The sequence below is a fragment of the Flavobacterium sp. genome, assembly GCF_043756175.1.
GTDB lineage: Bacteria > Bacteroidota > Bacteroidia > Flavobacteriales > Flavobacteriaceae > Flavobacterium.
In genome coordinates this window covers 1-57,135 of sequence record NZ_JAYURN010000007.1, presented here as the reverse complement: position 1 = coordinate 57,135, position 57,135 = coordinate 1, and the positions used below count along the sequence as shown (strand labels likewise).

Sequence of the window (57,135 nt, the reverse complement as noted above, 5' to 3'; positions counted from 1 at the left end):
ATTGTCCCTATGGCTGGTCGTGGATCACGCCTTCGCCCACATACATTAACCATTCCTAAACCATTAATTCCTGTCGCTGGAAAACCAATCGTTCACCGACTGGTAGAAGATATTGCAGGCGTATTGAATCAAGATATCGAAGAAGTAGCCTTTATTATTCACGAAAGTTTTGGCAAAAAAGTAGAAGAGGAATTAATTGCTATCGCACAAAAATTAGGCGCCAAGGGAACGATTTATTACCAAAACGAAGCTTTAGGAACAGGTCACGCTATTATGTGTGCTAAAGATTCTTTGAGCGGACCAGCTGTTATTGCTTACGCCGATACTTTAATTCGTGCCGATTTCGATTTAGATCAAACTGCCGATAGTGTAATTTGGGTAAAACAAGTAGATCAACCTGAAGCTTTTGGAGTAATAAACTTAAACGATAAAAACCAAATTGTAGAATTGGTCGAAAAACCAAAAGAATTTGTTTCAGATTTAGCAGTCATCGGAATTTATTATTTTAAAGATGTTGCCGTTCTTAAAAACGAATTGCAATTGGTTTTAGATAACAACATAATTCATGGTGGCGAATATCAAATTAACGATGGAATTAAACAAATGATGGCAAAAGGCATGATTTTTGTTCCAGGAAAAGTAGATGAATGGATGGATTGTGGTAACAAAGATGTTACAGTTGATACCAATTCAAGAATGTTGAATTTTTTACATCAAGACGGAGTTAATTTAGTTTCAAATAATGTAAAATCAGAAAACTCTACCATTATTCCACCGTGTTACATCGCGGAAGATGTGGTTTTGATAAACGCAACCGTTGGACCAAATGTTTCATTAGGAAAAGGTTGTCACATTATTAATAGTAATGTTAAAAATAGCTTAATACAAACCCACGCACACATAAAAAACGCTACTTTAGACAACGCAATGATAGGAAATCATGCAAGTTTCGACGGTAATTTTACAAGTATAAGTATTGGTGATTATTCGGTTTTAGAATAAAATATGAATAAAAAAGTGTCAAATAAAAAATGGTTTATTATCGGAATGTGTATCATTTCTGCAAACATATTGGCACAAACCCAACCCGAAGATGTAGCTTTAGAAAAAGATGATTTTAAAGAATCATATTACGAATCACTAATTCAAAAAGGGATCGAAAATTATGATAAAGCTATTGTTTCTCTAGAAAAATGCATCAAAATTCAACCAGAAAACGCAGTTATCCATCACGAATTAGGTAAAAACTATTTTTTTCTAAAAGACTATCAAAATGCCGAGAAAGCTTTTGTAAAAGCGGCAGAAATCGACACAAAAAACAAATGGTATTTAATCGATTTGTATGAAGTGTATTATCAAACTAAAAATTACAATCAAGCGTTAGTTATTGCACAAAAAATAATTCCGTTAGATAAGAAATATAAAGAAGATTTGGTGTCGCTTTATATGTATACACAACAGTATGACAAAGCTTTGGTTTTAATTAATGAATTAAATGAAAACGTTGGAAATACTGAGCTTCGTGATCGATATAAATTACAAATTACATCACAAATTAAAACCAACTCGTCCGACAAAAACACATTAGAAAAAGCAATAGATCAATCTCCTAATAATGAGGAAAATTACTTGTCGCTTATTTATATGTATTCCGATAACAACCAAGAAGAAAAAGCCTTGCAAGTGGCTAGGAAGTTAGAAAAGAACATTCCAAATTCATTTTGGGCACAGGTCTTTTTATACAAATATCACATCAATAATAATGATGGAATTAGCGCTGTAAAATCTTTAGAAATGGTTTTAAATAGTTCTAAAATAGATAAAAAAGTTAAATACAGGATGTATAATGAGTTTCTTATTTTTGCATTAAAAAACCCAATTTTCGAAACCGAACTAAACAAAGCAACAGTCTATTTTGAAAACGATTCCGAATTTAATGTTTACAAAGAAATAGGCAAATTTTATTACAAAAAGAAGAGTTGGGATTTGGCTATAAAAAACCTAGAAAAAGCATCATATACCGATTTAGAAACCAACTTATTTTTGCTTGCTTCTTATGAAGAAACCAGTAAGTTTGAAATTTTAGAAACCAAAGCATCGGAACTAATAGAAACTTTTCCCAACCAACCAGAATATTATTTTTTTGCAGGAAAAGCATCAAATCAATTAAAAAATTATAAAAAAGCAACTGATTTTCTAGAATCTGGTATAGATTATGTGATAGATAATGTAGATTTAGAAATCGATTTTCTAAATCAACTATCGGAAGCTTCAAAAGGACTTGGAAACACTCAAAAAAGTGACCAATATTTGGCTAAAGCCAGTAATCTAAAAACAACACAAAAATAATGCGAAGAATTCTCCCTTTTTTATTGGTTTTGGCTTTATTGTCTTGTAAATCGAAGCAAAAAACAATTGCATCACAACCTGTGGTTACAGGAGAAACGGCAACGGTTTCTAATATTATAAAAAATCATTATGCGATAAAACGCGATTTTAAAACAGCCTACATCAAAGCAAATATCGATTATGCAGATGATAAACAATCTCTAAGCCTTTCGGCAGATATTAGAATAAAAAAAGATGAAATTATTCTGGTTAGTATAAAAATGTTGGGAATAACGATGGCAAAAGCCATAATTACGCCAACTCAAGTTCGTTATTACGAAAAAATTGGAGGTAAATATTTTGAAGGAGATTACAAAACATTAAGCAATTTGTTGGGAACCGATTTAAATTTTCAGAAAGCTCAAAACATGCTTTTGGGTCAAACTATCGATGATTTATCCAAAGGAAATTATTCTCTTTCTATGGCAGAAGGCTCACCAAAATTAGAAGAAATAACAAGAGAAAATTTTAATAAAAGTTACGTATTCGATGTGAATTCTTTTTGGCTAAAACGTCAAGAAATCACTCAAAAAACACCAGAAAGAAAAATGATGGTCAATTATTCTAATTATAATTCGTATCCAGAATGTGTTTTACCAGGAGAACTTCTTATTTTTGCAAATCAAGACAATAAAACCACTAATATTACGATTGAATATAAAAACGCTACATTCAACGAAGATTTAACTTTTCCGTATAGCGTTCCAAGTGGTTACGAACAAATCAAATTATAAAAATTAGATACAATTTTAGGATGTCAAAATATATTATTTATTTTCTATTAATACTTACAACTTCCATCTCATGGGGACAAGAAGAGGAAAGACAGCGCAAACTCGAAGAGCAAAAAGAACGATTACAAGAAGAAATTAGAGCGCAAGAAAAATTGTTACAAAGCCAAAAAAAGAAAGAAAAATCTGTAGTAAAAGTGGTGGTGCAACAAACCGCTAAAATTAATTTGCAACAAAAACTGATTAATACAACAGCCAAACAAGCAAAAGTTTTGGGAAATAGCATGTACATTAATCAGGTTAATGTAAACAAACTAAATAAAGATTTAAAAATTCTAAAAGAAGATTACGCTAAAATGATTGTAAAATCATACAAAAGTCGTTCTGAGCAAAGTAAAGCGATGTTTTTACTTTCGTCCGAAAACTTTTTGCAAGCCTACAAACGAGCACAATATATGAAACAGTATTCTAGTTTTAGAAAATTGCAAGGCGAAGAAATAAAAATAAAAACTATCGAATTAGAACGTTTTAACAACAAGCTTTTGGGGCAAAAACAAGAAAAAGTAAAGCTAATTGCCGAAAGCGAAAAGGAAAAACAAGTTCTAGAAAAAGACAAACAAGAGCAACAAAGATTATTATTTTCTATCAAGAAAGACAAAGGGAAAATTATTGCCGATATTAGGAAAAAGCAAAAAGAATCGAAAGCAATAGAAAAACAAATTGATAGATTGATTAGAGAATCTATTGCAGCGACGAATAAAAAAGCTGGTAACACAACAAACACGACAACATTTGTATTAACACCAGAAGCAAAAGAATTAGCAAATGATTTCAAGAGCAATCGTGGTCGTTTACCGTGGCCAGTAGAAAAAGGATTGCTGACAAAAAAATTCGGAAGACAACCGCATCCATTAGAGCCATCTATTATGATTGAAAGTAGTGGGATAGAAATTTCTTCAGAAAGAGGTGCAAAAGCACGTTCGATATTTGCAGGAGAAGTTAGTGATGTGCAACAAGCCGCAAATGGTACAGCAACAATTGTGTTGCGTCATGGGGATTATATCACAACCTATTCTAATATCGGAAAAGTTTTTGTTCGTAAAGGAGATAAAGTATCGACCAAACAAGTTCTAGGAGAGGTGTTTTTTAATACTTTTACGAATAAGGCTATTTTAAAATTCCTTATTTATCAAAATATAACAAAATTAAATCCACAAAGTTGGATTATGAATATGTAAGATTATAAAAACAGAAATTCCACCAATTATCACAAAAAATTCTTGATAATTGGTGGAATTTCTGTTTAAAATTTATAAGTATTATCTATAAAAACAACGCTTTCAGCTCCGTTGCATCACTCGGTTTCATTTTTCCAGCAAGAACCAAACTTAATTGTTTTCTTCGCAAAGCAGCATCAAATCTAGCTTTTTCTTCATCAGTTTGAGGCTCAATTGGAGGAACTTCAACAGGTTGTCCAGTTTCATCGACCGCTACAAAAGTATATATGGCTTCGTTGGCTTTGGTTCTGTTTCCAGATTCACGATCTTCAACCCAAACATCAATAAAAATCTCCATAGATGTTCTAAAGCTTCTAGACACTTTTGCCTCAACAGTAACCACGCTTCCAAGAGGAATAGATTTATTAAATGCCACATGGTTTACCGATGCAGTTACCGTAATTCTGCGAGAATGTCTTCTAGCAGATATGCTTGCTGCACGATCCATTCTGGCTAATAATTCACCACCAAAAAGATTATTTAACGGATTGGTTTCGCTTGGAAGAACTAAATCGGTAAGGATTGTCAATGACTCTGAAGGAAATTTTGCTTGCATGGTTTTTTATGCAAAGATAAACGGAAAACTATAAATTACAGAAAAAAATTGCCACAACCCGAGCATTTGCAAACAGGCGAAGCAATTCAAGAATTTATGGCTAAATATTTATAGTGGATTTCTTTTATAATTCCTCGATAAGAAGCCAAGCAGCAGGATTTATCGAATCTTGTATTTGGGTCATTTTGTATTGCGCTTCGGTATAAGTAGTAAAACTACCATACACTACAGGAATTAATCCGTCAGCATTTCGTTCAAAAATCCTAGCATTATACCCTTTCGAAATTAAATCTTCTAATTCTCGATTGGCATTTTTTTCGTTTCTAAAAGCGCCAGCCATAATATGAAAAGGCAATGTTTTTTCGGTTTCAATCTCACCAATAGGATTACCTATAAGAAAAGTAGCTTCCTGAATTTTAGCATTTACTTCTTTCTGAACATCAGCTTGAACCATTAGTGTTTCTGCTTGCTCTGTCTGATTTAAATATGATTTATAACCAAACCCAGCAGCGCCTAATGACATTATAAAAACAGCAGCATATTTCAAATAAGGATTTAAATATCTTGTGTTTTCAGTTTTAATTTGATAAACAACTTCTTTTTCTTCTTCAACTTCTTCTATGTTAGCAATCGAGAAATCTCTTTTAATTGATGGAGAAACAAATGAAGTTAACCCGAAAGAAGCAGTCAAATAATTCAAGTGATTTGAAGGTTCAAAAACCAAATTATTTTCTTGATTTAATCGCAAGTCACCTATATTTTTAAGTGGTAAGTGACGATTGTTTTCTAATTCACTTTTCCACAAAAAAACAGTATTTTCTATAGCAATTACAGCTTGTTCGTAACTTATTTTTTCCGAAACCGAAATATGATTGGCTAATAATCCGTCATTATTTTTCAAATTAGAATTAAAAGAAATTACTTTCTTTGGCGGATAAAAAGTCTGGTTGCTTTCTTGTATGTTTGCAGAAATTGTTTCAGCTAAAAAAGCACCAAAACCAGGAACAGTAACACACTGAAAACGATATAATAATTGAGATATGTGATTTGGTATATTCATTAAAGCAAAATTATAAACTACAAGCAAAAATAATAATTTTATCAACAAATGTTATTAACAATTTTGCATTTATTTGATACTTTTACAAAATTCTTAAAATATTTATGACAGAAACCGAATTACATTATTTACTTGCACTGCAAAAAGTAGAAGGCGTTGGCGATATTATGGCCAAAAAATTACTGAATCATTGTGGTTCGGCAGAAGCTATTTTTACTGCCAAAACTTCGCAACTCGCAACTATTGATGGCATCGGTAGGGTTTTACTAAACAATTTAAAAAACAAAACAATTTTCTGTCAAGCTGAAGAAGAACTCAAATACATTCAAAATAATGATATTAATGTTTCTTACTTTAAAGATGAAAATTATCCAGAAAGATTAAAACATTGTATTGATGGTCCAGTATTATTATTTACCGCTGGAAATATTAATTTGAAACAAAAACGAATCATTAGTATTGTTGGTACGCGTCAAATTACCTCTTACGGAATCGATTTTTGTAAAAAACTCATCGCCGATTTAGCACCACTAGACCCAACAATTGTAAGTGGTTTTGCTTACGGAGTCGACATTGTAGCACATCAAGCAGCTATAGAAAATAACTTGCAAACGATCGGAGTTCTTGCACACGGATTAAATCAAATTTACCCAAAAACACATAAAAAGTACATGTCTAAAGTCGAAGAAAACGGCGGCTTTATGACTGAGTTTTGGAGTAATTCTAGTCCAGAAAGAGAAAATTTTGTTAGAAGGAATCGTATTGTTGCAGGAATCTCGGAAGCAACAATTGTTATAGAAAGTGCCGATTCTGGGGGCTCACTCATCACAGCAAATATAGCAAATGATTACAATCGCGATGTTTTTGCTGTTCCAGGAAGAATTTCTGATAAGTATAGTCAAGGTTGCAATAATCTTATAAAAACCCAACGAGCTCATTTGCTAACAAGCGCTGCCGATTTGGTTTATATTCTCAATTGGGAATTAGAAAAGAAAGAAAAAACCATCCAAAAACAATTATTTGTTTCGCTCGAACCCGAAGAGCAATTAATTTATGATTTCCTTCAAAAAAACGGAAAAGAACTTATGGATACCATCGCAATTGAATGTAATTTTCCTATTTTTAAATTATCTTCATTATTATTAAATATGGAACTAAAAGGTGTGATGCGACCTTTGCCTGGAAAATTGTTTGAGGTTATATAAATAAAGTCGTTTCAAGTGAGTTTGAAACGACTTTATTTAGTTAGTTTTTAAGTAATTACGGTTGTTTTACTAAATCATACCAACCTAAAGGAATTGTTACACCTACTTTTACACCACTTAATAAACCTTCAATTGTATTTATATTTGCATCACTAGGATAGGTCAGTCCATCACTAGTGTTATGTAATCGCATAGTAAGTGGATTTGTGTTGTTTACTCTTAAGGTAATGATATGCCCAACTTTTTTCACAGGATCTATAAGAATTAGCTGAACTCTTTTTTGTCCTAGATAGCAATCATTACATTTAGGAGAATTCTCATTTACTAAAAAAAAATTTCCATCATGTACCTTGTGTTTATTGACGTTTTCTAAAATGGTACTTAAATTAGGTAAAGTATTTATTTTTGTCACTCCATTTTCTATATACACATATTCACCATAAAGTGTGTCTTCGTAATAAATGTTATTGTAGTTCATTGTTTTTTTGAACAAATGAATCTCTAAAATAGTATTTGTAGTAGTATTTTCATATTTCCAGATGCCTACAAATTGGTTTAAATTGTTATAAGTGTCTTTATAATAAGCTCCTGGAATACCTCTTTCTGTTTTGCTTTCGATAGGAATAATTAGCGTTTGTGCTTTTACTGTACTTAATAAAAGTAAGAACAGAAATGATATAATTATTTTTTTCATAATATTTATTTTTTAGTTACAAGGTGTTTTTACGATAGTCTCCATTTTTGATGCGGGTAGCGATAATTTTTCCCATCCTGAATCTTTTTTCTCTATTACTAGAATCCCAGCTGTTTTTGTGAGTTCTAAAAATCCTCTTATAATATCAGTAAGTGAGTTTCCTTTTAGCTTAATTTCATTATTGAAATCTTTATTTATAATTTTTGTTTTATCATACTGATCACTTATATCACTATATTTTGGTTTATTCATATAATTTACAAGAAAAATTTGCAATGCTTTAAAGTTATTAACTTTTATCGCAAAAACTGAGCCATCTTCGTTAACTAGCATAAAAAATACATCTGGTTGCAGTTCATAATCACATTCATTATATAAATTATACAGTATTGCTAAGTCATTAAAAGAAAAAATTTGCTCCAATTCATTATTATGCGTGTGAGCAGCTCCATAAATCCTTAAGCCTCTTGGTATTGTAATCGAGTTGTCTTGTGATGTCGGTAAATTTACGTTTGAATAACCCAAGCCATTTGCACTTATTTGGAAGCTTACTCCATCTTCTCCATCAGGATTATTTGGTATTTCTCTTCGCAAATTTGTAATAGCAGTATTTACATTTCCTTTAGTTGGGTCGGCTAATCTGCTTAAACTTAAACAAGGATCTGGCAAAGGTGGCACAACAATAGTAGTTCCAGCAGTTGGAGTGGGAGGAGGAGGTGTGCTTCCGCCACCGCCGCCGCCGTAATGATAAGGAGTGCCTCCGCCACCGCCACCGCCACCAATTCCGCTACAGGTATATTCGAAAAAAGTTTGCTGACAATTAGGGCCTGCAATGTGTTTAGGGCCAGTTCCTCCTGTTAGGGTTCCAGTACACATTAGCGCCCAATCACATTGTAGGCTTGGGCCATTGTCAGAACCATCATCTGGATTATCATTAGGGCCATTATCTCCGCCAGGACAAACAATACAGGTTTGAAGTGCAGCTTTTCCCGAGGTTCCTGTAAAAGCATAAGCATTATCTTCTTCAATATATTCTATGGGTAGTGTAGGCGTGTATGTTATTAAAGTTTCTTTGGTCTGATTTAAAGAATCAATCTCGATTACTAAATTTTCAAAATATCCAACCGTTGGCTCTTCTCTAACAACCAACATAGTATATGAAGTATAACCTTCAGCCGATATTTCTCTGATTGTTGTTGAATCTATACTAAAATTGGTGTCTATTTCTCTGCTAGTAGAACTATTTTGACTTCTAAATGCTTCAAATTTCGCAGTGACTTCCCGATTAGCCTTATTAAATTTTGGAATCCGATTGGCTTGTTTGAACGAATAATCTTTGATGACATATTTGTTCTGATACTGCGGATTAATATCTTCATCGAAGTCTTTCTGGCAACTGCAAAATGCAATGAACAAAAAGAGAATTAATAATTTTGAATGCTTCTTGAGTTTTTGTTTCATTTAGTTTGTTTTGTTAAAGGTTTGTAAATATATAGAGTATAAAATCACACAAAAGGTTGGGACGAATTGTAAAACATTTCCCAAATGTAAAAATAAATCACAATAACACAAATATGTGTTTATAAATATTTTCTCATTTAGTCAACTTTCACCTGTGGAAAATGAAGAAAAAATATTTATCAAAAATTTTGGAGAAAAACTAAAAAAACTTCGATTAGAAAAAAATCTTTCCCAAGAAATGCTAGCTAATGATGCCAATATTCCAATAAATCAGATAGGCAGAATTGAAAGAGCAGAAATAAGTACGTCATTAACTACAATCTACAAAATCACAAAAGCTTTAGATATAAAAATAACGGTCTTATTTGATTTTTAAATAATATAAAAAGTTATAAATTTGCACCGAATTCTTCCATTTAGAACTCACAAAATATTTCTCACTTAAACGTTTATAGCATGCAACTGTATAACACCTTAAGCGCAGAAGAAAGAGCAGAGCTGATAGATCAAGCTGGCAAACAACGACTCACGTTGTCTTTCTATGCGTATGCCAAAATTGAAGACCCTAAAAAATTTAGAGATGATTTGTTCATCGAATGGAACAAGCTCGATGCTCTTGGGCGAACGTATGTAGCCAAAGAAGGAATTAATGCTCAAATGAGTGTTCCTGCAGAAAATTTTGAAGCTTTCCGCGAAACTTTAGAAGCTTATGAATTTATGCGAGGCATTCGTTTGAATGTCGCTGTAGAACATGATGATCATTCGTTTTTGAAACTTACTGTAAAAGTCCGTGACAAAATTGTAGCTGATGGATTAAACGATGAAACTTTCGATGTAACAAATATCGGAGTTCATTTGAAAGCCAATGAATTCAATCAAATTTTAGACGATCCAAATACGATTGTGGTCGATTTTAGAAATCACTACGAAAGTGAAATCGGTCATTTCAAAGGTGCAATAACACCAGATGTAGAAACTTTTAGGGAAAGTTTACCAATCATCAACGAGCAATTAAAAGACCACAAAGAAGATAAAAACCTAGTGATGTACTGCACTGGCGGAATTCGATGCGAGAAAGCTTCAGCATATTTTAAACACCAAGGATTTAAAAATGTTTTCCAATTAGAAGGCGGAATTATCAATTATGCCAAACAAATAAAGGATGAAAAACTCGAAAGTAAATTCATCGGAAAGAACTTTGTTTTCGACCATCGTTTGGGTGAAAGAATTACTGACGATATCGTTTCGCAATGTCATCAATGCGGTAAACCTTGCGATAATCATACGAATTGCGAGAATGAAGGTTGCCATTTGTTGTTTATTCAATGTGACGAATGCAAACCGGTTATGGAAAATTGTTGCTCTACCGAATGTCAGGAAATTATTCACATGTCATTATTAGATCAAGTAAAGTTACGTCGTGGTATAAAAAACGGAAATATGATTTTCAGAAAAGGAAAATCAGATAAATTATTATTCAAACATTCGGGGGAATTGAGCGATGTTTCTTTGGCAAAAGCAATAGAGCCAAAGGATATTCGGCAGAAAATAAAAATCAAGAAAATCTTAATCGGTCAGGCTGAACATTATTATGCAAAATCGGAAATCGGCTCGTTTTTAATAGAAAATCAAGAACTAAAAATAGGTGATAAAGTTTTAATTTCGGGACCAACTACGGGTGATGAACAATTAGTTTTAGAAAAAATGTATGTCAACGGAAAAGAAGGTTCTGATGCTAAAATAGGAGATAAAATAACATTTTCAATACCATTTAGAGTAAGATTATCGGATAAATTATACAAAATATTAGAATAAAATACTTTCGAAAAACCACCGAAAAAACCTATTAAACATTTAGTTTTAATAGGTTTTTTGGTTTACAAAACTTTAACCATTTCTCGCTTTCAACCGTTGTAACTTAAACTAAAAAAATACTATCTTTACAAATTAATCGTTTTATGAATTTAAGTTGCTTTTTGCAACACTATATATAAATTATGGCATGTACAAGTTGTTCAACTTCCGATGGTGGTGCACCAAAGGGGTGTAAAAATAATGGGACTTGCGGCACCGATAGCTGCAACAAATTAACTGTTTTCGATTGGCTTTCAAATATGACTTTACCAGGAGGACAAGCGCCTTTTGATTGTGTGGAAGTTCGTTTTAAAAACGGAAGAAAAGAATTTTACCGTAACTCAGAAAAACTAACATTAAGTATTGGAGATATCGTCGCTACCGAAGCTTCTCCAGGACATGATGTAGGAATTGTAACTTTAACTGGGGAATTGGTTAAAGTACAAATGAAGAAAAAAGCCGTAAATCACGAAGGTGAAGTGGCTAAAATATACCGAAAAGCATCTCAAAAAGATATCGATATTTGGAGCACAGCTCGTGACAGGGAAGAACCTATGAAAGTTCGTGCTCGCGAAATGGCAATAGCTTTAAAGCTTCAAATGAAAATCTCTGATATCGAATTTCAAGGAGACGGATCTAAAGCAACCTTTTATTACACAGCCGAAGATAGAGTCGATTTCAGACAATTAATTCGTGATTTTGCCTCTGCTTTTAGCACAAGAGTCGAAATGAAACAAGTAGGTTTTCGCCAAGAAGCTGCTCGTTTGGGAGGAATTGGATCTTGTGGTCGTGAGTTGTGTTGTTCTACTTGGTTAACGGATTTTAGAAGTGTAAACACATCGGCAGCACGTTACCAACAACTATCATTGAATCCGCAAAAACTTGCAGGACAATGTGGCAAACTAAAATGTTGTTTGAATTATGAGTTAGATACTTATATGGATGCTCTGAAAGACATTCCAGATATGGAAACCAAACTTTCTACTGAAAAAGGTGATGCAATTTGTCAAAAAATAGATATTTTTAAAGGATTAATGTGGTTTGCTTACATAGGAAATTTTGCACAATGGCATATTCTTAAAGTTGCTCAGGTTAAAGAAATCATGGCGCAAAATAAAGAAAAAATTAAAGCTTCTGCATTAGAAGATTTTGCTATCGAAATTGAAAAACCAGCAGTCGAGAAAACCTTCCAAAACGCTATGGGACAAGACAGTTTAACTCGTTTTGACCAACCTAAAAAGAGCAACAATAAGAAACCAAATAAAAATCATCGTCCAGAAGTTATAGGTAAAGAGAAGAATACAAATGTAGCGCCAAAGGTTATTCAGAAAATTACGCCAAACTTAAAACCAAACAGTTCAGAGCCAAACAAAGCAAATCAAAATAAAGCAAACCAGAATAACCCGAACCAAAACAAACCAAACACAAACGGCCCAAAAATTAGAAATGAAAAAAAAGATTCTAACAAATAGTTTTTTATTGTTTTTTGTCGCTTTTGGATTAGTTTCTTGCGATAAATCTCAAGTTTTCGATGAGTATCATACTTTTGAAGATGGTTGGGGGAAAAACAGCATCGTCAATTTTACTTTCGATCAAGAAGCATCAAAAAAACCTTATAATTTATTCATCAACATTCGTGATAACGATGATTATGAGTTTAGTAATTTGTTTCTAATAGTAAAATTAGAACAACCAGATGGTTTAATAAAAGTAGATACTTTAGAATATCAAATGGCATATCCAGACGGAAATATGCAAGGAGAATTGTTAGGAAATGGCTTTTCCGATATCAAAGAAAGCAAATTGTGGTATAAAGAAAACATGACATTTCCTAAAAAAGGAAAATACAAACTCTCTATACAACAAGCCGTAAGACAAACTGGAAAAGTAAAAGGAGTCGAAAAATTAGAAGGAATTACCGAAATAGGTTTTAGAATCGAATCGTTAGAAAAACAATAAAAAATGGCACAAAAACTGAATACTCGCAAACCAGATTATTCACAATATGTGAAAAAGTTTTGGAAATATTTCTTCATCGCTTTTGGCGGAATACTATTGTTTTTTCTATTTGCCTCTTGGGGACTTTTGGGCTCGATGCCTTCATTTTCCGAGTTAGAAAATCCTGAATCTAATCTCGCTACCGAAATTATTTCTGCCGATGGAGTTACACTTGGTAAGTTTTACAACGAAAACAGAACACCAATAAAATACAAAGATTTACCCAAACATTTGGTCGATGCCTTAATATCTACCGAAGATGAACGTTTTAGAGAACACTCAGGAATAGACGGAAGAAGAACCTTAAGCGCCACTTTAAGCCTAGGGAGTCGAGGTGGGGCTAGTACACTAACACAACAATTAGCCAAGTTGCTTTTTCACGGAGAAGGCTCTAAATTTTTACCTTTCAGAATCATTCAAAAAGTAAAAGAATGGATTATTGCTATTCGTCTAGAACGTCAATATACAAAAGACGAAATCATTGCAATGTATCTTAACAAAGCCGATTTTATTAATACAGCAGTAGGAATTCGTTCGGCATCAAAAGTATATTTTGCCAAAGAACCCAAACAACTAACAGTCGATGAAGCTGCCATGTTGGTAGGAATGCTAAAAAACCCATCGTTATTTAATCCTTTACGAAGAGAAGAAAAAGTAAGAGATCGTAGAAATGTGGTTTTAAAACAAATGGAAAAAAACGGTTGTTTATCAACTTCGGCCAAAGAAAATTTTCAAAAAAAGCCTATTCTACTTACTTTTTCACCAGAAAAATACAACGAAGGTTCTGCAACTTATTTCCGAGAATATCTTCGTGAATACATGAAAAACTGGGCAAAAGAAAACAAAAAAGAAGACGGGTCAGATTATAACATTTATTCCGATGGACTAAAAATATATACCACCATCGATTCTAGAATGCAACTGTATGCCGAAGAATCTGTAAAAGAACATTTAAAAAACTTGCAAGAAGAATTTTTCTTAGAAGCCAAACAAAACAAAACAGCACCTTTTATTAGAATTACGCAACCCGAAATAGACAAACTTATGATGCGTTCTATAAAAAACACAGAGCGCTGGAGAATCATGTCAGAAGAAGGAAAAGAAGAAGACGAAATTATAAAATCATTTAGTATCAAAACTAAAATGACCGTATTTACTTGGGACGGGGACAAAGATGTCGAAATGACTCCGATGGATTCTATCCGATATTACAAACACTTCTTACAACCAGGAATGATGTCTATGGAACCCCAAACAGGAAACGTAAAAGTTTGGGTGGGCGGTATCGATTATCGATATTTTCAATATGACCATGTTGGGGTAGGAGCACGCCAAGTTGGATCTACATTCAAACCATTTGTATATGCAACAGCAATCGAGCAACTGGGTATGTCACCTTGTGATACTATTATCGATGGGCCATTTAAAATATTTAAAGGAAAGCACAATGTAACTGAAGATTGGGAGCCAAGAAACTCTGACGGAAAATACCGAGGCATGGTAACCTTAAAGAAAGCATTAGCCAATTCGATAAATACCGTTTCGGCAAAATTAATTGACAAAACAGGTCCAGATGCCGTTATAGGTTTAGTAAGAAAATTAGGGGTAAAATCGGAAATCCCATCCCAACCTTCCATCGCCTTGGGTGCTGTAGATATTACTGTCGAAGATATGGTTGCCGCCTATAGCACATTTGCAAACCAAGGAATATATGTAAAACCTCAAATTATAACAAAAATTGAAGACAAAAATGGGAACGTTATTTATGAGCCCAAAATGGAATCTAAAGATGTTTTAAGTAAGGATATTGCTTATGCAGTTATCAAATTATTGGAAGGCGTTACAGAATCTGGTTCCGGAGCAAGACTCCGTTACGGTGGTGGCGGATTCATACAATATCAATACAGCTTTACCAATGCCATTGCCGGAAAAACGGGTACCTCACAGAATAATAGTGATGGTTGGTTTATAGGAATGGTGCCCAATTTAGCCACTGGAATTTGGGTAGGAAACGAAGACAGATCAGCACATTTTAGAAGCACAAACAAAGGACAAGGCGCCACGATGGCATTGCCTATTTGGGGACTTTTTATGCAAAAATGCTATAAAGACGAATCGTTGCATATCTCTAAAGAACCATTCGAACGCCCAAAAGACATGACAATTAAGGTCGATTGTGCCTCAGAAAGAAGGGTAATTCGGGATACAACTGTCAAAGATTCGACAGCCGTAAAACCAGAAGAAGAACAAAATACTGACGAGTTTGGTATTTAGGATGTCATACTGAGCGTAGTCGAAGTAAGGAGCTATTTCCTGCTATTCGTTTCAATCTTTTCTTTTTTTAAAGGAAAAAAGAAAAGGATTTCCACTACTATCAGGGCTAAGGCAAAAAAGTAATAAGGCAACAATCAAATTACAATTAAACCAAATTTACAGGGTTTAAAATAATAAAATGTAAGTCAAAATGATAAACAAAAAAGTAAGTAATGTACAAGAAGCATTACAAGACATACAAAACGGACAAACCATTATGCTAGGAGGTTTCGGACTTTGTGGAATCCCAGAAAATTCTATTGCCGAACTTGTAAAAAAAGACATAAAGGAACTAACCTGTATTTCCAATAACGCAGGAGTTGATGGTTTCGGACTGGGTTTGCTTTTAGAAAAACACCAAATCAAAAAAATGATTTCTTCTTACGTAGGAGAAAATGCCGAATTCGAACGCCAAATGTTATCAGGAGAACTCGATGTAGAACTCACACCACAAGGAACGCTTGCCGAAAAATGCCGATCTGCACAAGCAGGAATTCCAGCATTTTTTACGCCAGCAGGTTACGGAACCGAAGTTGCTGAAGGAAAAGAATCTAGAGAATTTAACGGCAAAATGCACATTATGGAACTGGCTTATAAAGCTGATTTTTCTATAGTAAAAGCATGGAAAGGCGATACAGCCGGAAACTTAATATTCAAAGGAACAGCAAGAAATTTTAATTCTTGCATGGCTGGTGCAGCAAAAATAACCATTGCCGAAGTAGAAGAATTAGTCGAAGCTGGAGAATTAGATCCAAACCAAATTCACATTCCAGGGATTATGGTAAATCGTATTTTTCAAGGAGAGAAATTCGAAAAAAGAATAGAGCAACGCACTGTTAGAACAAGATAATTATGGCTTTAGATAAAAATCAAATCGCAAAAAGAATAGCCCAAGAAGTACAAAACAATTATTTTGTAAACTTAGGAATTGGAATACCAACCTTAGTTGCTAATTATGTTCGTGAAGATATTTCGGTCGAGTTTCAAAGTGAAAACGGAGTACTAGGAATGGGCCCTTTCCCTTTTGAAGGCGAAGAAGATGCCGATATTATCAATGCAGGAAAGCAAACCATCACTACCTTACCAGGTGCTAGTTTTTTCGATTCCGCTTTTAGTTTCGGAATGATTCGCGCACAAAAAGTAGATTTAACTATTTTAGGAGCAATGGAAGTTTCTGAAAATGGAGATATTGCCAATTGGAAAATACCTGGAAAAATGGTAAAAGGAATGGGAGGTGCAATGGATTTAGTAGCATCTGCCGAAAATATTATCGTTGCCATGATGCATGTAAATAAAGCAGGAGAAAGCAAAATTCTTAAGAAATGTACCTTGCCACTAACAGGAGTTGGTTGTGTGAAAAAAGTAGTGACAGAATTGGCCGTTTTAGAAATTACACCAGATGGATTTAAATTACTAGAACGTGCACCTGGAGTTTCAGTAGATGATATTATAAAAGCCACCGAAGCGGAATTAATAATTGATGGTGATATTCCAGAAATGACAATATAAATAAACATTTACTGGTTAATTTTTACAAATAGCGACGCCAAAAAGCGTTGCTATTTTGTTTCAAACAACTTATTTAGAGCTATTTACAAACTTTTGCATTTTATCGTTTTTATTTGCATTTCATCGTTTTTATTAACAAAAAATCAAAATAAATTACAAAAGGTTAAATAATTAATAATTATTTGTTAAGTTTGACGAACATTTCAACAAAAAGCAACCTAAACCAATTGCTTTGAAATGTTAGTTAACCAACCAAAAACAAATAAATATGAAAAAACAATTTGGAGGCATTGCTTCAGTGTTTGCAATGTCCTTATTTGCGCTATCCAGTTTCGCTCAAGAAACGGATAAAAATGTAAATCAGAAATCTTTAGGCGAAAACGGTTTGCCAAACCTGATTACTTTCAAGGAAGAATCTGCTTATAAAAGTTCAGATTTTCAACAAGTTTTTAGAGATCAATTGGGTCTAAAACAAAACGAGTCATTCTCTCGAATTAAAAATGAATCAGATCCTGAAGGGTTTACCCACGAAAAATTTCAATTATTTCACGAAGGAATTAAAGTAGAGTTTTCAACCTACACACTACACTCAAAAAACGGCAAAATAGCTTCTATGAGTGGTGAGTTTTACAATATTAATAATGTTAACATAGCGCCGTCAATGTCGGCTCAAGCTGCTTTTAATAAAGCGATAGCTTATACCGGAGCAAAACATTATTTGTGGGAAAACAAAGCTGATGCAGACAATATAGGTTATAAAAAACCACAAGGTGAGTTGGTTTTATTGCCTGTTATAGAAGACCAATCACAAAAGAGAACTACAGATAATTTACGTTTGGCTTATAAATTTGATATCTACGCTACAAATCCAATTAGTCGTGGTGATTTATATATTGATGCTAATACTGGCGAACGTTTGTTTTACAATGCAACTATCAAGCATTTAGGTGAATATAGCCATGGTGGAAAATCGAGTGCTACAAATGAAAAAAATACTAAAAGTAACAATTTAACTACAGCTTTAGTAACAGCAAATGCAGCAACTCGTTATAGCGGAACGCAAAGTATTCAAACTTTATTAAGCGGTTCTTCTTATATATTATCGGACAACACCCGTGGTTTGGGAGTTCAAACATATAATTCAGCAAGAACAGCTACTTATCCAACAACTAATTTTACTGATGTAGATAACAACTGGACAGCAGCCGAATTTAATAATACAAATAAAGACAATGGAGCGTTAGATGCACATTGGGGAGCCGAAAAAACATATGATTATTTTTCAGCTGTTCACGGTAGAAATAGTTATGATAATGCAGGAGCAAAAATAAAAAGTTATGTACATTATAATTTAATAGCTGCTGGATATCCTGACAACAACAATGCTTTCTGGAATGGAAGTGTTATGACTTATGGTGATGGAAGCGGAACGGGAGGTTTTGATGTTCTAACTGCAATGGATGTTGCAGGACACGAAATTGGACACGCAGTTTGTTCGTATACAGCAAATTTAACATACCAAAATGAATCAGGTGCAATGAATGAAGCATTTTCAGATATTTGGGGAGCTTGTATCGAATATAACGCTGCACCAACAAAATCTACTTGGTTAATAGGAGAAGATATCGAAAGAAGATCTGGTCATGTAGCATTGCGTTCTATGAGTAATCCAAATGCGGAAGGCCAGCCAGATACATATAAAGGGACAAGTTGGTATTCAGGAACTGCGGATTCTGGAGGAGTACATACAAATTCAGGGGTTTTAAATCACTGGTTTTATATCCTATCAGTAGGAAAATCAGGAACTAATGATATTGGAAATGCTTTTAATGTTACAGGAATAACAATTACTAAAGCGGCCAAAATTGCTTATCGATTAGAGAGCGTTTACTTAACAGCAAATTCTACTTATGCTAATGCAAGAACATCTGGAATTCAATCGGCAATCGATTTATACGGAGCAGGTTCTGCCGAAGTTATTGCAACAACAAATGCATTTTATGCTGTAGGAATTGGCGCTGCATATGCAGGTTCAACCGACACAACAGTACCTACTACACCTGGTAGTTTAGCGGCTTCGGGTACAACGTCATCTTCAACAAACTTATCTTGGACAGCTTCAACAGACAATGTTGCGGTAACAGGATATAATGTTTACCAAGGAACAACGCTTAAAGCAACTGTAACAACAACATCTTATGCAGTTACGGGACTAACAGCATCAACAGCTTATACTTTTTCTGTAAAAGCAAAAGATTCTGCTGGAAACTTATCAGCTTCAAGTAATACGGTAAATGTAACAACCCTTGCGGGTTCTGCTGTTACTTATTGTGCATCAACAAGTAGTAGTACTGCCGATGAAAAAATTGGAAAAGTAGTTTTCGGAACAATAAGTAATACTTCAACAGGCACAGCGGGATACGAAAACTTTACTGCACTTTCTACAAATGCAGTTAGAGGGGTTGCAAAAACTATCACGATTACACCATCTTGGACATCGACAGTTTATTCTGAAGGGTATGCAGTTTGGATAGATTATAACAAAAACGGATTGTTTACAGACGCTGGTGAATTGGTTTTTTCTAAAGCAACATCGACAGCAACATCTGCAACTGGATCAATAACTATCCCTGCAACTGCTTTATTAGGTGCTACAAGAATGAGAGTCTCTATGAAATATAACGGAATTCCAACTTCATGTGAAACTTTAAGTTATGGTCAAGTGGAAGATTATACGGTAAATATTACTGCTTCTTTTGCTATAACAGCTACAACTGAAGTAAATAGTGATGTTGAAGCCTTATCTTTCAATATATATCCCAATCCTGTAGAAAATGTATTGAATGTTTCTGTGATTGATAACAGAAAGGCAACATTCAGAATTTACAGTATGATTGGTCAAGAAGTAAAATCAGGAAATCTTAATCAAAATGAAATTAGTGTTTCTAATCTTGAATCAGGACTTTACATTTTTGAAGTAAATGATGGAGAGAAAACGATAACTAAAAAGTTCGTTAAGAAATAATAACTTTTTATGTTAAAACTAAAATGCCTCACATTGTGAGGCATTTTTTATTTGTAAGTAATTATATCTTAGTTTTAATTAATTTCCTGACGGTTTCTGATTGTCCAAATTCTAAACTTTCTAAAAACGGATAAGTAGTTTCAGGAAAACTTACCCAAGGATTAACACCTAAATAAAGTTCTTTCATGTTAATGAAATTTATAATTTCTGCCGGAAGTGTTTTTAGTAAATTTCCGTCTAAATCTAATAATGTTAAGTTAGTTAGTTTACAAAGTTCGACAGGAAATTTTCTGATTTGATTCTTATCTAAAGTTAGATTTTTTAGATTTATTAGGTTTCCAATTTCTACAGGAATACTCTGTATCAAATTACTTTTCATATTAATAATCGTCAATTCAGACAAACTTCCAACTTCCGAAGGCAAGACTACAACATTGTTTTTTTCTAAATTTAAAACCTTTAGTTTAGATAAAACGCCTATTTCTAGAGGGATTTCCGTTATTTTGTTATCAAATAAAATAAGTTCAGTTAGGTTTCTTAGAATGCCAATTTCGACCGGAATAGCTTCGATTTTATTATTGCTGAAGTTGAGTTTTTTTAATTTTGATAATTTTCCGATGTAAGGAGAAATAACTTCCATTTTATTTTTTTGCATCTCCAACTTTTCTAAGCTGGCTAATTTACCAAGTTCGATAGGGAATTTTAAAAACAAATTGTTGTTTATGTATAATTCTCTAAGCTTTGTTAACTTTCCAATTTCAAAAGGCAATGACTGTAGATTATTATAGTTTATCCAAAGTTTTTCAATGTTTACAAATCGACCAATTTCGACAGGTAGTTTTGTGAGATTTCGGTTATTTAAATTAAGTTCTTTGTATTTTTCTGGATTTGGTGCATTCATGATTTCTGTCATAGAACGACTTTCCGCTTCTTGTGCATTTACAGAAAAAATTGCACAAATAAACAACACTAGTGGGATTGAATTTTTTAGGTATTTCATATTTTACTAAATTTGGGAATAACAAAAATAGCAATCTTTAAATAAGATTATGAAAACAGGACACTTATTTTACGAAAAGATTTAGAAGAACCAACTCGCCACAAAAATAGCCGTAATCACACAAATTAAATCCACTAAAAGCATCGTTCCTAGGGCATAACGAGTATTTTTAATATTTACTGAACCAAAATAAACTGCTATTACATAAAAAGTACTTTCGGCACTACATTGAAAAATACTACTCAATCTTGCCGTTAGGGAATCTGCACCAAAAGTATTCATCGAATCAATTAAAAATCCTCTTGATCCAGCAGAACTAAAAGGTCTAAGTAATGCTACTGGCAAAGCATCGGTGATTTCTTTACTTACTCCCATATTAGAAAAAATGAAAGCGATCCAATTGCTAATAATTTCAAATAAACCACTATTTCGGAATAAAGAAATAGCAACTAACATACCCATTACATAAGGAAAAATAGTTACCCCAGTTTTTACACCATTATTTGCCCCTACAACAAAAGACTCAAACACAGTTGTACTTGCGGCAGAAAATTTCTTCTCATTTATAAAGGAGAAAATCAAGGTAAAAGCAATAATTCCAATTAATATTAAAGCAGAAAGATTAGAGGTAAAATAGTTTTTTCCAATTAAATCCAAATGATTTACATACATCAACAAACCAACAATTCCAGCTATTAATGTCATCAATACAATAACCAAAGAAGCACTTTTGAAATTAATTTTTTGTTTAACTCCAACAATTAAAAAGGCTGCAATCGTACCAATAAAAGAAGTGATAATACAAGGCAACATCACATCAGCAGGATTGCTTGCATTAGCAGCAGCACGGTATCCTATAATAGAAGTAGCGATTAAAGTAAGACCCGAGGCATGAAGGCACATAAACATAATTTGAGCATCACTAGCTTTATCTTTTTCTGGATTTATTTCCTGTAAACTTTCCATGGCTTTTAATCCAAAAGGTGTTGCGGCAGAATCCAATCCTAGGAAATTTGCTGCAAAGTTTAAAGTCATATAGGATATTGAAGGATGATTTTTGGGAATGCTTGGAAACACTTTTACAAAAACGGGACTCAATGCTTTAGCTAATTTTCCAGAGGCTCCGGAAATGATTAAAAGCTCCATTAATCCGCAGAAAAAAGCCAAATAAGCAATAAGCGGAATAATTAAATCTAACAAAGTACTTTTACATGTTGGCAATAAACCATCTGATTTTTGAATGCCACTATATATTTTTACCGTTTTATTTTTGTAAACGTAAGTCGTATCGGCGTTTATCGTATCACGATTTATCACCATGGTCATCTCAGGTGCTTTTTCGATACTATCTTTTACAAATTTCGGAATTTGGTTTAAGTATTTTTCAGAGATTAAAATGGGGTCATCTTTTTTTCCGTTCAAAACATAATCAATTGTGTAACTGTTACCAGCAAACAAACTGAACACAACAAATACAATTGAAGAAATAAAAATAGTTAACCAAAATCTACTTAATACCATAATTTTTTTTTTGTAAATGTAATATTATTATATTTGGCACAAATTAAATTAATAATTATGAGAAAAAAATTATATTTAGGGATTTTTGCTTTATTATTTACTACATCATTTTTTGCTCAGACCAAAGAAGATGTGGCTAAAATGGTTAGCGAATATGATTTAGAAAAAATTCATGCAAAAAAAATTGAATTCAAAACTAAACATGAAGTAAGAAAAAGAAAAGCACAAGAATTGGCCAAAATTAAAGGATGGCCATTAAAAGTATTTGGTGATAATGGTTCTTATCAAGAATTAATGTATGTAACTGAAGATGGTTATCCAATATATTATTCTACAGAGAGTAATGTGGTAGCTGCAGCTTCTACAAGAGCTAATTATTTAAATACAGGAGGAGGACTTGGTCTAACGCTAGATGGTCAAGGTATGGTTCCTCGTGTGTGGGATGGTGGAAAAGTTAGAACTACGCATCAGGGTTTTTATGTGGGTGGAGGAAATATTACTAGTAGAATCACTCCTATAAACGACCCTTCAGGAACTACTTATTCTGATCATGCAACTCATGTTACGGGAACTATTTTAGCTTTGCCTTGGAGCACTAATGCGACTGTTTTATCAACTAAAGGAATGGCAACAAAAGCAACGGCAAGAACTTTTGATTTTGACAATGACGAATCTGAGGTGATTTCTGAAATTCCAAATGGAATGATAATTTCTAATCACTCCTATGGAGTACCTCATAGAAATCAATCAACTGGTGTGTATTTGCCAGGCTGGATTTCAGGAGCTTATACTGATGATTCAAGAAGTTGGGATGAAATAGCAAACTTATCACCTTATTATTTGCCAGTATTTTCAGCTGGTAATAATGGGACTGATAATGGTAGTAATAATCCAATAGCAGTTGGTTATGATAAATTAGTAGGAAATAAAGTTTCTAAAAATGTATTAACAGTTGCTGCGACAAATGATGCTGTAATTAATTCAAATGGGACTCTAGGGAGTGTTACTATTGCTAGTTTTAGTAGTCAAGGCCCTTCAGATGATTTTCGTATCAAACCAGATATTTCAGGTAATGGAGTTGGATTGACATCTTTAGGTAATACAACTGATACCTCAACTGCCTCAATGGACGGAACTTCTATGTCTGCACCTAATGTTACGGGTACATTAACATTATTACAGCAACATTATAAAAATATTCATGGTTCTTTCATGAAATCAGCAATGTTAAAAGGATTGGTATGTCATACCGCTGACGATTCAGGAAGAGCTGGTCCTGATGTAAATTTTGGTTGGGGAATGTTAAACGCCAAAAAAGCTGCCGAAACAATTACAGGCGATGGGTTAACGTCAATTTTATCAGAAATTACTTTGAGCCAAGGACAAACTTATACAACAACAGTTAGTGCTGTTGGAGGTATTACTCCGTTAATAGCATCTGCAACTTGGACAGATTTACCTGGTGTCAACATAGCAAATGATACAACACCACCTAATACTACAACTCCAGCATTAGTAAATGATTTAGATATAAGAATTACAAGAGCTGCTACAACATATTATCCATGGAGGCTAGGTGCTACTCCATCAGCAAATGCTATTAGAACGGCGGATAATAATGTTGATAACGTTGAAGCAGTTAAAATTGATGCTCCTACCGCAGCTGATTATGTTATAACAGTTACACACAAAGGAACTTTAACGGGAGGCTCTCAAAAATTTGCCTTAGTTATTACAGGAATTACTTCTACTATTGCTTTAGAATCTACTTCAAATGATTTGACTGTATGTAATAATCAAAATGCAGTTTATACCTTCAACTATAAACAATCCGGAGCAGGTACTTCTAACTTTTCTGCAACTGGATTGCCAGTAGGTGCAACAGCTACTTTTTCGCCAACAAGTTTAAGCGCAAATGGAGCAGTGACAATGACTATTTCTAATTTGAATACAGTTCCTTATGGTAATTACACTGTTGGAATTATTGCAAATAATGGAACAGAAACAGAAACACGTTATAAAGATTTGAAAGTGTTTTCTACTACAATTGTAGCTGTGAATCAAATTGCACCTATAAACAATAATACAAATCTTCCAACAAGTTATTTGTTTAAATGGGATAAAAACTCTAACACTGAAGATTACAATTTACAAGTTTCTACATCAAATACTTTTGCTACAACAGTAGTTAATACTACTACAACTGAAACGGAATATGCTGTTTCTGGTTTAGCAGAAGAAACAAATTACTATTGGAGAGTGATTTCTTCAAATCGTTGCGCTACAGCTCCAGCCAATCAAGCAACCGTTAGAACATTCCAAACAGGAAAATATACTTGTGGACTAACTTTTACTGCTACAGATTTTACAAATGCTACAATTGCAACAGTCGTAAATAGTACTGCAAGTGTGCCTATTACTGTTACAGGAGGTATGTCTATAGGAGATTTAAATGTTACTTTAGATATTACACATACTTGGATAGGTGATATGATAATTACTTTAAAAGGTCCTGCGGCTATAGGTAGTCCTGAAGTGATTTTATCCAATCAACCTTGTGTAGGTCCAAATCCGACTTATCCAAACATTCAAGCTACATTTGATGATTCAGGTGTGGTTCATGGTTGTTCGGCAACAGCTCCCGTTGTTTCTGGAACGGTTAAACCTTTCGGAATACTATACAGCTTAAATGGTTTAAGTGCTGATGGAGTTTGGACAATAAACGTATCAGATGTTGGAGCTGGCGATGGAGGTGCTATCAACTCTGCTTCTTTAAATTTCTGTAAAGTAGAACCATCAATATTAAGTATTGCTGATAACATATTTAACCAAATGGTAGTATATCCAAATCCAACAAAAGGCGTTTTAAATATCAATTTAAATACCCAGATCGATGGAGATACTCAATATTCAATATATGACATTCAAGGGAGAATGATTTTGTCTAAAAAGTCAAATGCTTTAGTGGAAGTATTGAATATTGAAAACTTTGCGAACGGAATTTATGTTTTATCTGTAGAAAATGGAAGTAGTAAAACAACAAAGAAAATAGTATTGAATAAGTAATTTTATTACTTATAAATTACAAAAATGTCCCGAATTTTCGGGACATTTTTTTTAAACATGAATAATCTCTTCTTCTATCAATAAATCTTCTCTTCGCAATCGTAAGAAAATTTGAGCGACTGCAATCGTATCCTTTTCGCAATAGGTTACAATTCTGTCAATGTCTTTTTCTACATAAAAAACATGACCTACTTGCGAACCATCAATATCGCCTTTTGGTGATGGAATCCCCAATACTTTACACATCAATTTCAAAGAAGTAAAATGTTTGTAATCACCAAATTTCCATAATTCTAAAGTATCTAAATGCGGAATTTCCCAAGGTTTTTTCCCAAATAAATTCAATTTGTTTGGAATAGAGATTTGGTTGATAATCATTCTACGAGCAATAAACGGAATATCAAATTCCTTGGCATTATGACCACACAAAACATGTTGCGGTTGGTTGAAATGATTGTTTAAAAGATTGATAAAGTCGTGTAAAATTTTCTTTTCTTCTCCCAAAAAAGAGGTGATTCTAAAGTTTCGAATATCTCCTTTAATCGTAAAATAACCCACAGAAATACAAATAATTTTCCCAAACTCAGCCCAAATCCCTGCTCGATCATAAAACTCCTCGCCCGAAAAATCTTCTTTGCGTTGATATTGTGTTTTTTGCTCCCAAAGTTGTTTCATATCCTCATCAAGTGAATTGAAATTTTCTTCTTCTGGAACGGTTTCTATATCAAGGAAAAGGATGTTGTTGAGGTTGATTTTTTCTATCATAAATTACACTTCTTAGATTTGAATTGTTAAATCTGAAATTTTTAAAAATCTAAGATAGTCTAAATTTCTTACAATCTAAGTGGTCTAACCTAAAATAAACTTTGCTGATTTGTTGGGTTTTCGTGTTCTAACAACCATTTTTTTCGCCACAAACCCCCAGCATATCCTGTGAGTGAACCATCGGCTCCAATGACACGATGACAAGGAACAACAATCCAAAGTGGATTTTTTCCGTTTGCCGATGCTGCTGCACGAATCACTTTTGGGTCGCCTAATTTTTTAGCCAAATCAAGGTAAGACATGGTTTTCCCATAGGGAATGTTACTTAATTCTTTCCAAACTGTTTGCTGAAAATCAGTTCCTTTAGGATTAAGTTTTAAAGTGAAATCAGTTTTTTTTCCGTCGAAATAATCGCGAAGTTGATTTACAGCTTCTTTGAGATTTTCGGGAATTTCTTCAGAAACTACCCCTTCGGACAAAACTGAAATAATAGTTATTCCGTTTTCATCACCTTCTATTTTTGTGATCCCTAATGGCGAATTTATAAAAATTGAATCCATGTGATAAATGTAATAATTTTGTTCTTTAAAAACTATTGTAAAAATGGATTCCCGCCTAAGCGGGAAAGACAATATGATGTAATGTCTTTCCCGCGTAGGCGGGAATCCAGATATAAGCTTCTACTTTAGTAGAAAAAAATAATTTTATTTCGAAAAACTAAAAATGTAAGTTTCTAAACCTTTGAGTTCTTCATCAGACATTGTTTTTGTAATCGCAAAATTTGTTTTCATGACCTCGTATTGACTTGGATCAACCAGTGGTTTCGCATCGTTTTTTAAAAAATCGACAATATTTCCATTCTCAGTTTTATAAACTTTTGCAATGTCTTGAATACTTGGTCCAATAATCTTTTGATCTACTTTATGACAAGCCACACAATTTCCTTTTCCTTCAAACAATTCTTTCCCCAATGCTTCTGGAGCTTTAACTTCAGTGTTGGATTCAGTTGGTTTTCCAAAAGATTCTTCACTTTCTTTTTTGCAAGATATTAGGATAAAAAAAGAACTCAATAAAAACAATTTTTTCATCATTATTTATTTAAAAGTATGGCTGCTTCTTTAGCAAAATAAGTAGAAATAAGGCTTGCTCCAGCTCTTTTGATACACATTAATTGTTCCATCATGATTTTGTCGTGGTCCAACCAACCTCTTTCTGATGCTGCTTTTATCATTGCATATTCGCCAGAAACGTGAAAAACGGTTACTGGAACATTCACTGCATTTTTCACTTCACGAACAATATCTAAATAAGCAATTCCTGGTTTTACCATGACCATATCGGCGCCTTCTTCTACGTCCATTAAGGCTTCTTTTATAGCTTCGATACGATTGGCATAATCCATTTGATAGGTTTTTTTATCTTTCGGTACTTCGACAGGCTCAGTATCAGATTTAGTTTCTTTTGGAGCACTATCTAACGCATCACGAAATGGTCCGTAAAATGCCGAAGCATATTTTGCAGAATAACTCATAATTCCAACATTATGAAAACCAGCAGCATCTAAACCTTGGCGCAAACGCAATACACGTCCGTCCATCATGTCGCTTGGCGCAACAAAATCGGCACCAGCTTGTGCATGAGAAACCGCCATTTTTACTAAGGCAGCATTTGTAGCATCATTGGTAATATCTCCGTTTTCGATAATTCCGTCGTGACCGTAAATAGAATAAGGGTCTAACGCCACATCTGGCATGACAATCATTTCTGGGCAAGCGGCTTTGATGTCTTTGATAGCTCTTTGCATCAATCCATCAGGATTCCAGGCTTCTTTTCCTGTATTGTCTTTTAGAGATTCGTCAACTTTTACATAAATGTTTACGGCGCGAATTCCTAAAGCGAAAATTTCTTTGACTTCTTCGACAGTTAGATCGATCGAACGACGAAAAATTCCAACCATAGAAGGAATTTCTACTTTTACGTTTTCACCTTCTGTAATAAACATGGGGAACATAAAATCGCTTGGACTTAATGTTGTTTCTCGAACTAATGAACGAATGCTTTCGTTTACTCGTAATCTTCTGCCTCTTTGTAATGGGAACATAGTAATTGATAATTTATAATTAACAATGGATAATTAAATCCAGTCAATAGGTTTTTCTAATACTTGAATTAATTTTTCTTCTTCACTTCCAACTTCTGGGTGATGATCATAAACCCATTGCACATGCGGAGGCAAACTCATTAAAATACTTTCTATTCTTCCGTTGGTTTTTAATCCAAATAAAGTGCCTTTGTCATGAACTAAATTGAATTCTACATAACGCCCACGACGAATTTCCTGCCATGTTCTTTGTTCAGGATTATATGGTAAATCTTTTCTGCAATCTAAAATTGGAACATAGGCTTCTAAGAAACTATTCCCAACTTCGGTTACGAAACTGAACCAATCTTCCATTTTCATCGTTTCAGATTCCTTACAATAATCAAAAAATAATCCGCCTAATCCACGCGCTTCATTTCTGTGAGCATTCCAAAAATAGTCATCACATTGTTTTTTGTATTTTGGATAGAATTCCAAATTATGCTTATCACAAGCCGTTTTACAGGTTTGATGAAAGTGTGAAGCATCTTCTTCAAATAAATAATAAGGTGTGAGATCTTGTCCGCCGCCAAACCACGAATTGATTACGTTTCCGTTATCGTCATACATTTCGAAATAACGCCAATTAGCATGAACAGTTGGTGCCATTGGGTTTTTTGGATGAATGACCAAACTTAATCCACAGGCAAAGAAATCGGCTTCGCCAACGTTGAATAATTTCTGCATCGAATCTGGTAGTTTACCATGAACAGCAGAAATATTGACACCACCTTTTTCGATAACGTTTCCGTTTTCGATAACACGTGTTCGTCCACCACCGCCTTCTGGACGCTCCCAAATGTCTTCACGGAATTTGGCTGTACCATCAGAAATTTCTAATCCTTTGCAGATTTGGTCTTGCAGGTTTTGTATATAGGTGTAGAATTTATTTTTCATTTTTTTAAAATCAAAAGCGTTTAAAAGCGTCTAAAAAAGCGTCTAAAAAAGTGTCTAAAAAGTATCTAAAAGCGTTTAAAAGTATCTAAACTACTTCCCAGAAATAACCTGGATTACATTTTATTTTACCTTCTTTCCCTAATATGGATAAAAAATTTGTCACTTTCTTCTTCTTCTGGTCTTCGGAAAGAATTACAGACAATTTCGGGATAATTAAATTGTCAATTTTATCACGTTTTGTTTTTCCAAACTTTTTTAAATACTCAAGTATTATATCTTTGAAATGAGAATCATCAAAACTACGATTGGCTAAATATTCAGCTTTTAAACCTTCGTCATTAGTAGATTCAATAATATCATAGGATAAATATATATTTGGTCTTCTACCTTCAATACATTTTAATTTCTTAAGATGCTTAAATTCATTTTCTGAAATTTCTTTGTGTTTCTGTACTTTATCCAATAATATGATTTCATCTAAACCAAGATTAGAATTCTTGATTAATATTTTCGCGAAATTTTCATCTAAAATTTTCCCCGTTATTGTCACCTTAACTTTATTGTCTTCAAAATTGTAATCTGGTAAAGGGAAAAAACGTTGTTTTTGATAATTAAATATTTTTCGAATACCGCCGCCTTGTGTTTCAATCATATCTAAATTTTTCATTGCCTCAACAAGGAATGGATTTCTATAGACCTCTTCGGGGGTATCTTTTAAAACTACATCTTCAATAGATTTTGGTAAAAAAGAACCATAATTAGAAAACACTAAATGGTCATCCTCGAATTCAACCACATTAATTCTTGCACCTTTTGAGTAATCTTGATGTGCTATTGCATTATTTAATGACTCTCTGATATTAAAAGGTTCATATCTTAAAACTTCATCAGGAAATAAGGTTCCATGACGAAGATAACGATATTTTAAGTTTCTTATTTTTTTATAAACTTCATCAATAGTTAACAAAAAAGGAATAGAAAATATTTCAAAGTCCTTATCTTGATTATCTATAGTTTTTAAATTCCATCTAATTTTAACAGAAGAATCTAAAAAATGTTCTGATTCTTCTTTTCCTAAAAGAATAAGAGCCGTTCTTGTGATTTTTCCTTTAATGATAAGTTTCGCTTTATTTAAAAAATCTAAATCACTCCAACTATCGACTTCGTTAGAATATTTAGGATTTCTTTTAACAAACTCTAATCGTGCTTTTTGGATTGCAATTTTGTCTAGGTCTTCAATACTAGCTTCTGTAATAATAACCTTTGACCAATCTTCATTCACTTGAATCTGAGTTAATATTGCATCTAATCTAGATTTTGTCATCTCAACTAAATTGTCATCTATTCTTTGCCAAGTTTTCTTATGTGCATAAACAGGCAATCTAAATTGATGTTTCGGAATATGAAAAATCCAAACAATCTTATTAGTATCAGAAGTGATAAATTCTTCAACTTTAAAATGTTGAATATCTAAATTTGTACAATTGCCATTAATTCTATATCTGATATCATCAATTGAATAAACTGACAAATCTTGAATTCCAATAATTTCAAGTGTTTCGTTTTTTACCCCAATAACCAAATGACCTCCTTGCATATTTGCTATAGCCGAAATATAAGAGATAACATCTTTACTTTCACTCCCAGCAACAGAATTTTTCAATGATTTAAATTCTTTCCATTCGCATTTTTCATTTTCGATTGGATAGTTTTTAATTAAATAATTATGTAATTCCTTTTCGGTCATTAGTTGTTTTTTTTATTACAAATATAAATTATTTATTTTTCAATGTACAATTCATATAATTCCATATCTAAAGGAGTTTCATTAGTTGGAGTAAATTCATTTTGTAATGTTTTTTGCCAAACGAAACCGTTATTTTCAGCAACTTTTACACTACCGAAATTAGTTTTATGAGAAATAATTTGAATTGTTTTCAAACCCAATTCCTCAAAAGCAAAATTTATCATTTCTTTTACCGCAAATGATGTGACGCCTTTTCCTTCTAATTCTGAACCAATGCAATAAGCAAATTCTCCTTGATTTTTATCCCAATCAATTTTTTTGATGATAATTAAACCTCCAATTTGATCATTTTTTTTATCTCGAATAGCAAAAGTAAAATTTGTCTTTTCTTCTATTTCTTTATTCTTAATTGAAATATATGCTTCCGTTTTTTCTAAAGAACTATTCATTTCCAATGTTACTGGGAAAAACAATTTTAATCGTTCTTTATTATCAGACATAAACTGATACAACTGATTAGAATCAATCGGTTGTAGCTTGTCTACTATATAATTTTCAGTTTTCAAATTATTGATTATACTCCTTCACCGCATCAATAAATGCTTTGGCATGATCTACAGGAATATTAGGTAAAATTCCGTGACCAAGATTTACGATATATTTGTCTTTTCCGAATTCGTCAATCATTTCGTGTACCATTTTCTTAATCACAGGAATTGGTGAAAGCAAACGACTTGGATCGAAATTACCTTGTAAAGTAATGTTTCCACCAGATAAATATCTTGCGTTACGTGGCGAACAAGTCCAGTCTACTCCAAGGGCAGATGCTTTACTTTTCCCCATTTCGCCTAATGCAAACCAACAGCCTTTTCCGAAAATAATTACAGGTGTAATATCTGCTAATGCTTCGACGATTTGGTTAATATATTTCCATGAGAATTCCTGATAATCAACAGGAGATAACATTCCTCCCCAAGAATCGAAAACTTGAATAGCATTACAACCTGCTTTTACCTTTTCTTTCAAATAAGCGATAGTTGTATCCGTGATTTTTTGTAATAAAACGTGTGCTGCTTCTGGATGTGAGAAACAAAATCCTTTGGCTTTATCAAAGCTTTTAGATCCTTGACCTTCTACGGCATAGCACATAATTGTCCATGGTGAACCTGCGAAACCAATTAGTGGCACTTCGTCGTTCAACATTTGTTTTGTTAATTTAATCGCATCGAAAACATAACCCAATGTTTCGTGAACATCTGGAACAATGACTCTTTCTACATCTTGAATCGTACGAATAGGATTGGGTAAAAATGGCCCAACATTTTCTTTCATTAATACTTCAATTCCCATGGCTTGTGGCACGACCAAAATATCCGAAAACAAAATCGCAGCATCAGGCGCAATTCTACGAATGGGTTGTACTGTGATTTCGGCAGCTAATTCTGGAGTTTGACAACGAGTAAAAAAGTCATATTTGTCTCGCAAAGCGATGAATTCTGGCAAATATCTTCCTGCTTGACGCATCATCCAAACTGGTGGTCGTTGTACAGTTTCTCCTTTTAATGCTTTTAGAAATAGGTCGTTTTTGATCATGTTTTTATTGTTAGACCTGACAGGTTTTTAAAACCTGTCAGGTTTGTTTGTGTTATTTATATTCGTTTATACATTCCTCAATCACATCTTCGATAGTTGGATTTTCGGCAATGAGGATGTTTTTTGTAATTTTTTCTAAGGCTTCTGCGGTTGTTTCGCCAATACAGAAACATGTTTCTTTTTTGATTGTATTTTCTTTCAAATAACTTTCTACGCCAGATGGGCTAAAAAACAAAATAGCTTCTACTGAATCTTTTATCTTATGAGGAGTTAGTGTCGTTTCATAAACTTTAATCTCATTAAAATCTACATTCCCTTCTTTTAACGCTTGAGGTAATATTTCTCTGCGTAGGTTTCCGCTGAAAAAAGTAAAGGTATCACTTCCGTGAATTAATGTAATGATTTCGGCCAAATCGGAAGCATAACCTGTGTAAACATCAACATTAAAACCATTTTCTGACAATAATATTTTTGTTTTTAATCCGACACAAAAAACGTTTTTTGTTTTTAATTCTTCACATTTTGGGTGTTGCAAAATACTATGAACGGCATTTTGACTGGTGAAAATTAAATTGTCTTTAATGTTTTTTAAATCAAAATTTTGGTGCTCTGTTTTAATAAAATCCGCTTCAATAACATTAAAATCTGCATTTATTAAGGCTTCTTTTTGAATGTTAGAAAGTGTTTTTGTAGATAATATCTTAATTTGACTCATTATTTTTTCAGTTTTTCTTTGATAGATTCCATCAGTTTTACACCACCGTTTTCAAAAATTTCTTGGGCTGCATGATACCCTAATTGTTTCCATTCTTGTACTTCAACTATTTTGTTTACTTCTATTTTCTGACCTCCGTCCAATGAAAACAAAACGCCTAGAAAATGGATTGTTTCGTCTTTTTCGTTAAATTTTGCAAAGGCTCCAATTGGCGCAGTACAACCGCCTTCTAAAGTTCTTAAAAATTGACGTTCGATATAGGTTGTTATTTCGGTTTCAATATGATTGAGTTCTGCTAAAGCATTTAAGGAATATGTATCATTTCCCATGGCAACGACCATCATGGCCCCTTGTGCTGGCGCAGGAATCATCCAATCTAAATTGATATAATTTTCTGGTTTTAAATTTATTCTTTCTAAACCTGCTGCTGCAAAAACAGCTCCATTCCAGTTATTATCTTTCAGTTTTTGCATTCTTGTATTTACGTTTCCACGTAAATCGACAACGGTGTGATTTGGGTATTTATGTAGCCATTGCGCTTGTCTTCGCAAACTTCCGGTGGCTATAATTCCTTCTTTATTTAGAAAATCAAGATTGTTATTATAAACTAAAATATCTTTTTCATTGGCTCTTTCTAAAACTGCCGCTTGCACAATTCCTTGTGGTAAAGCGGTTGGAACGTCTTTCATAGAATGAACAGCAATATCTATATCACCATTTATCATAGCAATATCTAATGTTTTTGTAAATATTCCTGTTATTCCGAGTTCATAAAGTGGTTTGTCGAGAATGATATCTCCTTGGGATTTTACCGCTACAATTTTGGTTTTATAACCCAAATCGTTTAACATTTTCTCAACATGATGTGCTTGCCAAAGTGCTAATTCACTATCACGAGTTCCTATGCGAATTATTTTAGTCATTATTTGGCTTTTTCTATTTGGAAAACTTTCTGAATCCAATCGATACTTTCGTCGACCATTGTTTCTTCGTCTTTGAGATGGTTGGCAAAATGATTGGTTATTTTTTGAATAATGCGATTACTAATAAGTTCAGCCTGTTCTTCATCAAAATTTGATAATTTTTTTCTTTGAAAGGTCAGCTCTTTTTCTTTAATTGTATTCAATTTTGCTTTGAGAGCATGAATTGTTGGAGCATATTTTCTCCCATTCATCCAAGCTATAAATTCGTCTTTTATTTCTTCAATAATAGCTTGTGCAGCAGGAATGTGCAGCTTTCTGTTCTCGAGAGTTTCATCAGTAATTTGAGATAAATCATCTAAATGCACGAGTGTTACATTTTCTAATTCATTCACATTAATATTTACATTTTTCGGAATCGATAAATCTAAAATTAATAATGGTTTTTTTAGATTTAGAATAGCCTTGTCTATTGTTGGATTTTGCGCACCAGTTGCCACTACTAAAACATCGGCTTTTTGTAATTCGATATGCAAATCGGCATAATCTTTTACAATCAAATTGAGTTTTCCTGCAAGTTTTTCAGCTTTATCTTTAGTTCGATTTATTAAAGTGATGTGCTCATTTTTAGAATGTTTTACTAAATTTTCGCAAGTATTTCTTCCTATTTTTCCTGTACCAAAGAGCAAAATATTTTTTTCGCCAATGTTTGCTACATTTTTCATAATGTATTGCACCGATGCAAAGGAAACCGAAGTTGCTCCAGATGAAATTTCGGTATCTGTTTTTATTCTTTTACTAGCTTGTATGACCGCATTTACTAATCTTTCCATAAAAGAATTAGCTAGTTCTAGAGCTTTACTTTCTGTAAAGGCAATTTTTATTTGGCTAATAATTTCGAAATCACCAAGAATCTGACTGTCTAAACCAGTTCCTACTTTAAACAAATGAGAAATGGCTTCTTGGTTTTTATAAACGTAAGCTACTTTTTGAAAATCCTCAACTGTTCCTTTCGAGTTTTCACAAAGTAATTTGATAAGTTGAAACGGATGTTGGGCAAAACCGTAAATTTCGGTTCTGTTGCAAGTTGAAGTAACGATCAGACTTTCTATTCCTTCGGTTTTTGCTTGTTGTAATAAGTTCGATTTAGATTGCGTATCAATACTAAATTTACCACGAATCTCGGCATCAGCTTTTTTGTAATTTAGGCCAATGGCATAAAAAGAAGTGTGCTTCGAAATTGTATTGTTCTCCATAATTGTCACTTTAGTCAAAAAGTTACACAAAAGTATTGTTATACAATTTATAAAAGTAACGCTAGAAGGTCAATTTGTGTCGCTACGAGAATTTTACTTTAAAAAATAGATTTTTATCGTTATTTCTCTTATTTTTGTATTAAAATCAAGGCGTATGAAATTATTTATTTAGAACAATTCTAAATAAATAAAATATAATTTCATCAAAAACTAATAAAGAAACATCGCTATGAGTTCACCTGAAGAAATAAAGATTGATGATGATTTTATTTTAATTCGTTTTCAGAATGATACTGATGAGATGATTTCCTATGAACGTCATGTAAATAATGGATTGATTCAGTTTCATTTCGGATTAAAAGGTAACGCGAAATTTATCTTCAATCAAGGAAATTATACTTTAGACTTGAAAGAAGAAAAGTCATTGTTATTTTATAATCCGCAAAAAGAATTGCCGTTGCACCTAGAAATTGGGACGAAATCTTGGTTAATTTCTATATTGGTTTCTATCAAAAAATTTCATGGATTGTTTTCTGCCGATACCGAGCATATTCCGTTTTTGAGTGACGAAAATAGAGATAAGAAATATTATGGCGAAGAAAATATTTCACCATCGATGGCAATTGTCTTAAATCAAATGTTTCATTACAATTTGAATCCATCAATAAAAAACCTTTACTACAAAGGAAAAGGTTACGAATTATTGAGTTTGTTTTTTAACCGTTCAGAAGACCCAAATGCAGAGCAATGTCCGTTTTTGATTGATGAAGAAAATGTTTTAAAAATAAAAAAAGCCAAAGAAATCATTATTGCTAATATGGCCGAACCTCCGGGTTTACAAGAATTAGCTGATGAAATTGGTTTGAATTTAAAGAAACTAAAAATGGGTTTCAAACAAATATACGGCGATACCGTTTACGGTTTTTTGTTCGATTACAAAATGGAACACGCTCGCAAATTATTAGATTCAGGATCGTATAATGTAAATGAAGTTGGGCTAAAAATTGGTTATAGCACTGGAAGTCACTTTATTGCGGCCTTTAAAAAGAAATTCGCTACAACACCAAAAAAATATTTAATGTCTATAAATCCAAACACATAATTATTTGAATAAAACAACCAATAAATAATTGTTAATCATAAATTAAAAAAAGTTAGAATTATTACTTTTATAAAAAATATAACACCAATGAAAGGAGTATTACTTGTAAATCTAGGATCCCCAGAAAGCCCAACACCAAAAGATGTAAAACCATATTTAGACGAATTTTTGATGGATAAATACGTTATAGATGTTCCATTTTTATTACGCGCTTTATTGGTTCGAGGTATAATATTACAAACAAGACCAAAAAAATCAGCAGCAGCTTATGCTAAAATATGGTGGGAAGAAGGATCACCTTTAGTTGTTATTTCTAAGCGTATGCATAAGAAAGTTCAAGCAAAAATAGATATTCCTGTTGCTTTAGCCATGAGATACGGTACTATGTCTATACTGAAAGGATTACAAGAGTTACATGACAAAGGCGTAAATGAAGTGATGCTTTTTCCTTTATATCCGCAACACGCGATGGCGTCTACGACTACTATTTTAGTGCTTGCAGAAGAATTACGCAAGGAACATTTTCCTGAAATGAAATTCACGATTGTTCCCGCTTTTTATAACAAACCGGATTATATAAAAGCGTTAGCTAATTCGATAAAAAAACATTTAGACTCTTTTGATTATGATCATTTACTGTTTTCATATCACGGAATTCCGAAGCGACATATTCGTAAAACGGATATAACTAAATCACATTGTACTATTGATGGTTCATGCTGCAATACACCTTCGCCAGCACATGAATTTTGTTACCGTCATCAGTGTTACGAAACCACAAAACAAGTGGTGAAATTACTGGGGATTCCTGAAGAAAAATACAGTCAAACATTTCAGTCACGTTTGGCAGGCGACAAATGGCTAACACCTTATACAGATGTTGAAGTAAACAAAATGCCAGAAAAAGGAATTAAAAAATTAGCAGTAGTGACTCCAGCTTTTGTATCCGATTGTTTAGAAACATTGGAAGAAATTGCCATGGAAGCAAATCATCAATTTAAGGAACATGGAGGAGAAGAATTTATGGCAATTCCTTGTATGAATGATGGAGATGAATGGTGTGATGTTGTAGCGGATTGGATTAAGAATTTTCAGAAAAAAGAATAAAACAATAGATTCAACGATGGAAATTTACAACTACATAAAATCATTACACTTAATTTTTGTAATCACTTGGTTTGCTGGTTTATTTTATATTGTTAGGTTGTTTGTATATCAAATTGAAGCCAACGAAATGCCTTCGCCAGAAAAAGAAATTTTATTGAAGCAATACAAAATAATGACTTACCGATTATGGTATATTATTACTTGGCCAAGCGCCATTTTAGCCACGTTTTTTGCAGCTTGGTTATTATTTTTGATGCCTGCTTGGTTGCAAATGCCATGGATGCACGTAAAACTTGGCTTTGTTTTCCTTTTGTTTTTATACCATTTAAAATGTCATCAGATTTATAATCAATTGCAAAATAACGAATTCAAATATTCTTCAAACTTTATGCGATTGTGGAATGAAGGAGCAACATTAATACTATTTGCTGTTGTTTTTTTAGTAATTTTAAAAAATGCTTTCAACTGGATTTATGGTGTAATTGGAATCTTTTTATTTTCGATAATAATAATGCTGGGATTTAAGTTTTACAAACGAATAAGAGAAAAAAATTAACAAATGAATTCCATTTTTAAAGTAAAAAGTTGGTCATTGCGTGTAAGAATCTTTTTGTCGATGATTCTTATAACCTTGATATCTTCTATTTTAATCGCAGGTGTTTCGTTAATTCATTTTCAAATCGAAAGCAAAGAATACAACCAAGAATTACTTATAAATAAAGAAAATCAGATAAAGCAACATCTTCAGTACGTGTTGGCAATTACACCACATCCTTTAACTACCTTTAATATTCCATCGATATTTAAAGATAAAATTTTCGAAATTTCAGACATTCATAATATCGAAATAGATATGTATGACTTAAACGGAAGATTACTGACAACTTCGAATGCACCAATGATTCAAGGGCAAATCTCTCCAAACATTTCGGATTCGATTCTTACTAAAGTGAAGCAATCTAAAAAAAACAGATATGTAGATATTGCTGAAAGCAAAGGTAATAATTTTCAGTTTTCGTATAGTTATCTGATGGATTTTGTCGAAAAAAAACCAATTGGAATTATTCGATTGCCTTATAAAGAAGACAACTCATTTTATCAAAAACAAGTAGAAGAGTTCTTAAAAATTTTTGGTTTTGTATACCTTGGAATGTTCATAATTTCTATTTGGATAGCATTATATTTATCTCGATATATTACTAAATCATTAGAAACTATTTCGAATAGATTAACTAAAACTAGTTTGACTGAAAAAAATAAAAAAATAGAACTGGTTAGCAACAGTTATGAAATAGATAAATTGGTTAGATCATATAATAACATGATCGATGAATTAGAAGAAAGCGCTAACAAACTAGCACAAAGTGAGCGTGAAGGAGCTTGGCGCGAAATGGCAAAACAAGTAGCACACGAAATTAAGAATCCACTAACTCCTATGCGACTAACGGTGCAGAGTTATCAACGGAAATTTGATCCCGCTGATCCAAATGTTAATCAAAAACTAAATGATTATTCGAAAACATTAATTCAGCAAATAGATACAATGAGTGCCGTTGCTTCGGCCTTTTCTAATTTTGCATCTATGCCTGCACAACAAAATGAAACCATAAATGTGGTCGATGTAGTCAAATTATCATTAGATATTTTTAATGAAGATTTTATCGAATTTTACTCTAATTTAGAAGAAATCATTACTAAAATCGACAGGACACAACTTATTAGAATTATTACCAACTTAGTTAAAAATGCTCTGCAAGCCATTCCAGAAGAACAAGAAATTAAGAAAATTTCGGTTTCGGTAAATAAAGAAGCTAACAACGCTATAATTACTGTAAAAGACAACGGAAAAGGAATCGCAATAGCCGATTTTGATCGAATTTTTGAACCAAAATTTACCACAAAATCTAGTGGAATGGGATTAGGCTTAGGAATTATAAAAAACATTATAGAAAATTATAACGGAACCATTACTTTTACTTCTAAAATAAATAAAGGAACAACATTTACCGTTTCATTACCCATAACAAACCAATAAATCATGGCATTAGAAAACATTATTATCGAACATGAAAAGGGAATCGCAACCATTTTTATAAACCGTCCAGAGAAATTAAATGCTTTAAATAAAGCTACTATTCAAGAACTGCATGAAACATTACAATTAGCAGATAAAAACCCAGAAATTAAAGTACTAATCATTACAGGAAGTGGTGAAAAAGCATTTGTGGCAGGAGCCGATATTTCAGAATTTGCTCATTTCTCAGATAAAGAAGGTGCAATGTTGGCTGCCAAAGGGCAAGAAATATTATTCGATTTTATCGAAAACATGGAAACACCAGTTATTGCAGCGATTAATGGTTTTGCATTAGGTGGCGGATTAGAATTGGCGATGGCTTGTCATTTTCGTATAGCTTCGGACAATGCAAAAATGGGATTACCAGAAACTTCGTTAGGCGTAATTCCTGGTTACGGAGGAACGCAACGTTTGCCACAATTGGTTGGTAAAGGTCGTGCTATGGAAATGATTATGACCGCAGGAATGATTGATGCTCCAACTGCAAAAGCATACGGATTAGTAAATCACGTTGTTCCACAAGCGAATTTGATGTCAACATATATGACAATTGCCGATAAAATTATGAGAAACTCTCCAGCAGCTATTTCTAAAGCAATTGAAGCTATAAATGCCAATTATAAAGACGGAACCAATGGTTTTGATGTAGAAATTAAAGCTTTCGGAGAATGTTTTGCTACCGATGATTTTAAAGAAGGAACTACTGCATTTTTAGAAAAAAGAAGAGCGGTATTTACAGGAAAATAAGTTAAAACTTATCGTTTTCCATTCCATTCCAAATGAAATTGCTCAAGAAAGGTTTCCATATAATGGTGGCGTTCTTGGGCAATTTTTTTACCAGTTTCGGTATTCATTTTGTCTTTCAATAAAAGTAATTTTTCGTAAAAATGATTCAATGTTGGCGATTCAGAATTTTTGTATTCTTCTTTACTCATTGCAAGATTTGGAAGAATTCCAGGATTATATAACTGACGATTTTTGAAACCACCATAATTGAAAGTTCTTGCAATTCCGATGGCTCCAATAGCATCTAATCTGTCGGCATCTTGTACAACTTCTAATTCTTTCGATGTAAATTTCTTATCGAAATTCCCGCCTTTGAAAGAAATATTTTCGATAATATGAATAACATAACTAATTATTTCTTCCGAAACATTTTGAGATTCTAAGAATTCCCTAGCCACTTTTGGACCAACAGTTTCGTCGCCATCATGAAATTTACTATCAGCAATATCGTGTAATAAAGCACCGAGTTTTACAACAATTTCATCACACTTTTCATCTTTAGCAATTAGAATTGCATTTTTATAAACACGCTCTATATGAAACCAATCGTGACCGCCTTCTGCATTTTCTAGTTTTTGTTTTACGAACTGAATCGTTTTATTTATTAAATCTTGATTGTTCATCTTACGTTTATTATTATAAAAAATGTTGAATTTTGAAATTGTAGCGCTTCAAAATTCAACATTCGTTAATCTGTATTCAACATTATTTTAAATTTGAAAAAGAATTTCTTAAATTTTAACTTGTGTTACCTAGGGTTGTTTATATTTCTTTCAAATTTAATTTTTCCACAAACCATTTTTCTGTTTTATAGATTGGTCTAATAAAACTAATGTAACACCATATTCCAGGAATAATACCTCCTAAAGAAAAAAGGAAACGTTCTAATAAATTAGGGTTTTTTAAAACGCCATTAATTTCTATTTCATTCAAGAAAATTGAACCTGAGATAAATACTATTACAAAAATACCAAAGAAAATAATATTAAAATAGTTAGGTTTAATCTCGACTTCTAATTTAGTTGGATTTTCATTCAAAATCCTTGAAGTTATTAATGGATAATTTTCTAAAAAAGCATCTACTCCAAAAGATTCTCTATAAATTTTGAATTCATTATTTTTGAATTCACTATAAAATTTATCAACTCGAAGTCCATATAATAATTTTTCATTTCCCTGTGAATTTATTATATCATATATATCATCTTTTGTTTTAAGAGTTTTATATTTTTTAATAATTGTAAAAGGGAATTTCATTTTTATTGTTATTTCGTTTACAATGACGGCTATCTAGCTGGCTCTACCCATTTAAAAACTTGAGATTCAGCTGGAATAACTAATCTTTCAGAAATTTTCGCCATTCTTGCAGGCAATTTCATCAAATAATCACGTGCTTTTTCGGCTTCATCTGTAAGTCCTGAAAGTTTTTCGATTTCCCATTTTTCGATGAGCTTTTGCATAATATCTACATAGTCCGAAGCGGTGTAAACGCCAATTCGTTGCGCAGAATCAGAGAAATTCAAGAATGCTGAACTTATTTTTTCTCCAGATTCACGAAGAAATTGAGCCGGCATTACAATTTTTTGTTTCATCATATAATTGAAAGCCAAAAGCATTTCGCTTGGATCAACTTTAAAAATCTGAGTTACAAATTCTGAATATGCATGATGATGGCGCATTTCGTCTCCAGCAATCATTTTGCATATTTTAGCTAATTTATTGTCGCCATATTGTTTGGCAATTTGCGAAACTCTATTGTGAGAAATATAGGTTGCTAATTCCTGAAAACTAGTATAAACAAAGTTTTTGTAAGGATCACGACCTGTCCCAATATCGAAACCATCGGCAATAAGGTGTTGCGTAGTCATTTCTATCTCACGCATGTTTACACGACCAGATAAATACAAGTATTTGTTTAGTAAATCTCCATGACGGTTTTCTTCACCAGTCCAATGGCGAACCCATTTAGACCAACCATTTTGTTCTACTTGCCCAACACCATCAACGTCCATAAGCCATGATTCGTAAGTTGGTAAAGCTTCTTCGGTAATAGTATCACCTACAAGAGTTACCCAAAAATCATAAGGCAAGTCTTTTGCGATTTCGCGTAATTCTTTTACTTCTTCAAAGAAAGTTTCGCTTTCAGAATTGGGTAAAAAGTCGGTTGGTTGCCATATTTTTTCCACTGGAATTAAATATTGGTCAACAAATCCGTCAATTTTATTTTCTAAAAATTGCATAACTTCTAGACGTATGTTTTTTGTAGACATTATAATTTTAGATTTTAGATTTTAGATTTCTCCTAAATCTAGTTATACTTTTATTGATTGAATTACTGCGCTCTCTGTCATAGTCATTATTTCTTCAAAAGAAAAATATTTTACAGCGATTGGTTTGTGAATAATAAATTCTAAACTACTTCCTAAACCCATGGGGAAAGCTCCAAATTTAACCATTTTCCATGAATTATTAATACTAATTGGCACAACATATGCAGATGGTGCGTATTTGCACAACATTTTGAGTCCACTTTCGGAAAATTTCTTAGGTTTTCCTGTTTTGCTTCTGGTTCCTTCTGGGAAAATTACTGCCGAACGTTTGTTTGCTTCGATATATTTTGATAGTTGACCAATGGCTGAAATGGCTTGTTTTGGATCTTTTCTATCTATAAGAACTGAGCCACCATGACTTAAATTATAGGAAACACTCGGAATGCCTTTACCTAACTCTTTTTTGCTTACAAATTTTGTATGAAAACGACGCAGATACCAAATTATAGCAATGATATCATACATGCTCTGGTGATTGGCAACAAAAATAATAGGAACGTCTTTAGGAATTGAATCTTTGTTTTCGAAAGTATACGTAGTTCCTAAAAGATTGGTGCATTTTAGCAAACAAAAGTTCAAATAATCGACACTTTTTTTATGTGCTTGATAGCCAAAAACGTTGAGACAAATCCATTGAATAGGATGAAAAATAAGCAAACAACTTATAAAAAAAAGATAGTATATAACGGATATTGGATAAGATATAAATTTTTCCATCTTATTAGAAATTTTTGACAAAGATACTTTTTTAAATAAAAAAACCACGCCGAAACGTGGTTAGATTTATTCCTTATTTAATTAACAAAACTCTGCGTAAGCATCTTTTAAGTTTTCTGAAATTAGTTCTGCTGGACGACCTTCAATATGATGACGCTCTAACATGTGAACCAACTCTCCGTCTTTAAACAAAGCCATGCAAGGTGATGATGGAGGGAAAGGGAACATGTGTTTGCGAGCTGCGTCTACCGCATCTTTATCGACACCTGCAAAAACAGTAATTAACTGACTAGGTTTTTTTGCTCCGTCTAAACTCATTTTTGCTCCTGGACGTGCATTTCTTGCTGCACAACCACAAACTGAATTTACAACTACAAGCGTAGTTCCTTCTTTTGCTAAAGCAGTTTCTACCGCTTCGGCACTATATAAATCTTGAAAACCAGCCTCTGATAATTCAGCACGCATTGGTTTTACCATTTCTTCTGGATACATAATTTTTGTATTAAAAAAGTTATTGATTTGCAAAGTTACAAAGTTTGCAAGGAAGTAATAGAGAAGTTAATAGTTTTTTAACTATCAACTAAGAATTTTAAGCATTCATGAGTTCTTGAAACAAATTTACAAATTGTCCAACATGATAACCATCCATTAATCCGTGGTGAACATGAACCGACATTGATATGGTTTTCTTGTTGTTTTCTTCCATCATTTTCCCAAATGAAATTTTTGGACAACTGTCAGGAAAAGTAAAACTTCGTGCGTGAGAAAACGAAGTGAAATTTAGCCACGGCAATGCCGAAAAGTGAATTAAATTATCTTGAAAATCTCGAGTAAAAAGTCCTGTTGTAGTTTGTATTCTGGCAATTTCTTTTTTTGTGATTTCGGCAAAATCGTTTATATTATTCGAGTACTCAATTAAGGAAAAACCAAAAGTTTTGTCTTCACGCATGATGGTTGCCGAAGCATCGATGGTATCGAAAATGTAAATTTCATCTTCCATTATTCGATAACGAAAATTCTCGATAGCGTTTGCGGCGACTAATGTTTTGTGTAAATAATAGGTGAAAAATGAAATATTTAACTCTTTTACTTTTTTGTAAGCATTCGTGCAATCGATAGTGGTTGTGATACCAAAAAAAGGTTCTTCCATTTGTTTGAAAAACAAGAAATGTTCCTTTCGGTTCCAAGAATCTAGGTTTAGTTTTTGTTTCATTTTTTGAAATTACTTCAATAAAATTGGCAAAACATCCGTAATTTTCTCTAATGTTCTAAAGTTTGGATGCTCTACTTTATGACTGATTTTTTCGTGTTCCCAAGTGGTATGAAAAGGAATGTGAACCGCATAACCGCCAATTTCCAAAACAGGCAAAACGTCACTTTTCAATGAATTACCAATCATAAAAAATTCATCAGCATTTATTTCTAAACGCGTTAATAATTTCTGATAATTAATTTCTTGTTTGTCTGCCATGACTTCAATATGATGAAAATAATGTCCCAAACCCGAACGATGCAATTTGCTTTGTTGGTCTTTTAAATCTCCTTTTGTAGCTACGATAAGTTTGTATTTCCCACTTAAAGCTTCTAAAGTTTCTTCAACTCCGTCTAACAATTCGATTGGTTTTTGCAGTAATTCTTTACCAAGGTTTATTATTTTTTCGATGATTTCTATCGAAATAGTATTGTTAGAAATTTTCATCGCCGCTTCAATCATCGACAGAATATAACCTTTTATTCCGTAACCGTATAAATCTAAATTCTCTATTTCTACTTTAAACAATTCTTGCGATAATCCTTGATGTGACAAATAATCTTCCATCAGGGCACAGAATTTATATTCCGTTTCCTGAAAATACGGTTCGTTGACGAATAATGTGTCGTCGGCATCGAAAGCGATTACTTTTAGGTTCATAAAATTAGAATTTAAATCTTAAAATTTATACAAATTATAGGTCTTGGTTTTTTTATCATAACCTGTATAAATAAGGCTTTTATTTAGCTCGAAAATAGTTTGATAACTATTTATCTTATCACTTTCTATAAATGCTCTTAATTTATCGAAATTAGAATCTCCTGTTTTTTCATTCACATGGTTAAAGTTTTCATCTAAAACACATTTTAAATAAACAATTTTTTTATTAGCATAAGAATTTATTCCTTGTGAATAATTCTTATACGAAACTAAAGCGCCAATTAATGCTCCTGTGAAACCACCCAACATTCCTCCAATCATCATAGCATTATTTTGTTCAGGATACGAAACGCCACCAAGAGAGATTATATACTTATTGTTTTCGTAAACACCTGTAATTGAAGGGTTTAATTCATGTACTTTTCTCGTAAATTGATTCGGTTTTTCGAGAACTCGTTTTTTATTTATACTACCGTGCTCTTGAACAACATCCGAGTTAATAAAGTCACTTGTCTTATTTGAAGAATATATTATTTTTTTTAAATCGTTATTATCTAGATCTTTAATAGTTAGAAAAACTTGTTCGTCACTTGTTTTCACTAAAAAAACCTTGTTATTTAAAATAAAAGAATTAGAATCTGTATGGCTAAACTCATCTTTTAAAATCACATTTTCATGTTGCAAAACTTTTTGTGTAACAGTATAATCTTTTAGATTAATTATAAGATTTTGATTGAAAGTATAATTATTATCAAAAGAAAGAATTATGGAATGACCATCTATGTATGATTTTTTCTTTTGAGTACTTAGGACCAAAGAATTATTGGTTTTATTGGTTATATTTCTAAATCCATCATTATAAATAGTCCCGTTATTTTCAGAATATAATTTCCAAAAATTTATAGATTTATTTTCAGAATTAACAAACTTTAAATTTGAATTATCTATCGATTTTTTATTCATTTGCCCATCTTTGAATGTGTAGATGTTTAAAATATCTGTATTCTTTATAATAGATAAAACATAAAATATATTATTTATTGTAGCTGAATTAAATATTATCTCTTTTTCTAATACAAAAGGAATTTTTGAAGTAGTTGTTGTGTTTTTATCTAAATTTACTTCTTTAACTTCTATGTTTTCTTCTTTAGAATCTCTCCAATAAGTGTAATATATTTGATTGTTTTTGCTGTAACCTAAATAGTCGTTTTTTCCTTTCGACTCATCAATCATACTTATTTTTCCTGTTTGTTGAAAAGTTTCATCTAATGAAATAAAATCGAGTTTAGTTTTATCATTAAAAATTAACATTATTTTTTTATCTTGCTCATCAACAATAGAATAAATTCCTTTAGAATTTTCTATTTCATAATTTACAGATCCAACTTTTTCTTGTGAATAATTTATTTGTGAAATAAAGAACAAACAAGCTATTAAATATTTTTTCATCTTTTTATATTAATTAATTCCCTCTCCATTCCCAACTCCAGCAACATCAGGATTTACAAAAGCTAATTTTCCGTCAGGCAAATTGGTCATCAAAATCATACCTTGACTTTCTACACCACGCAAAGCTCTTGGTGCTAGATTTACTAAAACAGTGACTTGTTTTCCTATAATTTCTTCTGGCGAAAAACTTTCGGCAATTCCAGAAACAATCGTACGAACATCGATTCCTGTGTCTATTTTTAAAACTAACAATTTGTTGGCTTTTGGCATTTTTTCGGCTTCGATAATGGTTCCTACACGCAAATCCATTTTGGCAAAATCATCGTATTGGATTAGTTCTTTTTGCGGTTCAGCTTTTTTATTTTCGGCAATATTAGCAGTTTTTGTAGCTTCCAATTTGTCTATTTGTTTTTGTATTTGTTCGTCTTCTATTTGTGCAAATAATATTTCTCCTTCGCCAATTTTGTGTCCAGCAAGAATCAAATCAGAATTTGTTGCGATATCATTCCAAGTTAATTGAGATTCCTCCTTCGTCGGAATGACAAGAATGCGTGATAATTTCTCAGCAGTAAACGGCAAGAAAGGTTCGCATAAAACACGCAGCGCCGTCGCAATTTGTAATGCCACATACATTTGCGTTTTTACACGTTCTGGATCGGTTTTTACCATTTTCCAAGGTTCTTCGTCAGCAAGATATTTATTTCCTAAACGAGCCACATTCATTAGTTCACCCAAAGCTTCACGGAAACGGTATCTTTCTATCGAACTAGAAATCACCGCTGGATAGGCTTTCAATTCTGTTAAAGTCGCTTCATCTACTACCGAAAATTCGTTAGGGTTTGGTACAACTCCTTCGTAATATTTATTAGTAAGAACCACCACACGATTGATGAAATTTCCAAAAATCGCAGCTAATTCATTATTATTTCTCGCTTGGAAATCCTTCCAAGTAAAATCATTGTCCTTACTTTCTGGAGCATTTGCTGTAAGCGCATAACGCAAAACATCTTGCTGGTTAGGAAAATCTTCTAAATATTCGTGCAACCAAACTGCCCAGTTTTTTGAAGTCGATAATTTATTTCCTTCTAAATTCAAAAATTCATTGGCAGGAACATTATCTGGTAAGATAAAACTTCCTTCCGCTTTTAGCATCGCTGGGAAAATAATACAGTGAAAAACAATATTGTCTTTTCCTATAAAATGTACCAACTTCGTATCATCATTTTTCCAATACGGTTCCCAATCTTTTCCTTCACGAGCTGCCCATTCTTTGGTCGCAGAAATGTATCCAATAGGTGCATCGAACCAAACATATAGTTTTTTTCCTTCGGCACCAGCCACAGGAACGTCAATTCCCCAATCTAAATCACGAGTAACCGCACGAGGTTCTAGTCCGCCGTCAATCCATGATTTTACTTGACCGTAAACATTCGGTTTCCAGTCATTTTTGTGTCCAACAAGAATCCATTCCGTTAAGAAATCCGAATAACGATCTAGTGGTAAAAACCAGTGTTTTGTCGATTTCATAATCGGTGTTTCACCTGTAATGGTCGATTTTGGATTAATTAAATCCGTAGCATTTAAGGTCGACCCGCATTTTTCGCATTGGTCACCATAAGCTTCTTCGTTGCCACATTTTGGACAAGTTCCAACCACAAATCTGTCCGCCAAAAACTGATCCGCTTTGGCATCGTACAATTGCTCGGTTACTTCCTCGATAAAATCACCTTTGTCATACAATTTCTTGAAAAATTCCGAAGCTGTATCATGATGAATTTTTGCCGAAGTTCTCGAATAATTATCGAACGAAATTCCGAAATCGATAAACGATTTACGAATAATTCCATCGTATTTATCAATCACTTCCTGTGGCGTGATGCCTTCTTTTTTCGCTTTCATCGAAATGGCAACACCATGTTCGTCGCTTCCGCACATGAACGCTACATCTTTTCCTTGCAAACGTAAGTAACGTGAATATATATCGGAAGGAACGTAAACTCCTGCTAAATGTCCAATGTGAATAGGTCCGTTGGTATAAGGCAAAGCTGCCGTAATCGTATATCTTTTAGGATTCTGAATCATAGTTATTGTAATATAAGGTGCAAAAATAAGCAATAGAATTTTTATTTGAAGCTATTCCCGCTATCCGTTTCAATCTTTTTTCTCTCGTTTAAAAAAAAACGAGATCAAAAAAGGATTTCCACTGCTATCGGGGCTAAAAAATCGATTTAAATTCATGTTATATCAATAGAAATAAATCATATCACAAAGCTCACAAAGACGCACCAAGAAAATTAAAAAAACTTTGTGTTTTTCTTTGTGAATCTTTGTGTGATTTTTTTAAAATCACTGTCATCTGTGTGCCAATAAAAAATAACTTTTTATATTTGTAACAATCAGATATAAAATGAAAAAAACATTCATACTAGTATTACTTTTTACCCTTTCAAATATTCATTCTCAAACAAAAATGATCACACCACCGTATTTAAAAAAAGGCGACACCATTGCCATAGTTGCCACCGCTCGTAAAAACATCGACGACAATTTGAAATTTGCCAAAGATTTACTCACCAGTTGGGGATTAAATGTAAAAGTAGGAAGTACAATTGGACTCGATTTAGACCAACTCGCAGGAACCGATGAGCAACGAGCTGCCGATTTTCAAAATCAAATGGATAATGAAAACATCAAAGCCGTTTGGTGTGTTCGTGGTGGTTACGGAACGGTAAGAATGATTGATTTGTTAGATTTTACAAAATTCAAACAAAACCCAAAATGGATTATTGGTTTTAGCGATGTGACTGTTTTACACAACCATTTGAATACGATGGGTTATAAATCTATTCACGGGATTATGCCTGTAAGTTCAAAGGCAACTGATGAAGCAAAAGAATCCCTAAGAAAAGCTTTGTTTGGGGAAAAACTAGGGTACGAAATAGAACACCATTACATGAATAAACTAGGTAATGCTTCAGGCGAATTAGTAGGAGGGAATTTGTCTATTTTATATAGTTTATTGGGCTCTAAATCGGCAATAAATTGTGATGATAAAATCCTTTTTATGGAAGATCTTGACGAATATTTGTACCATATAGACCGCATGATGATGAATTTACAACGTAATGGTTGTCTAGAAAGCATCAGGGGAATTATTGTGGGATCTATGACAAAAATGAAAGACAATGATATTCCTTGGGGGAAAAATGCTTTGCAAATTATTGAAGATGTGACTAAAAAGTATAATGTTCCTATTATTTATGATTTCCCAGCAGGACATATTCAAGATAATCGTGCATTGATTATGGGAAATAAAGTTTTTATAAATGTAAATGGTGAATGTAGCACAGTGATTTTTGAATAGACTACTTAGATTATTAGACTTGCTTAGACTTCTTAGAAAGTTAGATTTGAGTCTGAGTAGTCTAAGCAATCTAATAATCTAAGTAGTCTAAAAAATGGCAGAACACAACGATCTCGGAAAACTCGGTGAAGACCTTTCGGTTGAATTTCTTCAAAAGAATGGATATACTATTTTGGAAACCAATTGGACTTTCCAGAAAGCCGAAATAGATATTATTGCTCAAAAAGAAAATGTGTTGGTAATTGTTGAAGTAAAAACACGTTCATCAATAGATTTTGGTTCGCCGCAAGATTTTGTGAAACCCGCAAAAATTCAGCTTTTAGTAAAAGCAGTTAATGAATATGTGATTTCGAACGATTTAGATTTAGAAATTCGTTTCGATATTATTGCGGTTTACAAAGAAGGAAAAGAATTTAAAATCGAACATTTAGAAGATGCTTTTTATCATTTTTAATTACGGTGCTGGATTTGGAACTAATTCCTGAATTTTATTTATTTCCTCTAAAACAGCATCGGTTAACATCACATCGAAAGCATTAATATTTTCTTCTAATTGGTCTATACTTGTTGCGCCAATAATCGTTGAAGTTACAAATTGTTGGTGGTTTACAAACGCAAGTGCTAATTCAGTTATAGTTAATCCGCAATCATGCGCTAAATCTTGATACATTTTTGTTGCTTTATAACAATTTTCGTTTGTATAACGTGTAAATTGTGGAAACAAATCTAATCTTGAATTGGCTTGAATTCCGTTTAAATGTTTTCCTGATAAAAACCCGAAACCTAAAGGAGAATAAGCTAATAATCCCACATTTTCACGAATGCAAATCTCAGACAAACCTACTTCGAATAAACGATTTAATAAAGAATATGGGTTTTGAATCGTAGCAATTTTTGGTAAATTATGTTTCTCGCTTTCCATCAAAAAACGCATAACTCCCCAAGGATTTTCGTTAGAAACACCAATGTGTTTTATTTTACCTTCTTTTATTAATCCATCAAAAACGGTTAAAATTTCAAAAATGGAATCTTTCCATTGTTCATCTATTTTAGACAGGCCACGTTGTCCGAACATATTCATGATGCGTTCCGGCCAATGCATTTGGTACAAATCAATATAATCTGTTTGAAGATTTTTTAAACTTAAATTGACAGCGTCATGTATGTTTTTTTTAGAAAAATCTAACGGTTCACGTATGTAACCCATACCGCGATTTGGGCCAGCAATTTTTGTAGCTAAAACTATGTTCTCTCTTTTGCTTTGACCAATTTTTTGAATCCAAGAACCCATATATCTTTCGGTACTTCCAAAAATATGTTCGTTTCCTCCTATAGGATACATTTCGGCAGTATCTAGAAAATTGATTCCTTTTTCTGTAGCGAAATCTAACTGCGAATGGGCTTCATTTTCGGTATTTTGATTACCAAAAGTCATGGTGCCAAGACAAATATTGCTAACTTTTAGATTTGTGTTGGGGAGTGTGGTATATTTCATTTTTTTGTGGCACTGAGTTTCTGAAGTTCAAAGGTACAAAGGTTTTTAAAACTAAAAAAGGTCGAACATTGAATAAAGAACAATGAATTTTGAAAAAAGAAAAGGCTCTAAGAAAATCTTAGAACCTTTCTGTCTCAGAGCCTTTGCGCCTCTATATGTCATTTAACATTTTAGAAATTTCGTCTAATTTTGGAGTCAAAACAATTTCGATTCTTCTGTTTTTTGCTTTACCTTCAGGTGTATCATTACTCATTAATGGAGAAAATTCTCCACGACCAGCAGCAGTAAGATTTTGTTTGTTTATTTTTGCGTTTTCACCTAAAATATTCACAATAGAAGTAGCTCTTTTTGTAGATAAATCCCAGTTATTTTCTATTTGACCAACTGCTCCACCAAACTTATCATTATCCGTGTGACCTTCTATTAATACTGAAATATCTGGATTGTCGCCCAACACTTTTCCTACTGCTACAACCGCTTTTTTACCTTCGGCGCCCACAGCCCAGCTTCCAGATTCGAAAAGCAATTTGTTTTCCATAGAAACATATACTTTCCCGTCTTTTTGTTGCACAGTAAGCCCTTTTCCTTCAAATGCTTTTAGCGATTTAGATAAGGTTTCTTTTAGTTTTTTCATCGAAGCTTCTTTGGCAGCGATTAATCCCTCTAATTCGTTTACTCTATCAGAACGGTCTTTCAAATCGGTACTTAATTTTCCTAAACGTGATTTTTCGGCAGCTAGTGCTTTTTCTTTGGCTTCTAGTTGTGCTAGTAAATCACGATTTTTGTCCATGTTTGCTTTTAGAGATTCGTCGCTGTTTTTCTCTAAGGCATTGTAGGAACTTTGTAATGTTTTTAAGTTATTACTTGATGCAGCATAATCGGCAGCGAGTTTGTCTCTTTCTGCTTTTAGTTTGTCAAGTTCTGTTTTTAGTGTTCCGTTGTCTAATTCAAATTGGTTTTTTGCGGTTTTTAAACTTTCGTTTTCGTCGGAAAGTGCGTTGCGTTCTTTTTTTAGTTCGGCAAATTTTGTTTCTAAATCGGCAAATATTTTTTTAGAAACACATGAAGTTGTTATGGCTAATACCAATAACCCTAAGGAGATTTTCTTTATCATTGTTGTTTGGTTTTATTTGTTTTTGGAATTAAAAATTGTGTATCCTAATCTTAAAGAAACTGTACTTAAAGGAACTTTATAATAATAATAATCTTTTGCAACATTATATGCCCCAGCCTTCATTTCTATGGCAAGTCTGTCTTTGTAGGTATAACCTAGTCCGTACGAAAACATATATCTTAAATCTGTTTCTAAATTAAAATAGTTATTTTTATTAATTTCTGAATCTAAAACAGTAATAGTATTGAAAGCAACATTAAGAAAAAACTTAGAATTTTTATTCAAATACATGTAATATTTTGTACCCAAGGATAAAGCAATAGATTCATACTTTATCGTCCATGTATCCGGAGTTACAGAAACTCCATAATAAGGAGGATAATATTGCACTCCTTCCGATTCGTATTTTTGATAACTTGATTCAAAGAAAACACCCCATTTGTTTTTGTTGATTGGTAGAACATATTCGAACTCTAGGCCGTAGACAGGGTTGTTTTTATTTTTAAATGGAACCTTGTCGGGTGTAGAACTGTTCAAATAAGAATCGATACGACCAGAGGTGAAATTTACTCCTGCCTTTAATATGAATTTGTAATAACCTTTTGATAAATTTTTAGAATAATTTACTAATAGGGATTTGTGAAATTCATTGTACTTGATAAAATGTTTTGCTAAGTTTTTTTCATCAAAATCTAATTTCAATATTTCGTTTATTAATGTTGTTTCACATTTCACATTAGTTAAAATTTGATTTTGGAATGAATTATTTTCTCTTATGTTGTCCTCTGTAAGATATTTTTTATGCACTAATTCTTCAACAGGAATAGTATCCGTAGAGTAAAAATATTTATACTGATTATTAGAAATATGGCAATATAAGTTAGCTTTTCCTTCTATTAGAGCTTTCAAAAAAAATGTTTTTACCAGAAAAACAGGCTCGTATTTACTACTCAATCTATCTATTACGCTTTCGGAGATATCGTATTTCACAGTTTCTCTGATATATTTAAAATCACCTATTACTCCAAATTCTTTTACATTTTTAATATCTGCTGTTTGGGTTATATCGTTTTCTGATAATTTATAATTAAATTCGGTTGGACTATTATTCCAATCTTCATTTTTAATTAGGCATTCTATTTTTATGTTACTATTATTAACATAATAACCCTTCTCAAAATTAATTTGAGAATAAAAGTTTAAATTGAATAACAATAGTAGTGTAACGATTATTTTTTTTGACATTTATTAGGTTTATTTTATTTTTGCTATTGAAAACTATTCTATTTCTAATAAAACGGGGCAATGATCAGAATGTTTTGCGTCGGGCAAAATAATTGCTCGTTTCATTCTTCCTTTGAGTGGTTCGCTAACCAAATTGTAATCGATACGCCAACCTTTGTTGTTTCCTCTGGCTCCAGCTCTGTAACTCCACCAAGAATAATGGTGTGGTTCTTTGTTAAAATGACGGAAGCTGTCTATAAAACCAGACTTCATAAATCCGTCTAACCAAGCGCGTTCTTCTGGCAAAAAGCCTGAAGTTTTTGCGTTTTGAGCTGGATTGTGAATATCGATAGCTTGGTGACAAATATTATAATCTCCACAAATAACTAGATTTGGAATTTCGATTTTTAGGTTGTTAATGTAGTTGTGAAAATCATCCATAAACATGAATTTATGGTCTAATCTTTCGATATTTGTTCCAGATGGTAAATACAAACTCATGATGGAAACGTCATCAAAATCGACACGAAGAGTCCTTCCCTCAAAATCCATGTGATCGATTCCTGTGCCAAAAACAATGTTTTTAGGTTCGGTTTTAGATAAAATTGCTACACCACTATACCCTTTTTTTTGTGCCGAAAAATAGTATTGGTACGGATAACCCGCTGCGGTAATTTGATCGGTAGGAATTTGATCTTTGTTTGCTTTTATCTCCTGAAGACAAATAACATCAGGGTTTGCGGCTTGCAACCAATCGATAAAACCTTTCGTAATAGCTGCTCGAATTCCGTTTACGTTGTAGGAAATTATTTTCATTGAAATGTGAATCTTTTTTATCAAAAGTATAGAAAAAATAGTCAATTTAGAAAAGAAATTTAATTTAGTTTTAAAGCCTTTATAATCAATGTTTTTCAAATAATAGTTTAACAAACGTTGAGGATTTAGACGAAGTTTTTCTGAAAATTCAACAACTTTTGCTATCTTTGTTTTTCGCCAAAAATTCAAAACTAAATGGGTTTAGTTACCGCTAAAGAAGTTGCAAAAGCAATAAATACCGACAAATATGGAGTTTTGGGAACTTTCTCAGGATGGTTGCTCATGAAAGCGCTCCGAATATCAAAACTTAATAAAATTTATGACAAAAATAAACATTTGTCTGAATTAGAGTTTTTGAATGCCATATTAGATGAGTTTCAAATTAAGTTTGAAATTCCAGAAGAAGATTTAAAACGTTTGCCTAAAGATGGCGCCTATATTACAGTTTCTAATCATCCGCTTGGAGGAATTGATGGTATTTTATTGTTGAAATTAATGCTTGAAAGAGAACCTAATTTTAGGATTATTGCAAATTTTTTACTTCACAGAATAGAACCTATGAAGCCTTATATCATGCCTGTAAATCCTTTTGAGGATCACAAAGATGCGAAATCGAGTGTGATAGGAATTAAGGAAACACTTCGTCATTTGAGAGACGGAAAACCTTTGGGAATGTTTCCTGCAGGAGAAGTTTCTACTTATAAAGACGGCAAAATAATGGTTGATAAACCATGGGAAGAAGGCGCTATAAAGGTAATTAGAAAAGCACAAGTTCCTGTAGTTCCTATTTATTTTCATGCAAAAAACAGTCGATTCTTTTACTTTTTATCTAAAATAAGTGACACGCTTCGCACGGCAAAATTGCCTTCGGAATTACTAACACAAAAAGATAGAGTGATTAAAGTTCGTATAGGAAAACCAATTTCTGTAGCCGAACAAAACGAACACGAAACTATTGAAGCTTACTCGGAATTTTTGCGTAAAAAAACCTATATGTTGGCTAATGCTTTCGAAAAGGAAACAAAATTAATTACTGTACCAAGTTTAAAATTACCAAAAAATCCAAAAGAAATTGTTACTGGTGCCAATCGTGAAAAAATGATTGTCGAGATTGATACTCTTCGTGAAAAAGGCGACAGATTATTAGAAAGTAAAAATTATGAGGTATTTTTTGCCGAAGCCAACGATATTCCTAATATTTTACACGAAATAGGTCGTTTGCGTGAGATTACTTTTAGAGAAGTGGGCGAAGGCACAAACGAATCGATAGATATAGATAAATTTGACAAACATTATCACCACTTATTCTTGTGGGATTCTGAAGCAAAAGTAATTGCGGGTGCTTATAGAATGGGATTGGGATCTGAAATTTTTGCAAAATATGGAATTAACGGATTTTATCTCCAAGATTTATTCCGTTTTGAACCTGAATTGTATGATATGATGAGCAAATCTATCGAAATGGGTCGCGCATTTATTATTAAAGATTACCAGCAAAAACCAATGCCTTTGTTCCTGCTTTGGAAAGGAATTGTACATACCACCTTGCGTCATCCTGAACACACTTTCTTGATTGGTGGTGTCAGTATTAGCAATCAGTTTTCGGATTTTTCGAAATCGCTTATGATTGAGTTTATGAAATCTAATTATTACGATCCTTATGTTGCACAATATATTCATCCTAAAAAAGAGTATAAAGTAAAACTAAAAGATGCCGATAAAGATTTTATTTTTAATGAAGCCGAAGCCGATTTGGTTAAATTTGATAAAATTATCGAAGAGTTAGAGCCAGGAAGTTTGCGTTTGCCAGTTTTAATTAAAAAATACATCAAACAAAATGCGAGAGTGGTTGCCTTTAACGTGGATCCATTGTTCAATAATGCGGTTGATGGCCTGATGTACATTCGGATTGCCGATATTCCGGAAAGCACCATGAAACCCGTAATGGAAGAAT

52 protein-coding genes are annotated in these 57,135 nt (G+C 32.8%); 22 read left to right on the top strand and 30 right to left on the bottom strand.

Annotation, left to right across the window (positions count from 1 at the left end; genetic code table 11):
• The 4 genes from ACH2BP_RS00515 to ACH2BP_RS00500 all read left to right on the top strand — a co-directional run.
• Positions 1 to 1,002: sugar nucleotidyltransferase (locus tag ACH2BP_RS00515; protein WP_395055953.1), on the top strand; the 1,002-nt coding region annotated here is incomplete at its 5' end.
• Positions 1,003 to 1,005: 3 nt separating this feature from the next.
• Positions 1,006 to 2,349: a tetratricopeptide repeat protein gene (locus ACH2BP_RS00510; RefSeq protein ID WP_395055951.1), complete on the top strand. Its 1,344-nt coding sequence runs from the start codon at positions 1,006 to 1,008 to the stop codon at positions 2,347 to 2,349.
• Complete coding sequence (locus tag ACH2BP_RS00505; RefSeq protein ID WP_395055949.1) at positions 2,349 to 3,122, top strand: DUF4292 domain-containing protein; 774 nt, start codon at positions 2,349 to 2,351, stop codon at positions 3,120 to 3,122. Before ACH2BP_RS00510 ends, ACH2BP_RS00505 begins: the two co-directional genes overlap by 1 nt.
• Positions 3,123 to 3,142: 20 nt before the next feature.
• The gene (locus ACH2BP_RS00500) at positions 3,143 to 4,357 is read left to right on the top strand and encodes a murein hydrolase activator EnvC family protein (RefSeq protein WP_395055947.1); all 1,215 of its coding nucleotides are present in this window, start codon (positions 3,143 to 3,145) and stop codon (positions 4,355 to 4,357) included.
• An 85-nt stretch (positions 4,358 to 4,442) separates the two neighbouring features.
• Here the strand turns inward: ACH2BP_RS00500 and ACH2BP_RS00495 are convergent, their stop codons facing one another.
• Both ACH2BP_RS00495 and ACH2BP_RS00490 read right to left on the bottom strand, forming a co-directional pair.
• Positions 4,443 to 4,952, bottom strand: coding sequence for an acyl-CoA thioesterase (locus tag ACH2BP_RS00495; RefSeq protein ID WP_395055945.1), 510 nt, complete (start codon positions 4,950 to 4,952; stop codon positions 4,443 to 4,445).
• Positions 4,953 to 5,076: 124 nt separating this feature from the next.
• Entirely contained in the window at positions 5,077 to 6,012 is a 936-nt protein-coding gene (locus ACH2BP_RS00490) for an SPOR domain-containing protein (RefSeq protein WP_395055943.1), read from the bottom strand.
• A 104-nt stretch (positions 6,013 to 6,116) separates the two neighbouring features.
• Between ACH2BP_RS00490 and dprA the strand changes: the two genes are divergently transcribed.
• Positions 6,117 to 7,217 (top strand): DNA-processing protein DprA, encoded by a 1,101-nt coding sequence (dprA, locus tag ACH2BP_RS00485; RefSeq protein ID WP_395055941.1) that lies wholly within the window; start codon positions 6,117 to 6,119, stop codon positions 7,215 to 7,217.
• A 55-nt stretch (positions 7,218 to 7,272) separates the two neighbouring features.
• Here dprA and ACH2BP_RS00480 read toward each other — a convergent pair whose 3' ends face one another.
• Positions 7,273 to 7,911 carry a DUF6705 family protein gene (locus ACH2BP_RS00480; protein WP_395055940.1) on the bottom strand — a complete coding sequence of 213 codons (639 nt, stop codon included), beginning with the start codon at positions 7,909 to 7,911 and terminating at the stop codon, positions 7,273 to 7,275.
• 12 nt (positions 7,912 to 7,923) lie between these two features.
• Complete coding sequence (locus ACH2BP_RS00475; RefSeq protein WP_395055938.1) at positions 7,924 to 9,372, bottom strand: hypothetical protein; 1,449 nt, start codon at positions 9,370 to 9,372, stop codon at positions 7,924 to 7,926.
• Between the two features lie 154 nt (positions 9,373 to 9,526).
• Here ACH2BP_RS00475 and ACH2BP_RS00470 point away from each other — a divergent pair, with 154 nt between their 5' ends.
• From ACH2BP_RS00470 to ACH2BP_RS00435, 8 genes are all read left to right on the top strand, one after another.
• Positions 9,527 to 9,748: a helix-turn-helix domain-containing protein gene (locus tag ACH2BP_RS00470; RefSeq protein WP_395055936.1), complete on the top strand. Its 222-nt coding sequence runs from the start codon at positions 9,527 to 9,529 to the stop codon at positions 9,746 to 9,748.
• Positions 9,749 to 9,828: 80 nt separating this feature from the next.
• Positions 9,829 to 11,187 carry a rhodanese-related sulfurtransferase gene (locus ACH2BP_RS00465; protein WP_395055934.1) on the top strand — a complete coding sequence of 453 codons (1,359 nt, stop codon included), beginning with the start codon at positions 9,829 to 9,831 and terminating at the stop codon, positions 11,185 to 11,187.
• Positions 11,188 to 11,369: 182 nt separating this feature from the next.
• Positions 11,370 to 12,698, top strand: a complete 1,329-nt coding sequence (locus ACH2BP_RS00460; RefSeq protein WP_395055932.1) for a stage 0 sporulation family protein — start codon at positions 11,370 to 11,372, stop codon at positions 12,696 to 12,698.
• Entirely contained in the window at positions 12,673 to 13,185 is a 513-nt protein-coding gene (locus ACH2BP_RS00455; protein ID WP_395055930.1) for a gliding motility lipoprotein GldH, read from the top strand. The genes ACH2BP_RS00460 and ACH2BP_RS00455 overlap by 26 nt, the downstream gene beginning before the upstream one ends.
• 3 nt (positions 13,186 to 13,188) lie before the next feature.
• On the top strand, positions 13,189 to 15,498 hold the full coding sequence (locus ACH2BP_RS00450; RefSeq protein WP_395055928.1) for a penicillin-binding protein 1A: 2,310 nt from the start codon (positions 13,189 to 13,191) through the stop codon (positions 15,496 to 15,498).
• Between the two features lie 190 nt (positions 15,499 to 15,688).
• Positions 15,689 to 16,387 carry a CoA transferase subunit A gene (locus ACH2BP_RS00445; RefSeq protein ID WP_395055926.1) on the top strand — a complete coding sequence of 233 codons (699 nt, stop codon included), beginning with the start codon at positions 15,689 to 15,691 and terminating at the stop codon, positions 16,385 to 16,387.
• Between the two features lie 2 nt (positions 16,388 to 16,389).
• On the top strand, positions 16,390 to 17,046 hold the full coding sequence (locus ACH2BP_RS00440; protein WP_395055924.1) for a CoA transferase subunit B: 657 nt from the start codon (positions 16,390 to 16,392) through the stop codon (positions 17,044 to 17,046).
• A 268-nt stretch (positions 17,047 to 17,314) separates the two neighbouring features.
• Positions 17,315 to 20,071, top strand: coding sequence for a M4 family metallopeptidase (locus ACH2BP_RS00435; protein ID WP_395055922.1), 2,757 nt, complete (start codon positions 17,315 to 17,317; stop codon positions 20,069 to 20,071).
• Positions 20,072 to 20,132: 61 nt separating this feature from the next.
• On the opposite strand, the gene ACH2BP_RS00430 is transcribed toward ACH2BP_RS00435, so the two are convergent.
• Both ACH2BP_RS00430 and ACH2BP_RS00425 read right to left on the bottom strand, forming a co-directional pair.
• Positions 20,133 to 21,071, bottom strand: a complete 939-nt coding sequence (locus tag ACH2BP_RS00430) for a leucine-rich repeat domain-containing protein (RefSeq protein WP_395055920.1) — start codon at positions 21,069 to 21,071, stop codon at positions 20,133 to 20,135.
• An 81-nt stretch (positions 21,072 to 21,152) separates the two neighbouring features.
• Positions 21,153 to 22,592 carry a nucleoside recognition domain-containing protein gene (locus ACH2BP_RS00425; protein ID WP_395055918.1) on the bottom strand — a complete coding sequence of 480 codons (1,440 nt, stop codon included), beginning with the start codon at positions 22,590 to 22,592 and terminating at the stop codon, positions 21,153 to 21,155.
• A 57-nt stretch (positions 22,593 to 22,649) separates the two neighbouring features.
• Here ACH2BP_RS00425 and ACH2BP_RS00420 point away from each other — a divergent pair, with 57 nt between their 5' ends.
• Positions 22,650 to 25,658 carry a S8 family serine peptidase gene (locus tag ACH2BP_RS00420; RefSeq protein ID WP_395055916.1) on the top strand — a complete coding sequence of 1,003 codons (3,009 nt, stop codon included), beginning with the start codon at positions 22,650 to 22,652 and terminating at the stop codon, positions 25,656 to 25,658.
• A gap of 51 nt (positions 25,659 to 25,709) precedes the next feature.
• On the opposite strand, the gene ACH2BP_RS00415 is transcribed toward ACH2BP_RS00420, so the two are convergent.
• The 11 genes from ACH2BP_RS00415 to hemA form a co-directional block, all read right to left on the bottom strand.
• The gene (locus ACH2BP_RS00415) at positions 25,710 to 26,423 is read right to left on the bottom strand and encodes a 3'-5' exonuclease (RefSeq protein ID WP_395055914.1); all 714 of its coding nucleotides are present in this window, start codon (positions 26,421 to 26,423) and stop codon (positions 25,710 to 25,712) included.
• Between the two features lie 89 nt (positions 26,424 to 26,512).
• Complete coding sequence (locus ACH2BP_RS00410; protein WP_395055912.1) at positions 26,513 to 26,983, bottom strand: methylated-DNA--[protein]-cysteine S-methyltransferase; 471 nt, start codon at positions 26,981 to 26,983, stop codon at positions 26,513 to 26,515.
• Between the two features lie 144 nt (positions 26,984 to 27,127).
• Positions 27,128 to 27,511 carry a c-type cytochrome gene (locus tag ACH2BP_RS00405; RefSeq protein ID WP_395055910.1) on the bottom strand — a complete coding sequence of 128 codons (384 nt, stop codon included), beginning with the start codon at positions 27,509 to 27,511 and terminating at the stop codon, positions 27,128 to 27,130.
• A gap of 2 nt (positions 27,512 to 27,513) precedes the next feature.
• Positions 27,514 to 28,524 carry a porphobilinogen synthase gene (hemB, locus tag ACH2BP_RS00400; protein WP_394758929.1) on the bottom strand — a complete coding sequence of 337 codons (1,011 nt, stop codon included), beginning with the start codon at positions 28,522 to 28,524 and terminating at the stop codon, positions 27,514 to 27,516.
• Between the two features lie 33 nt (positions 28,525 to 28,557).
• A complete protein-coding gene (gene hemF, locus ACH2BP_RS00395) occupies positions 28,558 to 29,460 on the bottom strand; it encodes an oxygen-dependent coproporphyrinogen oxidase (protein WP_394758930.1) in 903 nt (300 codons plus the stop codon).
• Positions 29,461 to 29,545: 85 nt separating this feature from the next.
• Entirely contained in the window at positions 29,546 to 31,207 is a 1,662-nt protein-coding gene (locus ACH2BP_RS00390) for an ATP-binding protein (protein WP_394758931.1), read from the bottom strand.
• Between the two features lie 32 nt (positions 31,208 to 31,239).
• Positions 31,240 to 31,773 carry a GNAT family N-acetyltransferase gene (locus tag ACH2BP_RS00385; RefSeq protein WP_395055908.1) on the bottom strand — a complete coding sequence of 178 codons (534 nt, stop codon included), beginning with the start codon at positions 31,771 to 31,773 and terminating at the stop codon, positions 31,240 to 31,242.
• Position 31,774: 1 nt separating this feature from the next.
• Entirely contained in the window at positions 31,775 to 32,800 is a 1,026-nt protein-coding gene (gene hemE / locus ACH2BP_RS00380; RefSeq protein ID WP_394758933.1) for a uroporphyrinogen decarboxylase, read from the bottom strand.
• Between the two features lie 52 nt (positions 32,801 to 32,852).
• Positions 32,853 to 33,515: a uroporphyrinogen-III synthase gene (locus ACH2BP_RS00375; RefSeq protein WP_395055906.1), complete on the bottom strand. Its 663-nt coding sequence runs from the start codon at positions 33,513 to 33,515 to the stop codon at positions 32,853 to 32,855.
• Positions 33,515 to 34,438: a hydroxymethylbilane synthase gene (gene hemC / locus ACH2BP_RS00370; RefSeq protein WP_395055904.1), complete on the bottom strand. Its 924-nt coding sequence runs from the start codon at positions 34,436 to 34,438 to the stop codon at positions 33,515 to 33,517. The genes ACH2BP_RS00375 and hemC overlap by 1 nt, the downstream gene beginning before the upstream one ends.
• Positions 34,438 to 35,691 carry a glutamyl-tRNA reductase gene (gene hemA, locus ACH2BP_RS00365; protein ID WP_395055902.1) on the bottom strand — a complete coding sequence of 418 codons (1,254 nt, stop codon included), beginning with the start codon at positions 35,689 to 35,691 and terminating at the stop codon, positions 34,438 to 34,440. Before hemA ends, hemC begins: the two co-directional genes overlap by 1 nt.
• Positions 35,692 to 35,920: 229 nt before the next feature.
• Between hemA and ACH2BP_RS00360 the strand changes: the two genes are divergently transcribed.
• The 5 genes from ACH2BP_RS00360 to ACH2BP_RS00340 all read left to right on the top strand — a co-directional run bounded on the left by ACH2BP_RS00360 (position 35,921) and on the right by ACH2BP_RS00340 (position 40,721).
• Positions 35,921 to 36,793, top strand: a complete 873-nt coding sequence (locus ACH2BP_RS00360; RefSeq protein ID WP_395055900.1) for a helix-turn-helix transcriptional regulator — start codon at positions 35,921 to 35,923, stop codon at positions 36,791 to 36,793.
• An 87-nt stretch (positions 36,794 to 36,880) separates the two neighbouring features.
• Entirely contained in the window at positions 36,881 to 37,900 is a 1,020-nt protein-coding gene (gene hemH / locus ACH2BP_RS00355) for a ferrochelatase (RefSeq protein ID WP_395055898.1), read from the top strand.
• 16 nt (positions 37,901 to 37,916) lie between these two features.
• Positions 37,917 to 38,456 (top strand): CopD family protein, encoded by a 540-nt coding sequence (locus ACH2BP_RS00350; RefSeq protein WP_395055896.1) that lies wholly within the window; start codon positions 37,917 to 37,919, stop codon positions 38,454 to 38,456.
• 3 nt (positions 38,457 to 38,459) lie between these two features.
• Positions 38,460 to 39,935 carry an ATP-binding protein gene (locus ACH2BP_RS00345; protein ID WP_395055894.1) on the top strand — a complete coding sequence of 492 codons (1,476 nt, stop codon included), beginning with the start codon at positions 38,460 to 38,462 and terminating at the stop codon, positions 39,933 to 39,935.
• A gap of 3 nt (positions 39,936 to 39,938) precedes the next feature.
• On the top strand, positions 39,939 to 40,721 hold the full coding sequence (locus tag ACH2BP_RS00340) for an enoyl-CoA hydratase/isomerase family protein (protein WP_395055892.1): 783 nt from the start codon (positions 39,939 to 39,941) through the stop codon (positions 40,719 to 40,721).
• An 8-nt stretch (positions 40,722 to 40,729) separates the two neighbouring features.
• On the opposite strand, the gene ACH2BP_RS00335 is transcribed toward ACH2BP_RS00340, so the two are convergent.
• The 9 genes from ACH2BP_RS00335 to metG form a co-directional block, all read right to left on the bottom strand.
• Entirely contained in the window at positions 40,730 to 41,383 is a 654-nt protein-coding gene (locus ACH2BP_RS00335; RefSeq protein WP_395055890.1) for an HD domain-containing protein, read from the bottom strand.
• 139 nt (positions 41,384 to 41,522) lie between these two features.
• Entirely contained in the window at positions 41,523 to 42,017 is a 495-nt protein-coding gene (locus tag ACH2BP_RS00330) for a hypothetical protein (RefSeq protein WP_395055888.1), read from the bottom strand.
• A gap of 29 nt (positions 42,018 to 42,046) precedes the next feature.
• Entirely contained in the window at positions 42,047 to 43,030 is a 984-nt protein-coding gene (locus ACH2BP_RS00325; protein ID WP_395055886.1) for an acyl-ACP desaturase, read from the bottom strand.
• 42 nt (positions 43,031 to 43,072) lie between these two features.
• Positions 43,073 to 43,807 carry a lysophospholipid acyltransferase family protein gene (locus ACH2BP_RS00320; RefSeq protein WP_395055884.1) on the bottom strand — a complete coding sequence of 245 codons (735 nt, stop codon included), beginning with the start codon at positions 43,805 to 43,807 and terminating at the stop codon, positions 43,073 to 43,075.
• Between the two features lie 81 nt (positions 43,808 to 43,888).
• The gene (locus ACH2BP_RS00315; protein WP_395055882.1) at positions 43,889 to 44,299 is read right to left on the bottom strand and encodes a BrxA/BrxB family bacilliredoxin; all 411 of its coding nucleotides are present in this window, start codon (positions 44,297 to 44,299) and stop codon (positions 43,889 to 43,891) included.
• 97 nt (positions 44,300 to 44,396) lie between these two features.
• Positions 44,397 to 45,020: a CatA-like O-acetyltransferase gene (locus ACH2BP_RS00310; RefSeq protein ID WP_395055880.1), complete on the bottom strand. Its 624-nt coding sequence runs from the start codon at positions 45,018 to 45,020 to the stop codon at positions 44,397 to 44,399.
• A gap of 9 nt (positions 45,021 to 45,029) precedes the next feature.
• Complete coding sequence (locus ACH2BP_RS00305) at positions 45,030 to 45,719, bottom strand: HAD family hydrolase (RefSeq protein ID WP_395055878.1); 690 nt, start codon at positions 45,717 to 45,719, stop codon at positions 45,030 to 45,032.
• Between the two features lie 18 nt (positions 45,720 to 45,737).
• The gene (locus tag ACH2BP_RS00300; protein WP_395055876.1) at positions 45,738 to 47,168 is read right to left on the bottom strand and encodes a hypothetical protein; all 1,431 of its coding nucleotides are present in this window, start codon (positions 47,166 to 47,168) and stop codon (positions 45,738 to 45,740) included.
• 9 nt (positions 47,169 to 47,177) lie between these two features.
• A complete protein-coding gene (metG, locus tag ACH2BP_RS00295; RefSeq protein ID WP_395055957.1) occupies positions 47,178 to 49,250 on the bottom strand; it encodes a methionine--tRNA ligase in 2,073 nt (690 codons plus the stop codon).
• A 388-nt stretch (positions 49,251 to 49,638) separates the two neighbouring features.
• On the opposite strand from metG, the gene ACH2BP_RS00290 reads away from it, so the two are divergent.
• Positions 49,639 to 50,532, top strand: coding sequence for an LD-carboxypeptidase (locus ACH2BP_RS00290; protein WP_395055955.1), 894 nt, complete (start codon positions 49,639 to 49,641; stop codon positions 50,530 to 50,532).
• Between the two features lie 94 nt (positions 50,533 to 50,626).
• Positions 50,627 to 50,986 (top strand): YraN family protein, encoded by a 360-nt coding sequence (locus ACH2BP_RS00285; RefSeq protein ID WP_395055874.1) that lies wholly within the window; start codon positions 50,627 to 50,629, stop codon positions 50,984 to 50,986.
• On the opposite strand, the gene ACH2BP_RS00280 is transcribed toward ACH2BP_RS00285, so the two are convergent.
• The 4 genes from ACH2BP_RS00280 to ACH2BP_RS00265 all read right to left on the bottom strand — a co-directional run bounded on the left by ACH2BP_RS00280 (position 50,987) and on the right by ACH2BP_RS00265 (position 55,181).
• Positions 50,987 to 52,027, bottom strand: coding sequence for an aldo/keto reductase (locus ACH2BP_RS00280; RefSeq protein ID WP_395055872.1), 1,041 nt, complete (start codon positions 52,025 to 52,027; stop codon positions 50,987 to 50,989).
• Positions 52,028 to 52,178: 151 nt separating this feature from the next.
• Entirely contained in the window at positions 52,179 to 53,141 is a 963-nt protein-coding gene (locus tag ACH2BP_RS00275) for an OmpA family protein (protein ID WP_395055870.1), read from the bottom strand.
• Positions 53,142 to 53,153: 12 nt separating this feature from the next.
• Positions 53,154 to 54,386, bottom strand: a complete 1,233-nt coding sequence (locus ACH2BP_RS00270; RefSeq protein ID WP_395055868.1) for a hypothetical protein — start codon at positions 54,384 to 54,386, stop codon at positions 53,154 to 53,156.
• 33 nt (positions 54,387 to 54,419) lie between these two features.
• A complete protein-coding gene (locus ACH2BP_RS00265; RefSeq protein WP_395055866.1) occupies positions 54,420 to 55,181 on the bottom strand; it encodes an exodeoxyribonuclease III in 762 nt (253 codons plus the stop codon).
• A gap of 195 nt (positions 55,182 to 55,376) precedes the next feature.
• Between ACH2BP_RS00265 and ACH2BP_RS00260 the strand changes: the two genes are divergently transcribed.
• Positions 55,377 to 57,135: GNAT family N-acyltransferase (locus tag ACH2BP_RS00260; RefSeq protein ID WP_395055864.1), on the top strand; the 1,759-nt coding region annotated here is incomplete at its 3' end.

Excerpts from the sequence above, each read along its gene's own strand:
- ACH2BP_RS00510 (WP_395055951.1), top strand. The coding sequence starts at position 1,006 with ATGAATAAAAAAGTGTCAAATAAAAAATGGTTTATTATCGGAATGTGT.
- ACH2BP_RS00505 (WP_395055949.1), top strand. The coding sequence starts at position 2,349 with ATGCGAAGAATTCTCCCTTTTTTATTGGTTTTGGCTTTATTGTCTTGT.
- ACH2BP_RS00500 (WP_395055947.1), top strand. The coding sequence starts at position 3,143 with ATGTCAAAATATATTATTTATTTTCTATTAATACTTACAACTTCCATC.
- ACH2BP_RS00495 (WP_395055945.1), bottom strand. The coding sequence starts at position 4,952 with ATGCAAGCAAAATTTCCTTCAGAGTCATTGACAATCCTTACCGATTTA.
- ACH2BP_RS00490 (WP_395055943.1), bottom strand. The coding sequence starts at position 6,012 with ATGAATATACCAAATCACATATCTCAATTATTATATCGTTTTCAGTGT.
- dprA (WP_395055941.1), top strand. The coding sequence starts at position 6,117 with ATGACAGAAACCGAATTACATTATTTACTTGCACTGCAAAAAGTAGAA.
- ACH2BP_RS00480 (WP_395055940.1), bottom strand. The coding sequence starts at position 7,911 with ATGAAAAAAATAATTATATCATTTCTGTTCTTACTTTTATTAAGTACA.
- ACH2BP_RS00475 (WP_395055938.1), bottom strand. The coding sequence starts at position 9,372 with ATGAAACAAAAACTCAAGAAGCATTCAAAATTATTAATTCTCTTTTTG.
- ACH2BP_RS00465 (WP_395055934.1), top strand. The coding sequence starts at position 9,829 with ATGCAACTGTATAACACCTTAAGCGCAGAAGAAAGAGCAGAGCTGATA.
- ACH2BP_RS00460 (WP_395055932.1), top strand. The coding sequence starts at position 11,370 with ATGGCATGTACAAGTTGTTCAACTTCCGATGGTGGTGCACCAAAGGGG.
- ACH2BP_RS00455 (WP_395055930.1), top strand. The coding sequence starts at position 12,673 with ATGAAAAAAAAGATTCTAACAAATAGTTTTTTATTGTTTTTTGTCGCT.
- ACH2BP_RS00450 (WP_395055928.1), top strand. The coding sequence starts at position 13,189 with ATGGCACAAAAACTGAATACTCGCAAACCAGATTATTCACAATATGTG.
- ACH2BP_RS00445 (WP_395055926.1), top strand. The coding sequence starts at position 15,689 with ATGATAAACAAAAAAGTAAGTAATGTACAAGAAGCATTACAAGACATA.
- ACH2BP_RS00440 (WP_395055924.1), top strand. The coding sequence starts at position 16,390 with ATGGCTTTAGATAAAAATCAAATCGCAAAAAGAATAGCCCAAGAAGTA.
- ACH2BP_RS00435 (WP_395055922.1), top strand. The coding sequence starts at position 17,315 with ATGAAAAAACAATTTGGAGGCATTGCTTCAGTGTTTGCAATGTCCTTA.
- ACH2BP_RS00430 (WP_395055920.1), bottom strand. The coding sequence starts at position 21,071 with ATGAAATACCTAAAAAATTCAATCCCACTAGTGTTGTTTATTTGTGCA.
- ACH2BP_RS00425 (WP_395055918.1), bottom strand. The coding sequence starts at position 22,592 with ATGGTATTAAGTAGATTTTGGTTAACTATTTTTATTTCTTCAATTGTA.
- ACH2BP_RS00420 (WP_395055916.1), top strand. The coding sequence starts at position 22,650 with ATGAGAAAAAAATTATATTTAGGGATTTTTGCTTTATTATTTACTACA.
- ACH2BP_RS00415 (WP_395055914.1), bottom strand. The coding sequence starts at position 26,423 with ATGATAGAAAAAATCAACCTCAACAACATCCTTTTCCTTGATATAGAA.
- ACH2BP_RS00410 (WP_395055912.1), bottom strand. The coding sequence starts at position 26,983 with ATGGATTCAATTTTTATAAATTCGCCATTAGGGATCACAAAAATAGAA.
- ACH2BP_RS00405 (WP_395055910.1), bottom strand. The coding sequence starts at position 27,511 with ATGAAAAAATTGTTTTTATTGAGTTCTTTTTTTATCCTAATATCTTGC.
- hemB (WP_394758929.1), bottom strand. The coding sequence starts at position 28,524 with ATGTTCCCATTACAAAGAGGCAGAAGATTACGAGTAAACGAAAGCATT.
- hemF (WP_394758930.1), bottom strand. The coding sequence starts at position 29,460 with ATGAAAAATAAATTCTACACCTATATACAAAACCTGCAAGACCAAATC.
- ACH2BP_RS00390 (WP_394758931.1), bottom strand. The coding sequence starts at position 31,207 with ATGACCGAAAAGGAATTACATAATTATTTAATTAAAAACTATCCAATC.
- hemE (WP_394758933.1), bottom strand. The coding sequence starts at position 32,800 with ATGATCAAAAACGACCTATTTCTAAAAGCATTAAAAGGAGAAACTGTA.
- ACH2BP_RS00375 (WP_395055906.1), bottom strand. The coding sequence starts at position 33,515 with ATGAGTCAAATTAAGATATTATCTACAAAAACACTTTCTAACATTCAA.
- hemC (WP_395055904.1), bottom strand. The coding sequence starts at position 34,438 with ATGACTAAAATAATTCGCATAGGAACTCGTGATAGTGAATTAGCACTT.
- hemA (WP_395055902.1), bottom strand. The coding sequence starts at position 35,691 with ATGGAGAACAATACAATTTCGAAGCACACTTCTTTTTATGCCATTGGC.
- ACH2BP_RS00360 (WP_395055900.1), top strand. The coding sequence starts at position 35,921 with ATGAGTTCACCTGAAGAAATAAAGATTGATGATGATTTTATTTTAATT.
- hemH (WP_395055898.1), top strand. The coding sequence starts at position 36,881 with ATGAAAGGAGTATTACTTGTAAATCTAGGATCCCCAGAAAGCCCAACA.
- ACH2BP_RS00350 (WP_395055896.1), top strand. The coding sequence starts at position 37,917 with ATGGAAATTTACAACTACATAAAATCATTACACTTAATTTTTGTAATC.
- ACH2BP_RS00345 (WP_395055894.1), top strand. The coding sequence starts at position 38,460 with ATGAATTCCATTTTTAAAGTAAAAAGTTGGTCATTGCGTGTAAGAATC.
- ACH2BP_RS00340 (WP_395055892.1), top strand. The coding sequence starts at position 39,939 with ATGGCATTAGAAAACATTATTATCGAACATGAAAAGGGAATCGCAACC.
- ACH2BP_RS00335 (WP_395055890.1), bottom strand. The coding sequence starts at position 41,383 with ATGAACAATCAAGATTTAATAAATAAAACGATTCAGTTCGTAAAACAA.
- ACH2BP_RS00330 (WP_395055888.1), bottom strand. The coding sequence starts at position 42,017 with ATGAAATTCCCTTTTACAATTATTAAAAAATATAAAACTCTTAAAACA.
- ACH2BP_RS00325 (WP_395055886.1), bottom strand. The coding sequence starts at position 43,030 with ATGTCTACAAAAAACATACGTCTAGAAGTTATGCAATTTTTAGAAAAT.
- ACH2BP_RS00320 (WP_395055884.1), bottom strand. The coding sequence starts at position 43,807 with ATGGAAAAATTTATATCTTATCCAATATCCGTTATATACTATCTTTTT.
- ACH2BP_RS00315 (WP_395055882.1), bottom strand. The coding sequence starts at position 44,299 with ATGTATCCAGAAGAAATGGTAAAACCAATGCGTGCTGAATTATCAGAG.
- ACH2BP_RS00310 (WP_395055880.1), bottom strand. The coding sequence starts at position 45,020 with ATGAAACAAAAACTAAACCTAGATTCTTGGAACCGAAAGGAACATTTC.
- ACH2BP_RS00305 (WP_395055878.1), bottom strand. The coding sequence starts at position 45,719 with ATGAACCTAAAAGTAATCGCTTTCGATGCCGACGACACATTATTCGTC.
- ACH2BP_RS00300 (WP_395055876.1), bottom strand. The coding sequence starts at position 47,168 with ATGAAAAAATATTTAATAGCTTGTTTGTTCTTTATTTCACAAATAAAT.
- metG (WP_395055957.1), bottom strand. The coding sequence starts at position 49,250 with ATGATTCAGAATCCTAAAAGATATACGATTACGGCAGCTTTGCCTTAT.
- ACH2BP_RS00290 (WP_395055955.1), top strand. The coding sequence starts at position 49,639 with ATGATCACACCACCGTATTTAAAAAAAGGCGACACCATTGCCATAGTT.
- ACH2BP_RS00285 (WP_395055874.1), top strand. The coding sequence starts at position 50,627 with ATGGCAGAACACAACGATCTCGGAAAACTCGGTGAAGACCTTTCGGTT.
- ACH2BP_RS00280 (WP_395055872.1), bottom strand. The coding sequence starts at position 52,027 with ATGAAATATACCACACTCCCCAACACAAATCTAAAAGTTAGCAATATT.
- ACH2BP_RS00275 (WP_395055870.1), bottom strand. The coding sequence starts at position 53,141 with ATGATAAAGAAAATCTCCTTAGGGTTATTGGTATTAGCCATAACAACT.
- ACH2BP_RS00270 (WP_395055868.1), bottom strand. The coding sequence starts at position 54,386 with ATGTCAAAAAAAATAATCGTTACACTACTATTGTTATTCAATTTAAAC.
- ACH2BP_RS00265 (WP_395055866.1), bottom strand. The coding sequence starts at position 55,181 with ATGAAAATAATTTCCTACAACGTAAACGGAATTCGAGCAGCTATTACG.